Genomic DNA, 57,671 nt, shown 5'->3' with positions numbered 1-57,671 from the left:
AGAGCATATTTAGAGGTAAAGCGATCATCTTCATAATCTTCACCCGATTCGTTTGCTTCTTCACGAGCAATTTCTGCTAAACGACGTGCATTTTCTGCAGCACGTTTTGCTTCCATTTCTGCTTTTTGACGAGCTAGCTCTTCTTGTTTACGACGAAGTTCTGCTTCTTCTTTACGTTTTGCTTCTTTTTCAGGATCAACGGCTTTTTCTTGTTTTGGTTGAGCTTCTACTTTTTGTTGAGCAGGTTTTGGCTGTTTATTTGGCATTACTGGCACTTGGTGTACTGCTTTCTTCGCCTCTTCCTTCGCTTTCGCTTCTGCTGCAGCTTTCTCTTTAGCTGCCTTTTCAGCTGCTTCTTTTTCTGCTTTCGCTTTTGCTTCAGCTTCTTGTTTCGCTTTTAATGCTTCTTCTTGAGCTTTCTTAGCGGCTTCAGTATCTACTTTGCGAGATTTACGCACTTCCACTTGTACTTCTTTCGCTTTACCGCCTGCGGTCGTACCGCTCACGGTTGTTTTAGTACGACGCTGTAAACTTAACTTCTTCGGTGCGTCAGTTTTGATTTCATTTTCACTCATGCTTTCTCTCCCTATTCTTAGCTAAACCAACAGATTTGACGTGCAGCCATGATTAATTCACCCGCTTTTTCTGCAGTTAATTCTTCAATGTCTGCTAAATCATCAACGCCTTGTTCTGCAAGCTCTTCAAGGGTGGTAATTTGTTTTTCTGCTAATTTGAATGCGATATGGCGATCCATACCTTCAAGATTTAATAATTTATCTTCAATATGCGCTTGTTTTAACGCTTCTTCTTCTGCCAATGCTTGAGCTGTTAACACATTTTTTGCACGTGTTTGAAGTTCTTCGACTAAATCTTCATCTTCTAAACCATCAATCGCCGTTAATTCACTGACTGGCACATACGCAAGTTCTTCAAGGCTAGTGAAGCCTTCTTCGATTAAGATATGAGCAAATTCTTCATCAATTTCTAAAGCATCCATAAAGAGATTAATTACTTTATTATCTTCTGCTTGATGTTTTTTATCTAACTCATCAGTTGTCATCACATTGAGTGTCCAACCTGTTAATTGTGTCGCTAAACGAACGTTTTGACCATTACGACCAATCGCTTGTGCTAGTGCTGTTGGCTCAACAGCAATGTCCATTGAGTGATTATCTTCATCCACAACGATTGAGCTCACATCTGCTGGTGCCATTGCGTTAATCACGAACTGTGCTGGATTATCGTCCCATAACACGATATCCACACGCTCACCGCCTAATTCATTGGTAATCGCTTGAACGCGCGCACCACGCATACCGACACAAGCACCTACTGGATCAATACGTTTGTCATTGCTTTTCACCGCAATTTTGGCACGTGAACCTGGATCACGAGAAGCACCTTTGATTTCAATCACTTCTTCGCCGATTTCAGGCACTTCGAGTTTGAATAACTCTTGTAACATCACCGGTTTCGCACGGGTAACGAATAGTTGTGGACCTTTTGATTCAGGTTTAATCGCATAAAGTACGCCACGTACACGGTCGCCCGGACGGAAGTTTTCACGTGGTAACATATCTTCACGCACAATCACCGCTTCCGCTTGATTGCCGAGATCTAAGATAATTTGCTCACGGCTTACTTTTTTCACGGTTGCAGTGATAATGCTGTTCAATTGACCACGGAACTGTTCAATCACTTTGTTGCGTTCTGCTTCACGAATTTTCGTGCTAATTACTTGGCGAGCCGTTTGCATTGTGATACGGTCAAAAGCAATTGACTCAATTTCATCTTCAACATAGTCACCTAATTGAATATTTGGATCTTCAAACTGAGCCGCTTCTAAGGTAATTTCACGTGTGTGGTGATGCACTTTTTCAACCACTAACCAACGACGGTAGGTGGTAAATTCACCGGTTTTACGATCAATCACAACACGCACATCAATATCAATGCCGTTGCCTGTTTTACGATCTTCACGCTCTGCCGCTGCTTTTTTTCTAGTTGAAATCGCTAGCGCAGTTTCAAGTGCTTCAAAAATCGCATCTTTTGGTAATAATTTTTCATTGGATACCGCTTCTGCGGCTAATAAAATCTCTTTGCTCATTGGTTTTGATTTCCTTAGAAATTAAAAACGGGGATTAAATTTGCTTTTTGAATGTTGCCAAAGACAAAAGCCTGCAAATTGCCATCAACTTTTAAGGTAATTAAATCACCTTCAACACTCACTAATTCACCTTGCCATTTACGACGATCTAACATTGGAATACGTAAATGAATCACGATTTCACGCCCAACAAAACGTTGATAGTGGGCTAATGTAAATAATGGGCGATCTAAACCAGGGGAAGAAACCTCTAGGTTATATTTATCCGTAATCGGATCTTCCACATCAAAAATCGCACTCACTTGACGGCTGACATCGCTACAATCGTCGATAGTCACGCCACCTTCTTTATCAATATATAAACGAACGGTTAAAAAACGGCCTGCACGTTGGCATTCGATGCCAACAAGTTCAAATCCCATTGCATCAATAGAATCAGCGACAAGCTCTTGTAATTTTTGTTCTAACGTTGCCAAGGAAACCTCCATTTGACAGATGTAAAAAAAGGACTTAAAAAAGTCCCTTTAAAACAACAAAGCTGACTATTTGCCACAAAAAAGCCTCAAACTACAACAGTTGAGGCTTTCAAGCGGTTTGTTTTGGTTAAAACTTTACAAATTCAAAGTCTTAAATAAAACAAAACTCATCGTTTTAAACAAAACGATGAGCCATAAAACTGGTTGCGGGGGCCGGATTTGAACCGACGGCCTTCGGGTTATGAGCCCGACGAGCTACCAAGCTGCTCCACCCCGCGTCTGATGTGATGCATTATAGGGATTTAAAAAATCCGTGCAACTGTTTTTTTACAATTCTCGAATAAATGCTAAATTTTTAGTCAAAACCCAAGACTAATCTATGTATAATGCTTTTCTCTTCATCAATCTTTGGAACATTTATGCAACCGCTCAATCCCTTACCCTTTCCACCTACTCGGCGATTTTTAAATTCTGTCTCAGCAGCATTTCTTTTAGTGATTTTTATGACGGGGCTTGCTGGGGCTTTACGAGTGCCTGCATTAACTGTCTATTTACATAATGAAGTGACGAGCGATCCAATGCTCGTTGGACTTTTTTACTCCGTCAATTCCTTGATGGCAATGATTTTAAGTCAAATTGTGGCTTATTTCTCGGATAAACATCCAAATCGCAAACGTATCATCACCATAAGCTGTTTTATGCAACTATTAAGTTGTTTATTATTTGCGTTTAACCGTGATTATTACGTTCTACTCTTTTTAGGTACATTACTCGTAGGGTTAGGCTCATCAGCCACATCACAACTTTTTGCTTACTCAAGGGAATACAGTGAAACACAGCATCGAGACAGTACGATGTTTAATACCGTCTTACGTGCTCAGCTTTCATTGGCTTGGATTGTCGGACCGCCTTTAGCCTATTTTTTATCGGATCATTTTGGCTTCACCTTTATGTATGTCGCGGCGGCAACTATTTTTGTCGTTTCGATCATTATTGTTTGGTTAATGTTGCCACAAGCGGTCAGTTCCGATCAAAAATTTGCAAATTCAGCCACAGATGAGCCATTACGTGATGACGGTATTATCAGTAACCGAAAATCTGTTATTTACCTCAGCATCACTTGCCTTTTAGTTTGGACCTGTAACAGCATGATGTTTATCAATATGCCAATTTACTTAGTTGAACTGGGATTACCCCAACGATTAGCCGGTATTATGATGGGAACGGCTGCTGGCATTGAAATTCCTGTGATGTTAATTGCAGGCTACTGTACCCGTTTTATCAGTAAAAAAAGTTTAATGTTGGTCGGTATTGTGGCTGGATTGGCTTACTATGTCGGTATGAGTGTCGCCCAAACGGAATGGCAACTCTTAGCCATTCAAGCATTTAACGGCTTATTTATCGGGATTCTCGCTTCTATTGGCATGATCTACTTCCAAGATTTAATGCCTTATAAAATGGGAACAGCCACTACGCTATTTACGAATACTGGTTCAGCTAGTTGGATTGTCGCAGGGCAATTAGCAGGTATTATGGCAAGCCAATTTGGCTATCAAAGCACTTGGTGGCTGGCTTGTGGCTTCTGCGCTTTAGCATTATTGACTATGCTTAAAGTCAGAAAAATCTAAGATGGACAAATATCCATAAATAAGCGAAAATCTTGCCATTAGGACGCTACATCAGCGTCCATTTTATTTCTAACACGATTAATGAGTTTAATATTCCAATGACCATAGAAACCAATTACGAAGGCGTTGAACAGATGCCGATTAAGCGTTTTAGTGAAGACGCTTATCTCAATTACTCCATGTATGTCATTATGGATCGTGCCTTACCTTTTATTGGTGACGGTCTAAAACCCGTACAGCGTCGTATTATCTACGCGATGTCGGAATTAAACTTAAACCCTTCATCTAAATATGTCAAAGCAGCTAGAACAGTCGGTGATGTATTAGGTAAATTCCATCCCCACGGCGATATTGCCTGTTACGGTGCAATGGTCGGAATGGCGCAAGATTTTACCTTTCGCTATCCTTTAATCGACGGTCAAGGAAACTGGGGAAGTACCGAAGACAACGCAGCACATTACCGTTATACCGAAGCTCGCTTAACCAAAATTTCAGCGATTTTATTATCAGAGCTTGATCAGGGTACTGTAGATTTCAAACCTAACTTTGATGGTTCAAGAAATGAACCCGTTACTTTCCCTGCTCGTTTACCCCACATTTTGCTAAACGGTTCAACAGGTATCGCCGTTGGAATGGCAACGGATATTCCGCCACACAATATCAATGAGCTTGCAGCGGCATCTGTAAAATTATTAGATAATCCGACCGCTTGTTTAGACGATATTTTAGAGGTTGTGCAAGGGCCTGATTTCCCAACGGAAGCAGAAATTATCACACCGCGCGCAGAGATTGCTAAAATCTATGAGCAAGGTAAAGGCTCAATTAAAATGCGTGCTATCTGGCAAAAAGAAGATAGCAACATTGTCGTTTCTGCCTTGCCACATCAAGCTTCACCCGCGAAAATTATTGAGCAGATTGCAAACCAAATGCGCAATAAAAAATTGCCTATGGTGGATGAAATTCGAGATGAGTCCAACCAAGAAAATCCAATTCGAATTGTGATTGAACCACGCTCAAATCGGATCGACTATGATGAATTAATGAATCATCTCTTTGCAACGACTGATTTGGAAAAAAGCTATCGTGTCAATATGAATATGATTGGGCTTGACGGCAAACCTGCGGTGAAAAATCTGTTAACCATATTGACAGAATGGCTTGAATTCCGTCGCACAACGGTAACTCGCCGTTTAAATTATCGCCTAGATAAAATTATTAGCCGACTTCATATCCTTGAAGGTTTAATGATTGCCTTTCTAAACATTGATGAAGTGATTGAGATCATTCGCAATGAAGACAATCCAAAAGCTGAACTCATGGCTCGTTTTAATTTAAGTGATGAACAAGCCGAAGCGATCCTAAATCTTCGCTTACGTCATTTAGCGAAATTAGAAGAGCATGAATTAAAAGCAGAACAGCAAAAATTAGAAGAAGAACGTGAATATCTACAAGGTATTTTAGGTTCAGCTCGCCGTTTAAATAGCTTAATCAAAAAAGAAATTGAAGCCGATGCCAAAGCCTTTGCAAGTCCACGCCGTTCACCATTAGTAGAACGTGCGGAAGCGAAAGCGATTTCAGAAAGCGACCTAACGCCAACAGAACCAGTTACTGTTATTCTTTCAGAAAAAGGCTGGGTACGTTGCGCGAAAGGACACGACATTGATGTTCAAAATCTAAGCTATAAAGCAGGCGATAGTTATCTCGCCCATGCTTATGGTAAAAGTAATCAGCCTGTTGTGTTTATCGACAGCACAGGTCGAAGCTATGCCCTTGACCCATTAAGTCTGCCGTCCGCTCGCTCTCAAGGTGAACCAATTACAGGTAAAATCACCTTACCTGAAGGGGCAACTGTGGAATATGTGTTAATGTCAGAAGAAAACCATAAAGTCTTAATGGCATCTGACTCAGGTTATGGCTTTATTTGTCAATTTGAAGACTTAGTTTCCCGAAACAAAGCAGGGAAAGCGGTGATTTCATTAACTGAAAATGCAAAAGTGTTACCACCACAACTGCTCAATGACGAAGATAAAAATCTTCTCGTTGCAATGAGCAATGTTGGCAGAATGTTAGTGTTCCCTGTTTCTGATTTGCCTGAATTATCCAAAGGCAAAGGAAATAAAATCATCAACATTTCAACACAAGGGGCAAAAGAGCGCGCAGAGCTACTTTCTCGATTACTATTGATTCGCCCAACCAGTTCTCTCGTCTTTGTATCAGGAAAACGTAAGATTACCCTGAAGGCAAGCGATATTGAAAATTATCGAGGAGAGCGAGCAAGAAAAGGCTCACAACTTCGTGGATTAAATGGGAATTCTGAAGTCGAAATTGTAGACTAATAGGTATATTACAAGCGGTAAGATTTATGCCTAAATTTGCAAATTAGGGTTAGGATCTTACCGCTTGTATTCCACATTGTATGCTGTAAAAAATCCTTATGGGGAAAAAATCTATATTTTCAAAGTTTCTAATAAGGTTGAATTATAAACAGCATACTTTGTGGAACAACACCATTTAAGTTAAATAGAGTTTAAGATCTCTCAAAAATGAATTAAATCTTTCTATGATTATAGTTTTTATAATAGGTATATTTTCTTGTGTATTTTCATAATTAAAATAATGATCTTTATATAATTTAAAATAGAAATATAGATTTTCCCTACTTCTAATACATCTTTTCATAAAATCATCAAAAGTTTCTTCTAAAGTAAAATTATTTCTACTTTCTAACTTCCCACTTAATACAAGATCATAAAATAAATCAATATTTATATTCTCACAAAAATAAACATCCTCTAACAATATACTATCTAATGAACTAATAAAACTAGGAATGTAAGTTGGAGAATTTAAAGTTCCTAATTTAAACCCATCAACAATCAAAACAAGATTGGCCATGTTTTTTGAATATGTATTAAGATCTATTTCAATATAGATCTCTTTATTTCCTATTTGTTTCATATTTTTTACCTTTTTAATTCCGTAGGAACATCTGTAATTTTAATGGCTCTTGTTTCGCCTTTTGAGGTCTTCCCATTAGTTGAACCATTCCAATGAAAATTACCATTGCCATCATCTTGAAATCTATGATAAATAGTTTTACCGTCTTTTAGTTCAACAGCCCATCTATTATTTGGATCACTTTTAACTGCAATACTTTTATTCCATAGCTCTATATGATTCTCTGGTAAAACCGATTTAGTTGAATTATAAGTAACATTTCCCCCACCTTTAGACATTCATTTAAAATTTTGAGGATTAAACTTTTTACTCAGCGCCGATATTGGTGCCATTACATTAATCTAGAGTATTTACATTAAAAACAACGACCTGAGAAAACATATTTTCTGACTCAAAAAACACGAGCATTCTATAAGGAGAATCAGAGCCATCAATATCCTTTAACCAACTTACATTAACATTTAAATCTTCAGAACCAAATATAAAACCATTATCTCTAAATATCTTATTAACATCACTCCACTCTCCTGGAGGATGACTAAATAAGGTAGAAATAAACTTTTTAGAATGCTTATAAATTAAAAACTCATCCACTATGTAATAAAATAAAACTTCCTTTAACCCTGTATTATCTAAGTCTTCAATCATATAAATTTCCCTCATTTAATATACTTTCTAATATTTTCTATTTCCCAGTAGCTCCTCTAATAACATATCGCCCATCCTCTTGCATAAAAATATCCGAATCTCTAGCTCTTTGCAGAACATTCATAACCATGCCTACGTTTCTACCTTGTAATTTACGCTCTTGAGCATGCTTACCTAAAGTTAGATTACAACACTTATCATTATGCACCCATATAGTTGTCTAATAAAGCAATCCTTGATGACTAAATCATTGTCACAATAATATCTCACATACTAACTTTTAACATAATAGAAAAATCCCTATTGCGTAAAATTTCAATAGGGATTTTAACGTTTTCTATCTTTCAATAAGATAAATTACTTAGTTTGCGCCTTAACCGCAGCAAATGCCACCATGTTAATAATACGACGAACTGAAGAGACTGGGTTAAGAATATGTGCAGACTTATTCATCCCTAATAAAATCGGGCCGACCGTAATTGCCGTGGTCGTTGCACGTAATAAGTTATAGCTAATACGGGCTGCTTCCATATTTGGCATAACAAGTAAATTTGCAGAACCTTTTAATGGGCTGTCTGGCATATAATCATGACGGAGTTTTTCAGATAAGGCTAAATCTCCGTGCATTTCACCGTCAATCATTAAATCAGGATCTCTTGCTTGAACTAACTCTAACACTTTACGCATTTTTGGCGCACCTAATTGGTTTGATGAGCCGTAATTAGAGTGAGAAAGCAAGGCAACCGCAGGTTCAATACCAAAGCGTCTAATCTCACGAGAAGCCATTAAGGTAATTTCTGCAAGCTCTTCTGCCGTTGGATCTGCATTAACATAAGTATCGGTAATAAAGACGTTCCCTGTTGGTAACACTAAACTGTTTAATGCTGCAGGGACTTTGACACTCTCTTTAACACCGATAATATCTTTAATCGCTTCTAAATGACGACTGTAAGTGCCGAATAATCCACAGACTAAGCCATCAGCGTAGCCCATTTCAACTAATAATGATGCAATTACCGTGGTATTTGATGTGGTCACACGTTTTGCAATGGCTTCGGTAATACCACGACGTTTCATAAGGCTGTAGTAACGTTTCCAAAGCGCTTCATGGTATTCATTATGCTCATTATCCACAATGTCAAAATCTTGCCCAGCCACAATGTGTAAGCCCAATTTTTTGATTTTGGCATTAATTACATCTGGACGGCCAATTAGAATTGGATAGGCTAATCCCATTGAAACGACTTCTTGTGTTGCATGTAACACTTTATCTTCTTCACCTTCAGCCAATACAATGCGTTTAATTTCAGCTTTCGCTTGGCTGAAAATTGGTTTCATAAAGAGATTGGTTTTATACACAAATTGAGTGAGTTTTTCGTGATACGCATCCCAGTCAGTAATTGGACGTGTTGCTACACCTGAATCCATTGCAGCTTTTGCCACAGCAGGGGCAATACGGACGATTAAACGAGGGTCAAATGGACGAGGAATAATATAATCTGCTCCAAAGGTTGTACCTTCACCGCCATAAGCTGATGTAACCACTTCATTTTGTTCTGCAAGGGCTAAATCTGCAATCGCATAAACCGCCGCACGTTTCATCTCTTCATTGATCGTTGTTGCACCTACATCTAAAGCACCACGGAAAATGAATGGGAAACAAAGTACGTTATTCACTTGGTTTGGATAGTCTGAGCGTCCTGTACACACTATTGCATCTGGACGAGCTGCTTTGGCTTCTGGTGGAGTAATTTCAGGATTTGGGTTTGCCAATGCTAAAATAATTGGATGTACTGCCATGGTGCGAACCATATCTTGCGTTAATGCCCCTGCAGCTGAGCAACCAAGGAAAATATCAGAATTTGGCATCGCATCTGCTAAGGTTCTCCAACCGTTATCTTCAATCGCATAGAGTTTTTTCGTTTCATCCATACGATCGTCACGATCTTTGTAAATCACCCCTTTTGAGTCACACACAACGATGTTTTCACGCTTCATACCTAAAGAAACAAGTAAGTTTAAGCATGCAATAGATGCAGCACCTGCACCGGATGCCACTAAACGCACCTCTTCAATTTTTTTGTCCACAATACGTAACGCATTAATTACTGCTGCGGCACTGATAATCGCTGTACCATGTTGGTCATCATGGAAGACTGGGATATTCATGCGTTCACGCAGTTTTTGTTCAATGTAGAAACACTCTGGGGCTTTGATATCTTCGAGATTGATACCGCCAAAGGTTGGCTCAAGGGATGCGATGATTTCGACCAGTTTTTCAGGATCTTTTTCATTGATTTCAATATCAAATACATCAATCCCTGCAAACTTTTTAAAGAGCACGCCCTTCCCTTCCATCACCGGTTTACCCGCTAAGGCACCGATATTCCCTAAACCAAGTACCGCTGTACCGTTTGAAATGACTGCAACCAAGTTTCCTTTTGAGGTATAGCGATAGGCTGCCGATGGATCTTTTTCGATTTCTAAACAAGGCTCGGCAACGCCTGGGGAATAAGCAAGAGCAAGGTCACGTTGAGTAGCAAGAGATTTGGTTGGGGTAACTTCAATTTTGCCTGGGATTGGAAATTCGTGGAAATCAAGCGCTGCTTGGCGTAATTTAGATTTGTCATCCATAGCTAAGTCCTTCTTTTTGAATGAAATAATTATGGCTATTTTACCTCAAATAGAGATGAATATTTTGTGACATAGTTCTAAATTTTTTAATTCATACGAAAAATAACACTTATGACAAAATGTGATCCTCATCACACTTTATGAAAATTTATTATATTTCTATTGATTTATAAAATTTGGTATAAACTTTTGCTTTTATGAAAAACAACAATATAAACTTTATAAAAACCTAATTTTTTTATAAAAACAGATTATTTATCTAAAAGTAATAAAAATAAAGCCAAAATCATCACTAGACAAGCGGTAAGATTTCTTGCAAAATCTGCAACATCTTGTTTGTAGCAACAAACCCTATTTTGTATTTAGTTGGAGGATTCAATGAAAAAACTTTCAGGAGCTGAAATGATTGTGCAATCCTTGCGTGACGAAGGCGTAGAATACGTATTCGGTTACCCAGGTGGCTCAGTTCTCGATATTTATGATGCAATTCACACCTTAGGTGGCATCAAACACGTCCTTGTTCGCCATGAACAAGCGGCTGTACACATGGCGGATGGTTATGCACGTTCAACAGGTAAAGTTGGCTGTGTGCTTGTGACATCAGGCCCAGGGGCAACCAATGCGATTACAGGCATCGCAACCGCTTATTCTGATTCTATTCCCCTTGTTGTTTTTTCAGGTCAAGTCCCTTCAAGCCTTATTGGAAGCGATGCTTTCCAAGAGTGTGATATGGTTGGTATCTCTCGCCCTGTGGTTAAACACAGTTTCCTTGTTACGAATCCTGAAGAAATTCCAGAGATTGTGAAAAAGGCATTCTATATTGCATCAACAGGTCGCCCTGGCCCAGTGGTTATCGATGTACCAAAAGATATGGTGAACCCAGCTAATAAATTTAGCTATCACTATCCAAAAGAAGTGTCATTACGCTCTTATAACCCAACCGTTCAAGGACACAAAGGACAAATTAAAAAAGCATTAAAAGCCATTTTAGTTGCGAAGAAACCTGTGTTATATGTTGGCGGTGGTGCAGTTATTTCAGAGTCAAATCAAGAACTTATTGAGTTTGCGCAAAAATTGAATTTGCCTGTCACAAGCTCATTAATGGGATTAGGCGCATATCCAAGTACCGATAAACAATTCCTTGGTATGCTCGGTATGCACGGCACTTATGAAGCCAACAATGCAATGCACGAAAGTGATTTAATTTTGGGTATCGGGGTACGTTTTGATGATCGTACCACCAATAATCTTGCGAAGTATTGCCCAAATGCCAAAGTGATTCATGTGGACATCGATCCTGCTTCTATCTCTAAAACTGTACCCGCTTACATTCCGATTGTGGGCGATGCAAAATTTGTATTAGAAGAATTTTTAGCATTGTTAGGTGAAGAAAATCTTGCAAAAAGTCAGGCAGATCTAACCGCTTGGTGGGAGCAAATTAACCAATGGCGAGCTCGCCAATGTCTTCGTTTTGAACAAGGTGAAGTGATTAAACCACAACAGGTGATTCAAACAATTTATAAACTAACAAAAGGCGATGCTTATGTCGCTTCTGATGTAGGTCAACATCAAATGTTTGCCGCACTACACTACCCGTTTGATAAACCACGCCGTTGGATCAATTCAGGTGGCTTAGGCACAATGGGCTTTGGCTTACCTGCGGCAATGGGCGTGAAATTTGCTCATCCTGAAGCAACGGTCGTTTGCGTAACAGGTGACGGCAGTATTCAAATGAATATTCAAGAGCTTTCAACGGCAAAACAATATGATACGCCAATCGTGATTGTCAGCTTAAATAACCGTTTCTTAGGCATGGTAAAACAGTGGCAAGACATTATTTATGCGGGTCGCCATTCTCATTCTTATATGGATTCATTACCTGACTTTATTAAACTTGCAGAAGCTTATGGTCATGTGGGAATTCAAATTAATACCCCTGATGAATTGGAAGAAAAATTAGCTCAGGCATTTGCTATCAAAGATAAACTTGTTTTTGTAGATGTCCGAGTAGATGAAACCGAACACGTTTACCCGATGCAAATTCGTGGTGAATCAATGAAAGATATGATGTTAAGCAAAACGGAGAGAACAGATGCGTAGAACATTATCCGTCTTATTAGAAAATGAATCAGGGGCATTATCCCGTGTGGTTGGGTTATTCTCTCAACGTGGTTTTAACATTGAAAGCTTGACCGTAGCCCCGACTGATGATCCAAGTCTATCTCGTATGACGATTGTAGCTCAAGGCGATGAGCAAGTATTGGAGCAGATCGAAAAACAACTGCACAAACTGATTGATATTTTCAAGGTGATTAATTTAAGCCATTGTGAACATATTGAGCGTGAAGTGTTATTACTCAAAGTCCGTGCAGTTGGCTCGGTCAGAGATGAACTGAAACGTATGGCAGATATTTTCCGTGGTCAAATTGTCGATATTACGCCAAAACAATATACCATTCAGCTATCAGGAACGAGTGACAAACTTAATGCCTTTATTGATGCGGTGAAAACAGAAACAACGATTGTTGAAATTGTACGTTCAGGCGTGATTAGCCTTTCTCGTGGTGAGAAAAATAGTCTATAAAAATCTAAGGGGACTTTTGTCCCCTTTATTATCAATGCGCCTCATCCCAATTGCTTCCAACTCCGACTTCCGCAATTAACGGCACTTTAAGCTCAATCGCTTTTTCCATTTCGGCTTTAATCAGTTGGGTGTAATGCTCTACTCTGTCGGCTTTGACTTCAAAGACTAATTCATCGTGTACTTGCATAATCATTGCAATATCTTCGCAGTTTCGCACCGCTTGATCGATCCCGATCATTGCCACTTTGATAATGTCTGCCGCCGTGCCTTGCATTGGGGCGTTGATGGCAACACGTTCTGCCGCTTTGCGTCGCATTTGGTTGCTTGAGTTAATTTCAGGCAAATATAAACGACGACCAAATAGGGTTTCAACATAGCCTTTTTCAGCGGCTTTTTCACGAATGTCTAACATAAACTGTTGCACCGCTGGATAACGCTGGAAGTAAAGTTCCATATATTTTTTTGCATCGGTACGAGAAATGCCAAGTTGATTTGCCAAACCAAATTCAGACATTCCATAAATCAAACCGAAGTTAATCGCCTTGGCACTACGGCGTTGTTCACTGGTCACCGCTTCCAACGGCACGCCAAAAATTTCCGCCGCCGTAGAACGGTGAATGTCTTTACCTTCGGCAAAGGCTTTGATCATATTCGCATCATTAGCAAGATGGGCCATTATGCGTAACTCAATTTGCGAGTAGTCCGCCGCCAAAATCACATAGCCATCACGGGCGATAAAGGCTTGACGGATACGTCTGCCCTGCTCGTTGCGGATCGGAATATTTTGTAAATTCGGTTCGCTTGATGAAAGTCGCCCTGTTGCCGTCACCGCTTGATGATATGAAGTATGCACTCGCCCTGTTTGTGCGTTAATCATCTGCGGTAGTTTATCGGTGTAGGTCGATTTCAGCTTGCTCAAGCCACGATGTTCCATCAACAGCACCGGCACTTGGTGTCCCATTTGAGCCAGTTCTTCCAACACTTCTTCGTTCGTTGATGGCGCACCTTTCGGGGTTTTCTTCAAAATCGGTAAGCCGAGTTTGTTAAATAAAATCTCTTGCAGTTGTTTGGTAGACGCAAGGTTAAACACTTCACCAGCTTCTTGATGTACAAGGGTTTCAAGCTCTTTTAAACGTTGTTCGATCTCTACCGAATGTGCCAACAGTTTGGCAGGATCGATTAATACGCCGTTTCGTTCTACACGGGAAAGCACGCTCACCAACGGCATTTCTATCTGTTCAAACAGTTTCACCAATTCAGGCGTTTTTTGCAGTTCAGACCATAAGAGCTGGTGCAATTTCATTGTAATTTCGGCATCTTCCCCGGCATATTCTGTCGCTTTATCCAGTTCAATTTGATCGAAGGTAAGCTGATTTTTGCCCTTGCCTGCCAACTCTTCAAAAGGAATAGTTTGATGTCCCAAATAACGCTCTGCCAAATCGTCCATATTGTGACGACCGGTGCTGTCTAGGGTGTAAGATTGCAACATCGTATCAAAAGCAACCCCTTGTAGCTCAATGCCATTGCGGGCAAAAATCGTTAAATCGTATTTGATATTCTGCCCAATTTTGCGGATATTTAGGTTCTCTAAAATCGGTTTTAGCTGTGCCAAACAGTCTGCTTTGTTCAACTGGTTAGGCAGTAACGCTTCGATTTCATCGAGCTCCGTTTTACTTTCACCAAACAGATCCACTTGGGTCGGCTGTGCAATTTTGCCTTTGTGTGCCAGCGGAATGTAGCACGCTTCGCCATTTTCTAAGCCAAACGAAATCCCGACTAAATTCGCTTGCATTGCATCTAAATTATCTGTTTCGGTATCCACTGCCACAAGCTCTGCCATTTGCAATTTTGCTAGCCATTTGGTAAACAGCTCAGGGCTGTTCACGCAATCGTAAGCGGTACGATCTATCGAAATTTTTGCAAAAGGTGCAGATTTTTGTTCAGCACTGACCGCTTGTGTGGCTTGATAATTGTTCGGGATTTTCTCTGCTGATGTTTGTGTCACTGGATTTGCGTCATTCATCACTTCGTTCAGCCAGCGTTTAAATTCATAGCGACCAAACAGTTCCACCAGTTGATCTCGCTGTTGGGGTTGAGTAAGAAGCTGATCGTAGGTGACATCAAGGGCAACATCGGTTTTGATTGTCGCTAATAGATAAGAGAGACCGGCCGTTTCTTTTTCTGCTTCCAGTTTTGGTGCAAAGGTTTTTGCCCCACGAAATGATAACTCTGCAACTTTGTCTAAATTTGCATAAATCGCTTGCATTGAGCCAATGCCTTGCAACAACGCAATCGCCGTTTTCTCACCCACACCTTTTACCCCAGGAATATTATCGGACGAGTCGCCCAATAAGGCTAAATAGTCGATGATCAACTCAGGCGGAATACCATATTTTTCAATCACGCCTTCACGATCTAACAAGGTATTGTTCATCGTGTTAATCAACATAATATGATCGTTCACCAGTTGAGCCATATCTTTATCGCCCGTACTGATTAAAACGTGCTTACCTGCTTGTGAAGCCTGCACCGCAAGCGTGCCAATCACATCATCAGCTTCCACCCCTTCAATCGACAACAGCGGAATACCCAATGCCTTAATCATTGCGTGCAAAGGTTGGATCTGCGAACGAAGCTCATCGGGCATCGGCGGACGGTGGGACTTATACTGTTCAAACAGCTCATCACGGAAAGTTTTCCCTTTCGCATCAAACACGACGGCAATATGGCTTGGCTCAACCTGTGCAATCAGGCTTTTTAACATATTCAGCACGCCATACATCGCCCCCGTTGGCTCACCTTGTTTGTTAGTTAAAGGGGGAAATGCGTGGAATGCACGATATAAATAGGACGAACCGTCCACTAAAACGAGCGGATTTTGTGCGATTGTTGCCATTTGAACTCTCTTTGATCTAAATAATTTGGGCTATTATAGCGAAAGTGGGGGGATTAAAGAAAAGGTTTGTTTATAAGAAAAAAGAATAAGGGGCTGTCCTAGATAACTAACTTAGACTGCCCTTAACTAATTGTTTTAGAATGGAAATTTGAGATTTTAAGTTACTGTGATTAAAACGCCATTCGCATTCCTTCAAATACAACTCAAAATGTGCTTTGGGAATACCGTTAAACTTGCGTAAATGACGTTTAGCTTGGTTCCAAAAATTCTCAATTCCGTTTATATGATTTTGTTTTTCTGCGAAATGAGTACTGTGATTGATACGAAAATGATTAAACTCACTCACATCAAGAACATCATAGCTTCGATAAAAATCGGTGTAAACAATGCTGTCAGGCTTCACCTTTTCTCGAATAATCGGTAAAAGTGTCGCAGATTGAGTATTCGGTACAACGACGGTATACACCTTACCATCACGCTTTAAAAGCCCGAATACAGCGGTTTTACCCACAGCTCCACGACCTCGTTTACCTTTGCGAGTGCCGCCAAAATAGCTTTCATCGGCTTCAATTTCACCTTCAAACATCTCCATATGTGGGCTGTTTTGATAGATAAGCAATCGCAGACGATAGAAGTAATAGGCTGCTGTCGTTTTATTTACATTTACCAACTCAGCCGCTGTTCGAGCAGTGACACCTGCCACAAACAGCTCAATGAGTTTATTTTGTTTATGCTGACTTAGACGACTTTTTCTCATTTGGTTATTTTAACCTAAAATAGAGCTTTTAGTCGTTATCTAGGACAGCCCCAAGAATAAAGACGGGCAAATCCCGTCTATTATTTTATTTAGGTTTATGCTTATTAGGATCGTAAGTTTGAATCTTATAAGAGGCATACATTAACAATAAACCTACAAAAAATAAGAATATCAGTAGTTCTACTGGCATTAAACATCCTCCTCTTTAATTGTTAAACGAGTAACATTTTCTCGTAAAGCTTTGGCTGAAATTAGAGCATAGTAGGCAATAAATAGCAATACAGCTATTGAAATACCTTTAAATTGAATACTCTCTTTGCCAAAGAAAATGACAGGAATGGCTAATATAGAAACTTTGGTAAAATCTTCTAACATTTTAGCCCATGAATCAATCGTTTCTTTTTTGGTTGGAAATTTGAATAAGTTCCACATATATTCTCCACTACGAATCAGATCAAGCGGTACGATAAGGGAATTTTTTTACAATGAAAGAGGCAAAATCGAATTTTTCGACAGAGATCGAAAAAATAAGAAAATCTGATTGAATAAAAAATGCGATTTTACTTTGAATAAAACCGCATTTTTCTTAAAGAATTACTGACAAATTTTTCCAAACTCATCAAAGTAAGTTGGGAAGGTTTTTGCCGTACATTTTGGATCTAAAATCGTCACTGGGGTATTTGATAATGCCACTAACGAAAAGCACATCGCCATACGGTGATCGTTGTAAGTTTCAATTTCAGCGTGCTGGAATTTATCTAATGCAAGCGGTTGGATTCGGATAAAATCTTCCCCTTCTTCCACTTCAGCACCGACTTTGCGTAATTCTGTTGCCATTGCCGTTAAGCGGTCAGTTTCTTTCACTCGCCAGTTATAAATATTGCGAATTACTGTTTCACCTTCAGAAAACAATGCAGTTGCCGCGATGGTCATGGCTGCGTCTGGAATATGATTCATATCCATATCAATCCCTTTAAGTTCGCCCTGCTCTGCTTGAATAAAATCGTCACCCCAAGTGATTTTTGCCCCCATTTTTTCCAGCACATCGGCAAACAAGCGGTCACCTTGAATGGAGTTTTTACCAATTCCCGTCACTCTCACTTTTCCTTTAATCGCACCTGCTGCAAGGAAATAGGACGCGGAAGATGCGTCACCTTCCACTAAATATTTTTGTGGTGAAAGATATTGCTGATTGCCTTTAACAAAGAAAGTTTGGTAATTATTGTGAGATACGGTTACACCAAAATCCTTCATCATCGCAAGGGTAATATCAATATAAGGTTTAGAGACTAAATCACCGATAATTTCAATCTCCATATCGCCCGAAGCAAGTGGTGCTGTCATTAATAATGCGGTTAAAAACTGTGAAGAAATAGAGCCGTCAATTTGAATTTTACCGCCTTGAATCCCTGTATTACGAATCGCAATTGGTGGATAACCTTCATTTTCAAGATATTGAACGGAAGCACCCGCTTGACGCAATGCATCCACAAGGTGTTTGATTGGACGCTCTTTCATGCGGGGTTCACCGGTTAAAATCACTTCCGCTTCTTCTGTGCCTTTCAAACAAAGTGCCGCAGTCAGCGGACGCATTGCCGTGCCTGCGTTGCCTAAAAAGAGTGACAACCCATTCTGCCAATGAAATGCACCGCCTACCCCTTCTACGGTACAAATGGTTTTATCGTCTGAAAGTTGATAATTCACACCTAACGCTTTTAACGCATTTAACATATGGCGAATATCGTCACTGTCTAACAAATTGGTGACCTGTGTTGTACCTTTGGCAAGTGCTGCTAATAATAAAGCACGGTTGGATAAGCTTTTTGAGCCAGGAAGATTGATTTCGCCTTCTACATGGGCGATCGGTTGTAATGTGAGTTTTTCCATGTTGTGTTCCGAAAAGGGTAAAAAATTGGCGGAATCTAACCGCTTGTAATGAATTAGAATAAGGTTTGTTGATGTTTAGGGGGATAAAATCACCAGATTATTTATTTAATATCCCAGCACGGCAGAGCCGTACTGGGTTACGCATAATTCAGCCCCTTTGGGACTGAGAATTAGAGTGGCAAAGCCACTCAACTATGCGTAACCTAGTACGCATTTTGCGTGCTAGGCACAAAACATCAGCAAACATTTATGTGGAAATTAGTTTAACGGCTCAAGGCAAAATTACAATCTATTTCTCTTGTTTTTGCCGAAAACCTTTTTTATTAAACACAATAATGAATATAAATTCATTATTTATGCATAATTATTTTAAAATAAACTTGCATTTCGCCAAGTTTATGCATAGACTGACAAAAATTGATTTTAGGAGATAGTATGGCTAAACATAAAATTTTTGTTGATGGTGCAGTAGGTACAACGGGGCTACGCATTCATGAACGTTTATCAACGCAATCCGATATTGAACTCTTGGCGTTACCTGAACATCAGCGAAAAGATCTTTCTGCACGTTTAGCCATGATAGCTCAAGCTGATCTCACCTTACTCTGTTTGCCAGATGATGCAGCCAAAGAAATTGTGGCACTTGCACCTAAAGAAAGCAAAATTTGTGATACATCAACAGCACATCGTACTCAATCTGATTGGGTCTATGGCTTTGCCGAACTCTCTCATCAAGCTGAAAAAATTGCTCAATCCAATCGCGTCGCTGTGCCAGGTTGTCATGCAACAGGCTTTATTGCCCTTGTGAGACCGTTAATTGAGAAAGGTGCATTATCTGCGGACTATCCATTAATTTGCCACTCTTTAACGGGCTATTCTGGCGGTGGAAAATCAATGATTGCAGAATATCAAGATGATACAAGATCCGTTGAATTTGATGCCCCAAGAATGTATGGCTTAAACCTTAACCATAAGCATCTCCCTGAAATGATGGCTATGACGAGCAGTTCAACTGCGCCAATTTTTACCCCTGTGGTTGCTGATTATTATAGTGGTATGCTAGTAACTGTCCCATTGCCTTTATCCGCGTTAAATGCAGGATATACATCGGGAGAAAAAATTGCCTCATTATTAAGTGATTATTATCAAGGCAAAAAACTGGTGAGCGTACATCATCTTAATACCATGCCAACACCAATGATGGCTGCAAATCAACTGTCAGGTAAAGATAATCTTGAGATTTTTGTCTATGCCAATGCAAACCAATTAGTGCTCATGGCGCTGTTTGATAACTTAGGAAAAGGCTCATCAGGGGCAGCCGTGCAATGTATGAACATGATGCTTGGACGTGATGAAACCGCAGGCTTAACAATTTAAAAAAATTCAAAATATAAAGGAATAACAATATGCAACAATCACAGGTGAATTTACTCGCCGACATCATGGCAAGTGCCTATCCTTATATCAAAAAATATCAAGATAAAATCATTGTGGTCAAATACGGTGGCAATGCAATGATTAATGAAGAACTTAAACTGGCTGTTATGCAAGATTTATTACTCTTAAATCAAATGGGTATTAAGGTTGTGTTAGTGCATGGTGGTGGACCTGAAATTTCTCAAGGGCTAAAACTGATTGGTAAAGAAAGCAAATTTATCAATGGGTTACGAGTCACAGATAAAGAAAGCATGGATATTGTGCTACAAATGCTCGCTGGGAAGGTCAATAAAAGCCTAGTTGCTCTATTAAAAGGCAAAGGCATCGGCTTATGTGGGATCGATGGACAAATGCTACTCTGTGAGCCAATCAATGAAGAATTAGGTTACGTTGGGGAAGTAAAAGCAGTCAATACGACACTACTTGATTTTGCGTTACAGTCTGGATTTATCCCTGTTATCTCGACAGTAGGCGTTGATGAACAAGGCGCTGCTTACAATATCAATGCAGATACTGCGGCAAGTAAAATTGCGATTGCACTCGGTGCAGAAAAATTAATCAATATGACCGATATTGTGGGCGTACTCAAAGATCGCTTTGATGACACCACATTAATTCCCCAAATTGAAATATCTGAAGTAGATAGCCTTATCAATCAAGGGATTATCACCGACGGTATGATCCCTAAGATCGCATGTTGCATTGACTGTATTCGTGAAGGGGTAAAATCGGCTGCGATTATTGATGGTAGAGTTCCCCATGCATTACTGATCGACACCTTCACTACCCAAGGTAATGGCACACTTTTTTATAAAAAGGATTAAGCATGAATAGCCAACAAATTAAAACTTTAGATCATCAACATATCGCTCAAACTTATGGGCGTTTTGATCTCGCCCTTTCCCATGGAAAAGGCTGTCTTGTATGGGATTTTGAAGGAAAGCAATACCTTGATTTTACCAGTGGCATCGGAACAAATAGTCTCGGCTGGGCGGAAGAAAGCTGGGTGTCCGCCGTCGTTAATCAAGCCAGTAAACTACAACACGTTTCCAACCTTTTCTATACTGAACCTGCTGCAAAATTATCGGAAAAACTGACCGCTTGTTCGGGACTAAAACGCGCATTTTTCTGTAATAGTGGCGCTGAAGCAAATGAAGGGGCAATTAAAGCTGCACGTAAGTATAGCTTTGATAAGTACGGCAAAGGACGTTATACCATTATTAGCTTACAAAATTCATTTCATGGCAGAACGATTTCTACCCTTTCAGCCACAGGACAAGATACCTTTCATCAGTTTTTCTTTCCGTTTACTGAAGGCTTTGAACATCTTCCTGCCAATGATATTTCAGCCCTTAAAACCCGCTTAGCGCAAGGGGATGTTTGTGGTGTGATGATTGAGATTGTACAAGGTGAAGGTGGTATTTTTACCTTAGAAGAAGAGTACCTTGCCACATTACAACAACTCTGTGCATCACAAGATATTTTATTGATGATTGATGAAGTACAAACAGGGATTGGAAGAACAGGAAAATTCCTTGCTTATCAACATTTTAACCTACAACCTGATCTGGTGACATTAGCCAAAGGCTTAGGGGGTGGTTTACCGATTGGTGCTATCCTATTTGGCGAAAAATGCCAAAACACCTTTGGTAAAAGCGATCATGGTTCAACCTATGGCGGAAATCCCGTTTGTTGTGCAGCTGCAAATGCGGTACTCGATCAACTTACCCCAACATTTTTAGCGGATGTTAAAGTCAAAGGCGATAAACTCCGCGCTGCGCTACTGAATCTACCTAAAGTAAAAAGCGTCAGCGGATTAGGATTAATGCTCGGTATTGAGTTTGAAGAAGGTATAAAGGCAACTGACGTAGTCAATCAAGGTATCCAAAAAGGTTTATTGACGCTCACCGCAAAACATAAACTCCGTTTATTACCCCCGCTTATCATTAGTCATGAACAGATTGATGAAGGGGTGAAAATTTTAAAAGACATTCTTCAAAAGATCTAAGCTAGAGTTTATAGAAAGAGTCCCGACTCTTTCTATAAACTATTAATTTTTAAAGCCAAAGTAGCTATTACCTCCAAAATACAAAGATTACAATTATTTACATTAATTCTCTATAAAAATAGAGATGATCATTTATTTATTTTAATAAAAATTAATCACTTTATTTATTTAAAAATAACTCTTTGATTTATAAATACAAAAATTCTACTTATAATATTTATGATTTACATCAAAATTATCAGTTGTTTTGTAAATCTATTTTTGGTAGAGTTCAGTGCAATTATTATATGCATAAGCGTTTAGCCAAGGAGAGCAAATGAAAGACCTTGCAGCCAATATTACTTCGTTTAAGCAAGAAAATACCTTTATAGAACAGCTTGTCAATGGCTGTTGTCAAGATCCTTTTGCTTATTTAGGGATTCATCAAGTTGATGATGGCGTGATTATTCGGGCTTATCTACCTGAAGCAGAACAGGTGACGGTTATTAATGATAACAGTGAGCCGATTGTGCAGATGGAACAAATTGACGATCGTGGCTTCTTTGCTGCGAATTTGGTTGGTGAAAAAACTGACCTTTCCTACCGCTTGTTAGTGCGTTACGCCCACACTGAAATTGATATTGAAGATCCTTACCGTTTCCAGTCCCATTTTTCCGATTTAGATAATTGGTTACTTTCCGAAGGAACTCACGTTCGTCCTTATGAAAAATTAGGTGCTCATCTTGTTACCCAAAATGAAGTTGGCGGTATTCACTTTAGCCTTTGGGCACCGAATGCTCGCCGTGTCTCTGTGGTGGGGGATTTTAACTATTGGGACGGTCGTCGCCATTCAATGCGTTTTCATCAAACCAGCGGTATTTGGGATATTTTTGTACCAAACTTACCAAAAGGAACGCTCTATAAATTTGAAATTTTAGATAAAAATGGGCAAATCCGTTTGAAATCAGACCCTTATGCGTTCTCTGCACAATTCCGTCCTGACACGGCTTCTGTTGCTTCCGGTTTACCTGCGATTGTTGAGAGTGACGAGAAACGTCGTCGTGCAAACGATCCTGATCAGCCGATTTCTGTCTATGAAGTGCACTTAGGCTCTTGGCGACGTAATTTAGAAAATAATTATTGGCTAAATTATGAAGAGATTGCGAATGAATTAATTCCTTATGTGAAAGAGATGGGCTTTACCCATATTGAGTTATTGCCAGTTACAGAGTTCCCGTTTGATGGCTCTTGGGGTTATCAACCAACAGGAATTTATGCCCCAACCAGCCGTTTTGGTTCACCTGAAGGTTTACGCACTTTAATCAGCAAGGCTCACGAAGCAGGGATTAATGTGATTTTAGACTGGGTAGTAGGGCATTTCCCAACCGATGAACATAGTCTGGCGTATTTTGATGGTACTCATCTGTATGAACATTCCGATCCAAAAGAAGGCTATCACCAAGATTGGAATACTTTAATTTTTAACTATGGTCGCCACGAAGTGCGTAACTATTTGACGGGTAATGCACTTTATTGGATTGAGCGTTTCGGTATTGATGCGTTGCGTGTCGATGCGGTTGCGTCAATGATTTATCGTGATTACTCTCGCAAAGATGGCGAGTGGATCCCAAATCGCTATGGCGGTCGTGAGAATTTGGAAGCGTTAGATTTCTTACGTTCAACGAATGATATGTTAGCGAAAGAAGGCAAAGGTGGTGTGACTATCGCTGAAGAGTCCACCTCTTTTGCAGGCATTACTCACCCAACGGAAAATCACGGCTTAGGCTTTGATTATAAATGGAATATGGGGTGGATGAACGATACCTTACGCTATATGAAGACCGATCCGATTTATCGTAAATATCATCACGATTTGATGACCTTCGGTATGATTTATCAATATAGCGAAAAATTTATGTTACCGCTTTCCCACGATGAAGTCGTTCACGGTAAATGTTCGTTACTCGGTAAAATGCCTGGGGATTGCTGGCAACAGTTTGCAAACCTAAGAGCATATTACGGTTATATGTGGGGTTATCCGGGTAAAAAACTGCTCTTTATGGGTAATGAATTTGCGCAAGGACGTGAGTGGAATTATCAAGAGAGCTTGGATTGGTTCTTGCTTAACGATGAACACGGCGGTTGGCATAAAGGTATGTTGAACTGGGTGCGTGATTTGAACCGCATTTACCGTCAATATCCGGCACTCTATCAGTTGGATTACGATCCTGCTGGCTTTGAGTGGTTGGTGGTTGATGATGCAGAGCAATCTGTGTTTGCCTTTGAACGTAAAGCAAAAGATGGCTCAAGCATTATTGTGGTCAGCAACTTTACCCCGATCCCGCGTGATAATTACCGTTTTGGCGTTCATGAAGATGCAGAATATAAAGAAATTCTCAACTCAGACTCCGCTTACTATATGGGTAGTAACTTAGGGAATTTCGGTACTATTCAATGTGAAGAGATTGAGTCGCACGGTAAACCATACTCTATTTCGCTGACTATCCCACCGCTTGCGACGATTTTTATCGTTAAAGAAGCAAAACCACAAGCGGTAAGAAAAGCAAAAAAATTTGCAAAAAAGACGGAAGAGTTGAAAGAGACAGAGCCAAAAGCGGTTAAAGCGAAGACGGAAAGTAAAACTGTTAAAGCAAAAGTGACAAAATTGAAAAAGAAATAATAAGTACTAAGGCTGTATATGAAGTATCTTGCAGGTAGACCATTTCCATTAGGAAGCCGATTAACTGAAATAAATGGAGAAAAAGGCGTAAATTTTGCCCTCTTTTCTCGCCGTGCAAGCGGTGTGGAATTATCCATTTTTTGCGAAGGTAAAGAAATTCGTTTACCGATGATCAAAACCGATGAAATTTGGCATTTATTTGTTGTTGGATTACCTGTAGGGACACAATATGGTTACCGTGTAACGGGAGTTGTAAATGAGGAAAAAGGTGATTTATTTAACCCTAATAAATTATTAGTTGATCCTTATGCTAACGCTATCATCGGTCACCCAGATTTATCTAGTGATGAAGCTGTAAGATGGTTCCAATGGAATGATTCTAGAGATAATGCACACCTTGCGCCAAAATCTGTTGTGGTAGAACGACACACATTTGATTGGGAAGGTGATTACAAACCATTTACCCCTTGGGCTGAAACTGTAGTTTATGAAACTCATGTAAAAGGCTTTAGTAAATTAAATAAAGAAATACCCGAAGAACTTAGAGGCACTTTTGCTGGTTTGGCACATGAAGCTTCTATTTCTCACTTGAAACGATTAGGAATTACTGCGATAGAACTGTTGCCTATTACTTATCATGTTGATGAGCCACATTTACAAAAAATGGGGTTAACAAATTATTGGGGCTACAACGTTTTAGGACATTTTGCCGTTGATCCTAAATTAGCTTATGACAAGGCTGATCCGCTAACAGAGTTTAAGCAGTTGGTTAAAACACTTCACAAAGCAGGAATTGAAGTGATTATGGATGTGGTCTTTAATCATACGGCGGAAGCAGGTAAAGATGGTCCAACACTATCTCAGCGCGGTATTGATAACGAAGCATACTATTGGTTGACTGATAATAGTGAATATTTGAATTGGACAGGTTGTGGCAATACGCTCAATGTATCATCCGATGTCGCGGTATTACGCTGGGTGATTGATTGTCTCTGTTATTGGGTTAAAGAATGTAATGTTGATGGTTTCCGTTTTGACTTAGGTGCCGTGTTAGGTAGAGCACCAACATTCTCTGAAAAATCAGCATTTTTTACTGCCGTTTACAGTAATTCGAAGTTGGCACATATTAAATTGATTGCGGAACCTTGGGATATTGGCTGGAGTGGCTATCAATTAGGCGCATTTCCAAAACCCTTTGCAGAATGGAACGACCGTTTCCGTGATGATATGCGTCGATTCTTTCTAGAAAAAAATGGTAATTTAGCTGGATTCGTACGTCGATTTGCAGGGAGTGACGATATTTTTGCGCATAACCGTCAGCCATTTCATAGCATTAATTTTATTACTGCACACGATGGATTTACCTTACAAGATCTTGTTAGTTATAACGAAAAACATAACTGGGCAAATGGCGAACAAAATCGTGATGGGCATGGACATAATATTAGCTTCAATTTTGGCGTAGAAGGCAAAACAGATAATCCAATTATCCTAAAACAACGTAAACAGGCTAAAAAAGCGTTATTAACAACACTCTTACTCTCAGGCGGTACGCCAATGTTATTAGCAGGTGATGAACTGGGACATAGCCAACAAGGCAACAATAATAGCTACTGCCAAGATAATGAGATCAGTTGGATAGATTGGGATTCGGCTGATCAGGAATTGATCGATTATACTGCAAAATTAATTGCGATTCGCAAACAGATCCCCCTACTCTCCCAAGACACGAAATGGTGGACGGGTGAAGATGTACAATGGTTACGAGCAGATGGTCAAGTGATACAGTTTAAAGACTGGCATGACCATTTTACCAAAGCATTACAGATATTATTAGAAGATAAATGGCTTATTTTGGTGAATGCTAAACAAGCAATGCAACAATTTTTATTACCTAAGGGTGATTGGCAAATACTTTTAGGTGAAAAAGAAACCACTCTAATGACAGATACGCTTGCGGTTACACTCAATGATATTGAGGTATGCGTACTTCAAAGGAATTAATATTTACCATCCCAATTTGGAGATAACAATATGCTAAAACAGGAAGCATCCACAGACAGACGTAATCTTACCGCGCAAACTTTAGTGCTGATATTAGCAGGCGGTCGTGGTTCTCGCCTTTATGAACTTACCGATAAACGTGCAAAACCTGCGGTTTATTTTGGCGGTAGCCGTCGTATTATTGACTTTGCCCTTTCTAACTGTATTAACTCTAACTTATTAAAAGTTGGGGTGATTACCCAGTATGCGGCGCATTCACTACTCCGCCACTTACAACGTGGTTGGTCGTTCTTACCTTATGAGCGTAACCAATATATCGATATGCTTCCTGCTCGTCAGCAAATCGATGAAAACACATGGTATCGTGGTACAGCCGATGCGGTTTATCAAAATATGGAAATGATGAAATCGCACTATCGTCCAAAATATGTGATTATTCTTGCGGGTGACCATATCTATAAAATGAACTACAACCGTATGCTTGAAGATCACGTTGATTCTGGAGCAAAATGTACCGTAGGTTGTATTGAAGTGCCACGTGAGCAAGCAACTGAGTTTGGTGTAATGGCAGTTAATGAAAAATTAAAAGTCAAAGCCTTCGTGGAAAAACCATCTGATCCACCAGCAATGCCAGACAAACCTGAATCATCGCTTGCTTCTATGGGTATCTATGTGTTTGATGCAGATTATCTCTATGAAATGTTAGAGAAAGAAGTCAGCAACCCAGATACATCACACGACTTTGGTAAAGATATTATTCCAAAAGCTGTTGAACAAGGTGTAATTTATGCTCACCCATTTGAACGTTCTTGCGAAGGTCGTAACACCACTGGAACAATCTACTGGCGTGATGTAGGAACGATTGACAGCTATTGGGCTGCTCATATGGATCTTGTGAGTGAAAATCCACAATTAGACTTATACGATGAATCTTGGCCGATCCACGGTCGTCCACAACAAACGGCACCAGCACGTTTCTTCTATCATAAGTCACGTTCAAGAACCTTAGATAACTCTTTAATTGCAGGCGGTAGCGTGATTACCGATGCGGAAATCAGTAATTCAGTATTGTTTAACCGTGTACATGTAGATGCTGAGAGTATTATCGAAGAATCGGTGATTTTGCCACAGGTGAATATCGGTAAAAACTGCGTCATTAAACGTGCAGTGATTGACCGCCATTGTGAAATTCCAGATGGCTTACAAATCGGTGTAAACCCAGAAGAAGATGCGAAATACTTCCGTATCAGTAAAGGCGGTATCGTCTTAGTTTGCCAAAAAATGTTAGACAAATTGGCAAAAGATAAAGCGGCTGCTTAATCTTATATTGAATAGCACAAGCCTTATGCGCTTGTGCTATCTTACAAGCGGTCAGATATTCAAGAAATTTTGCAATTTTCAAACACAACATATTTTTAATATCAAAACTGGTTAATCATTAAATGAAAATTTTACATGTTTGTTCAGAAATGTATCCGCTTATCAAAACAGGCGGACTTGCTGATGTGATGGGTGCACTACCCTATGCACAACAATCGGCTGGAAATGATGTTCGAGTATTAATTCCTTATTATCCACAAGTGGCTTCCAAATTAGGCGAAACCGTTGAAGTTGCGACCGTCGGTACTTTTGCAGGTATCGTCACTATTCGTTTTGCTTATTTGAATGGCTTAGGTGTATATGTGATTGATGCCCCACATCTCTTTGATCGCCGTTTACCTTACTACGACGATAACTACCAAGATTACACCGATAACTACAAACGTTTTGCACTATTAGGTTATCTTGGGGCACAACTTGCTTCAGGCTTAGATCATTGGTGGGGCAGATGCGACGTGTTACACGCTCACGACTGGCAAGCAGGTTTAGCTTGTGCTTATCTCAAAAGCTGGAACAGCCCTGTTAAAAGTGTCTTTACCATTCACAATATCGCCTACCCAGGACGTTTCCAAGCCTATCACTTAGCAGAATTAGCATTGCCTTGGGAATTTTATAATGTTCACGGTTTAGAATTTTACGGCGAAATTTCCTATCTTAAAGCAGGTTTATTCTACGCAGATCGTGTTACAACCGTAAGCCCAACCTACGCACGTGAAATTACCGAGCAAATTGCAGGGGCAGGAATGCACGGCTTACTACAACAACGCCTTGCAGAAGGGGCATTGCGTGGTATTTTAAATGGCGTAGATGATACCGTTTGGAACCCTGAAACCGACACAAATATCGTGGCAAATTACCGTCCGAACTATATGCAAGGTAAAGGTAAAAACAAATCGGAACTACAACGTTACTTTGGCTTGCCAGAAGATAAAGATGCTCTCTTATTCGTAATGGTTACTCGCTTAACCGAACAAAAAGGGGCGGATTTCCTACTTGCTCGCATTGACCAAATGATGCAACACAATGTGCAACTCGTGGTGCTTGGTAGCGGATCGCCTGACTTAGAATGGGCATTACGTGATGCACAATCTCGTTATCCACATAAAATCGGCTTAAAAATTGGCTATGATGAAGCACTTTCACACCAAATTATTGCAGGTGGTGATGTTATCTTAGTCCCAAGTCGCTTTGAACCTTGCGGTTTAACCCAACTTTACGGCTTAAAATATGGCACACTACCATTAGTCCGCAGAACTGGTGGCTTAGCCGATACCGTTAATGATGCACACAAAGAAAGCATTGAAAACCGCACTGCAACAGGTTTTGTGTTTAGTTATCCTGACGCAGATAATTTCTACGATGCCGTACTGCGTGCGATCAATTTATGGGGTAAAAATAAATTATGGTCAAGCGTACGCCAAAATGCCCTTGCACAAGATTTCGGCTGGGCAAAAGTGGCACAGCAGTATCAAGATCTGTATCACGAGATTGTATAAGAATATAGATGGGCAACTCGCCCATCTTTTTTGCAAAAAATTTAACAAATCTAACCGCTTGTAAATTTACAACTCCACTAAATCTCTGTATAATCCGCCCGCAATTTTTCCAACTTAATTTTTTATTTTTAACATATAGGAACTATTGCAATGCTACGAGTAATTAAAGAAGCACTGACTTTTGATGATGTTCTTCTTGTCCCAGCGCACTCTACGGTGCTTCCAAATACCGCCAACCTTTCTACTCAACTTACCAAAGACATTCGCTTAAATATCCCAATGCTATCTGCAGCCATGGATACAGTGACAGAAACAAAACTCGCTATATCCCTTGCACAAGAAGGTGGTATCGGTTTTATCCATAAAAATATGTCTATTGAACGCCAAGCAGATCGTGTACGTAAAGTGAAAAAATTTGAAAGTGGCATTGTCTCTGAGCCTGTGACGGTTTCACCTGATATGAACTTAGGTGAACTTGCTCAATTAGTACAAAAAAATGGTTTTGCTGGCTACCCTGTTGTCGATAATGAAGGCAATCTAGTGGGTATTATCACTGCCCGTGATACCCGTTTTGTACGTGATATGACAAAACCAGTATCCGAAGTTATGACCCCAAAATCACGTTTAGTCACCATTAAAGAAGGCGCAACACGTGAAGAAATTTTAGATTTGATGCACAATCACCGTGTTGAAAAAGTGTTAATGGTAGATGACAACTTCAAATTAAAAGGCATGATTACCGTTAAGGACTATCAAAAAGCGGAACAAAAACCAAATGCCTGTAAAGATGAATTAGGTCGTTTGCGTGTAGGCGCCGCAGTAGGTGCTGGTCCAGGTAATGAAGAGCGTATTGATGCTTTAGTTCAAGCGGGTGTTGATGTGTTACTTATCGACTCTTCCCATGGTCACTCTGAAGGTGTGTTACAACGTGTGCGTGAAACCCGTGCGAAATACCCTAATTTACCGATTGTTGCGGGTAACGTGGCAACTGCCGAAGGTGCTATTGCCCTTGCAGATGCTGGGGCAAGTGCGGTTAAAATTGGTATCGGCCCAGGTTCAATTTGTACAACCCGTATTGTTACAGGCGTAGGTGTGCCACAAATTACCGCGATTGCGGACGCAGCAGCCGCATTAAAAGAGCGTGGTATCCCTGTTATTGCAGACGGTGGTATCCGTTATTCAGGCGATATTGCTAAAGCGATTGCCGCAGGTGCATCTTGTGTAATGGTGGGGTCAATGTTTGCTGGTACAGAAGAAGCCCCAGGTGAAATCGAACTCTATCAAGGCAGAGCCTTTAAATCCTATCGTGGTATGGGTTCTTTAGGTGCAATGTCAAAAGGATCGTCAGATCGCTATTTCCAATCAGATAACGCCGCAGATAAACTCGTACCTGAAGGTATTGAAGGACGAATTCCATACAAAGGCTTACTCAAAGAAATTATCCACCAACAAATGGGCGGTTTACGCTCTTGTATGGGCTTAACGGGCTGTGCAACCATTGATGAACTCCGTACTAAAGCTCAATTTGTACGTATTAGTGGTGCTGGCATTAAAGAAAGCCATGTTCATGATGTTACCATTACGAAAGAAGCGCCAAACTATCGCATGAGCTAAAAATGACACTCCCCTTATCTCTGATAAGGGGAATTCTTTGTTTAACGAGAAATCAATGAAATTAAAAAAAATCTTTTTTACAGCGATGTCAGCTGTACTTTTAACCGCTTGTAGTAGCGGTACTTTTTCGCAAGGCGATTTGAATAGTGATATTTATCAAGGTTATTGGGCAATGAGTCCCGTCGATGATATACATCGTGTTGTTAAATTTGAACCCACAGGCGAAGTTAAAATTTATGATTACACCTGTGATAACCAATATCAAAGCTACAAATTAAATAGTGCAGAAACCTATGTATTAACAACGATTAGCCCAAATCGTTTTAACGTGCTAGATGAAAATAAAAAAGCATTTTCCATTTTTGAAATTACTAAATTAACCAAAACGACGTTGCAGGCTAAACAACAATTTAATGATAAATCCATAGCACCGCTAAACTTAAATTACTTTAATATTCAAGGTGCAAAACCTATTTGTTAATGCGGTCATTTACGCTTATGTTTTCAATAATTAAACGAAAAGTTAATCAGCTATTTAGAAAAGCAATAAATCAGCAAAATAAGCAGAGATTGACCAATCACCATTTTTCAGTGATCTCAAGTAACTGTAATGGTGCTTTTATGTTGCACGATTTAGGCGAACGATTTAATTCTCCTTTTGTTAATCTTTATCTAACGCCTAAAGATTTTATTCGATACCTAAAGCGTATTGAACATTACCGACATCAGACGATAACCTTTCCAAAGGAAATACAACGGCACTATCCTGTTGGTTTACTGGATGATATTACGCTCTATTTTATGCATTATCATTCAGAACAAGAAGCTGTAAAAAAATGGCAAGAACGCACCGCTCGTCTAAATTTAGATAACCTTTTTGTTATCATGACTGACCGAGATGGTTGCTGTTACGAAGATTTAGTCGAGTTTGACCAGTTGCCTTTTAAACATAAAATTGTTTTCACCCATAAAGCTTATCCTGAGTTAAAATCCACCTTCTATATTCAGGGGTTTGAACACAAGCAACAGGTTGGTGATCTCTTTGAGTTCAGTGGCTGGAATGGCAAAAAGTATTATGACCAGTTTGATTATGTTGGGTGGTTTAATCAGCGTTAAGCATCCCCTCACGGCAAGCCGTACGGGGTTACGCATAAGTCAGCTCCGCTGGAGCTGGAAGTGACAAATAGACAAAGAGCTACGGGAGTAGCTCAATTATGCTTAACCTAGGGCGTAAGCCCTAGGAAAAGAATATTATAATTTTCATTAAAACAGAGAAACAAAATGACAAACATCCACAACCACAAAATCTTAATCCTTGACTTTGGTTCACAATATACCCAACTGATCGCACGCCGTGTGCGTGAAATTGGGGTTTACTGCGAACTTTGGGCTTGGGACGTGACGGAAGAACAGATCCGTGAATTTAACCCAACAGGGATTATTCTTTCAGGCGGTCCTGAAAGTACCACTGAAGAAAACAGTCCACGTGCACCTGAATATGTGTTTAACGCTGGCGTGCCAGTGCTTGGCATTTGCTACGGTATGCAAACTATGGCAATGCAGTTAGGCGGTTTAACTGAAACATCGGATCACCGTGAATTTGGCTATGCCTCTGTTGAGTTAAAAGCAACTGACAGCTTATTTGCAAAATTAAACGATGATCTCACCGCTTCTCAACCAAAATTAGACGTTTGGATGAGCCACGGCGACAAAGTCACTCGTTTGCCGTCAAACTTCCAAATCACAGGCGTAACCCCAACTTGCCCGATCGCAGCAATGTCGGACGAAAGTCGCCGTTTTTATGGTGTACAATTCCACCCAGAAGTGACCCATACGAAAAGTGGTTTAGAACTACTGAAAAATTTTGTGGTCGGCATTTGTGGCTGCGAAACCAAATGGACAGCGGAAAACATCATTGAAGATGCTGTAGCTCGTATTAAAGCGCAAGTCGGCGATGATGAAGTTATCTTAGGCTTATCAGGCGGTGTGGACTCATCGGTTACTGCTTTACTTTTACACCGTGCGATCGGCAAAAACTTGCACTGCGTATTCGTGGATAACGGCTTATTACGCTTAAACGAAGGCGATCAAGTGATGGAAATGTTCGGCGACAAATTCGGTTTGAACATTGTCCGTGTAAACGCTGAAGATCGCTTCTTAGATGCCCTTAAAGGCATTGATGAACCTGAAGCGAAACGCAAAACCATCGGTAAAGTCTTCGTTGATGTGTTTGATGATGAGTCGAAAAAATTGACTTCAGTGAAATGGTTAGCGCAAGGCACAATTTACCCAGATGTGATCGAATCCGCCGCCAGCAAAACAGGCAAAGCACACGTGATCAAATCACACCATAACGTAGGTGGCTTGCCAGATTATATGAAATTGGGCTTAGTTGAGCCATTGCGTGAATTGTTCAAAGATGAAGTGCGTAAAATCGGCTTGGCATTAGGCTTACCAGCAGAAATGCTCAACCGCCACCCATTCCCAGGCCCAGGCTTAGGCGTGCGTGTGTTAGGCGAAATCAAAAAAGAATACTGTGATTTAGTCCGCCGAGCTGACGCTATCTTTATGGAAGAACTACACGCCTCAGGCTGGTACTACAAAGTCAGCCAAGCCTTTACCGTATTCCTACCGGTCAAATCGGTGGGCGTAATGGGTGATGGACGTAAATATGATTGGGTTGTTTCCCTGCGTGCAGTCGAAACTATCGACTTTATGACTGCACATTGGGCACATTTACCATACGATTTACTTGGTAAAATCTCTAACCGTATTATCAATGAAGTGAATGGCATTTCCCGAGTAGTATATGATGTTAGCGGAAAGCCTCCAGCAACGATTGAGTGGGAGTAACCCGTCTATTTCTTCATCACTTAAGCCCTGTTTATCAGGGCTTTTGCCAACTAGATCACATCTTTCAACATAATCGTTTGACGACCTTGACAGAGCTTTTTATAGTACAACCGTTCTATAAACAAAAATGAATTTTGTGAGGTAGTATGTCTGTATCATTTTTCACGCGCCCACTTATTTGGGTGCTTTTTGCTTTATTGGGATTCTTGATCCTTCCTTCTAAAGCGCTCGATTATGGATTATTTGAATCCACATCCGATGAAATCTGGCAAGCGATGGGTTGGGCGAGTACCAATCTCAGCTGGGCTTGGTTTCTTCCATTACTTATCTATTTAATCCCGAATAAAGAGAACACGCGATCTCGTTCGATCTTAGAGTTGGTCGGCGTGGTTGCAATTTTTCTCTTTATCTTTATCTCGGCAATTATTGGAAAAATTAGCCTAGGCTATTCGGTGATGTGCTTAATTGTTGCCTTGGTTGCCTTAGCGACCAATGCGTTGGCAAATCTGAAAGTCATGCAAGGCGACCGCTTTATTATTGCATCGTTAATCAGCATTATTTTGTTGATTTTCTTCTTTATCGTTTATCCGACCATTGCGATTTTTATCTCGATGTTCTATGACGGTAGCGAATTTGTACCAAGTCAAGTGTTCACGATCTTGCAGCAACCGTATATTGTTCGTGTAATTACTAACTCCTTAAGCGTTGCGGGGACTGTAGGTATTTTATCTACGCTCTTTGGTTTGGCTTTTGCGTTATACACGACACGTATTGCAAAACGCACCGCATTTATCGGTAAGATTTTCTCTATTTTACCGATCGTTACCCCGCCTTTTGTGGTTGGTTTAGGGGTTACTTTAATGCTTGGGCGTTCAGGTTATGTCACGGCATTTTTAGTGGAATACCTTGGCTTTAGTAGCAACTGGCTTTATGGTTTTACAGGGATTGTTATCGCACATACATTGGCACTAACGCCAATGGCATTTATGATTTTAGAAGGGGCATTGAAATCCATTCACCCTTCTGTGGAAGAAGCAGCTTATACTTTACGCTCTAACCGCTATCAAGCTTTCTTCTATATTATCTTCCCATTACTCAAACCCGCATTGGCAAATGCTTTTTTAGTGGTAGCAATTCAATCTTTAGCCGATTTCAGTACGCCGTTAGTGTTAGGCGGTAGCTTTGATGTAATTGCAACGCAAATCTACTTCTACATTGCAGGATCGCAGTTAGATTATGCTTCTGCAAGTACACTTGGCACAATTCTACTTGTCTTCTCTTTAGCCATCTTTGTTATCCAATATCTCTGGATTGGTAACCGCTCTTACGTCACTGTTTCAGGTAAATCATACCGTGGCGATGTGCAAGACTTACCAAGCGGTATGAAATGGTTAATTATTTGCACATTAGGGTTCTGGGTTGCCTTTAACTTTGTGCTTTACGGTAGTATTTTCTACGGTAGCTTTACTGTGAACTGGGGTGTGGATTACACTTTAACACTCAATAACTACATCAGCCTATTTGGACAAGGCTTTAGTGATGGTGCGTGGCCTTCATTAATTCAAACGGTAATCTTTGCCGCAAGCGCAGCGCCGATTACGGCTTTATTTGGTCTATTGATTGCTTATGTCACAGTACGTCGTAATTTCAAAGGGAAGAAAACGCTCGAATTCTTAACCTTACTTTGCTTTGCTGTACCGGGCACAGTTGCGGGGGTTTCTTATATCTTAGCCTTCAATAATGCACCTATTTATCTGACAGGGACGGGGATTATCATCATTCTCTCTATGGTTATGCGGAATATGCCAGTCGGGATGCGTGCAGCGATTGCTGGGTTAGGGCAGCTTGACAAATCTCTAGATGAAGCATCACTTTCGCTGAAAGCAGGCTCTTTTAAAACGATCTTCTTTATCGTCTTGCCGTTATTAAAACCAGCGTTATTATCTGCACTTGTTACCAGCTTTGTACGAGCGATGACAACGGTGAGTGCGATTGTCTTCCTTGTTACCGCCGATACCCGTGTTGCGACATCCTATATCTTAAACCGTGTAGAAGATGGTGAATATGGTATCGCCATTGCCTACGGCTCAATTTTGATTGTCGTGATGATGGCAATTATCTTTATCTTTGACTGGATCGTTGGCGATACTCGCATTGCCCGTTCAAAAGCGAAAAAAATGAATTAAGGAGAGCAAAATGGAACAACAAAATGATTTCTTAGTATTGAAAAATGTCACCAAGTCCTTTGGAAAAGCGACGGTGATTGATAATCTCAACCTGTCTATCAAAAAAGGGACGATGGTGACTTTACTCGGTCCATCAGGTTGCGGTAAAACCACCGTATTACGTTTAGTCGCAGGATTAGAAAACCCAACATCAGGGCAAATTTTTATTGATGGCGAAGACGTTACTCATAACTCTATTCAACAACGTGACATTTGTATCGTATTCCAGTCCTATGCTTTGTTCCCACATATGTCTATTGGCGACAACGTAGGCTACGGTTTAAAAATGCAAGGCGTACCAAAAGCGGAGCGTGAGCAACGCATTAAAGAAGCGTTAGAATTAGTTGATTTAGCAGGGTTTGAAGATCGTTATGTCGATCAGATTTCAGGTGGTCAACAACAACGTGTCGCTCTTGCTCGTGCCTTAATTCTCAAGCCAAAAGTTTTATTATTTGATGAGCCGTTGAGTAACTTAGATGCAAACCTACGTCGCTCTATGCGTGAGAAAATCCGTGAATTACAGCAACGTTTGAATATCACATCACTGTATGTTACTCACGATCAAAGCGAAGCCTTTGCGGTGTCCGATCAGGTAATTGTGATGGATAAAGGTGTAATTCGCCAGCAAGATACGGCGAAAAATCTCTATTTACAGCCAAATTCACTGTTCCTTGCTAACTTTATGGGCGAGTCAACCATTCTTTCAGGCAAACGAAATGGCGACACCATTCATATTGGCGATTTCACCTTCACTCTTGAAAATGCAGAGCGCTTCAATGTGCCGAATGGTGATTGCTTGGTCGGTATTCGCCCTGAAGGGATTCGTCTGTTAACGGAAGGAACAGAAGCCCAACATTGTGAAATTAAACACGCAATTTACATGGGAAATCATTGGGAAGTGATCGTACAGTGGCAAGGCAAAGAGCTGATGATTAATCTCAACCCTGAAGATTACGATGAGACTCAGCAAAATTGCTATGTAGAAATTAAAAATAAAGGCGTGTTCTTACTTAATCCATAAACATACAAGCGGGTAGATTTGATAAATATTTTGCAAAATTCTCATCAAATCTACCCGCTTGTTTCCAAGTTTAAAATAACTCTTTCGCTTCTTTAACTAAACTCTCAGGTACTTGAATTCCTAGCGCTTTCGCAGTTTGTTGATTAATAGAAAGCTCCATTTTGCTCACATCGCGGGTTGCAATACTTCCCGCTTTTTCACCACGTAAAATACGCGCGGCCACTTTACCCGTTTCAGCCCCAATATCATATTGATTCACAGCATAAGCAGCTAATGCACCACGTTTTACGGTATCTCTATCTGCAGCAATCACTGGAATTTTTGCTTCTACTGCCGCTTTATGTAAGGCTTCATAAGCTGACACTACCGCATTATCTTCAGAAATATAGATCGCTTGTACTTTGCCATTTAAGCTACGTGCTGCAGTACCAATATCCGCACTACGCTGAACAGCAACAGGAACGACTTTCACATTCGCCTGTTTTGCCGCAGCTTGTAACTCCTCTAATACGATGGTTGAGTTTACCTCACCCGCACTATATACATAGCCGACTGATTTTAACTCTGGAACTAAGGTTTGAATCAATTTTAACTGTGGCTCAATCGGTTTGTGATCCGAAATCCCTGTTACATTCGTACCGCTCGGCTCCCAAGATTTCACTAATTTTGCTGCAACAGGATCGGTGACACCTGAGAACACGATTGGAATAGAACGTGTTGCAGCAACCACAGGTTGTGCGCTTGGCGTGGTAATTGGAATAATGATGTCTGCTTTGTCACCCACGAATTTACGTGCAATTTGTGCCGCAGTTGCCGTGCTTCCTTGTGCTGATTGGAAATCAATTTTAATGTTTTTGCCTTCAACAAAACCTTCGCTAGCTAATTCTTCAATAACGCCTTGTCGAATGGTATCTAATGCTGGGTGTTCTACAATAGCCGTAATCGCCACATTGCGAATACTCTCTTGTGCAATGCTATTTAATGAAAGTGCTGTAAGTGCAGTAAAAAGTAGGGTTTTGCTGAATTTCATACTCATATCCTTTTGTAAGTAAAATTGTATTTTTGTACTATTAAAATAGTACATGAATATAAATTAACGAATTCTTTATAGAAATGCAAGCAAAATTTGAAGAATAATCGTAGCTAACGATTTTCAAATGGGTTTCTCATGCAAAATAAGTTAAAATAATGCTTTTATAACACTTGAACTGTTTATTCGAGGATTTAATGAAATACGAACTAAAAAAAACAAGCGGCAACGCTCGCCGTGGTCGCTTAACCTTTTCTCGTCCAAAGGGCGAATATCACGTTGAAACCCCTGCATTTATGCCTGTGGGGACTTACGGCACGGTTAAAGGAATGACCCCTGAAGAAGTGGCGCAAACAGGTGCTCAAATTCTGCTTGGCAACACTTTCCACCTATGGTTACGCCCAGGGCAAGAGATTATGCGTCAGCACGGCGATTTACACGATTTTATGCAATGGCACGGCCCAATTCTTACGGACTCGGGCGGTTTCCAAGTCTTTAGTTTAGGTAAATTACGCAAAATCAAAGAAGAAGGCGTTTATTTCCAAAACCCAATTAGTGGTGAAAAAGTCTTTTTATCCCCAGAAAAATCTATGGAAATTCAATACGATCTCGGCTCGGATATTGTGATGATTTTCGATGAATGTACCCCATACCCAGCGACCTTTGACTATGCAAAACAGTCAATGGAAATGTCGCTACGTTGGGCAAAACGTAGTCGTGATCGCTTTGACGAACTACAAAACCCAAATGCGTTATTCGGCATTATTCAAGGGGGCGTTTATGAAGAATTGCGTAAAGTTTCCGTAGAAAAACTGGTTGAAATCGGCTTTGACGGCTATGCGGTGGGCGGTTTAGCCGTTGGCGAACCGAAAGAAGATATGCACCGCATTTTAGAATATGTTTGCCCACAAATCCCTGCGGATAAACCACGCTACTTAATGGGCGTAGGCAAACCTGAAGATCTGGTGGAAGGCGTTCGCCGTGGGATCGATATGTTCGACTGTGTAATGCCAACTCGCAACGCTCGCAACGGACACTTATTCGTCACCAATGGTATTGTCAAAATCCGTAATGCGAAATATCGCAATGACATCTCACCGCTTGATCCTGAGTGTGATTGCTACACCTGTAAAAACTACACCAAAGCCTACCTATATCACCTTGATAAATGCGGTGAAATTTTAGGGGCAAGATTAAACACCATTCACAATTTACGTTATTACCAACGTTTAATGGCAGAAATCCGCCAAGCGATTGACGAAGATCGCTTTGATGATTTTGTTGTCGAATTTTATCAACGCATCGGCAAAGAAGTACCGCCGTTACAATTAGCTAAAGAGGGTGAAAATGCTTAATTTAGAACCACAAAATTTCGTTACTTGGGATGAACCTATTGATATGCTCTATGCCTGCCATGGAAAAGTAAAAAATTTTTGTCGACAACTTCAATTACTGCCTGACTATCTCGATAAAAATGGCGTTAACCAAGCTGTTAAAAATGATGTGCAACAGATTTTGAACTACTTCAATCAATCTGCACCGTTACACCACGATGACGAAGAAAAAGACTTCTTCCCAGCATTGATTAAGCAACATCCAGAAGCGCAAACAGAAGTGGATTTACTTGAAGCACAGCATATTGAATTACATCGTAATTGGGACGAACTTTCCACCCAATTAGTTGCCTTACTCCATGGAGAAATTCAACAAATTGACCGCGAGTTAATCAAGCGTTTTGTGGCTGGTTATGATCAACATATTGCGATTGAAGAACCGCTTTTTGAATTAGGGCGAGAGCATCTAAGCCAAGAAGAACTCAACTCAATCGGGAAAATTATGGCTGATCGCCGCCGAGTTTAATGGTGAATTATTCTCTTGATCTCACCGCTTACCGTTGCCCTCTCCCACTATTTATGGCAAAGAGGGCAATAAAATTGTTAAGTGTTGATGAACAATTATGTATCCACTTACATCAAGATGCCATCCTACAAGATTTTGTTTATTTATGTGAGAAACATTCTTGTCAAATAGAAACACTAAAGCACAATTCAGATAACTCAATCATATTAATTACAAAAAAATAAGCTAATCATCAATGATTAGCTTATTCTTCAAAATGATCAGATATTCATGATTAAATATCTAAGTTTGCATACAACGCATTATTTTCAATAAACTCTCGACGCGGTTCGACTTCGTCTCCCATTAGGGTTGTAAAGAGCTTATCTGCAGCAATCGCATCGGTAATGGTGACTTGTAACATTTTACGCGCAACAGGATCCATCGTTGTTTCCCAAAGTTGTTCTGGGTTCATCTCACCTAATCCTTTATAACGTTGAATCGTTAAACCTTTACGAGATTCTTTAACTAACCAATCAATCGCTTCTGCTACATTTTCGATCTGCTGTTGACGCTCACCACGCTGAACATAAGCTGTCGGCTCAAGTAAATCGCTAACCTGCGCACCTAACTTCGTAATACGCGCATATTCATTACTCGTAATAAAGTTAAAATCTAAACGGTAGGTTGTACTGATGCCGTGTGTAGTGACTGTCACTTGTGGCTCATAAATATGGCGTTCTGCATTGTAGAATACTTCTGCTACGTAGGTACTGCCACTGCTCTCTTTTGCTGTTAAAATTTCAACAATTTTATGATTCCAAGCGGTCACTTCCGCTTCATTTTTTACAAATTCTGCGGTTAATGCTGGCTGGTAAATCAATTCATTGAGTAATGAAACAGGATAACGACGCGCTAAACGCTCAAATAATTTCTGTACATCATTATATTCAGCAATTAATTTTTCAAGGGCTAAACCACTTAGCGCAGGGGCTTTATCACTCACATAAAGCGATGCACCGTCTAAGGCTAACGCTAATTCATACTGCTCCATTTCCGCGTTATCTTGGATATATTTTTCTTGCTTACCTTTTTTCACTTTATAGAGTGGTGGTTGCGCAATATAAACATAGCCACGTTCGATCAATTCTGGCATTTGACGATAGAAGAAAGTCAAAAGCAAGGTACGGATGTGTGCACCATCAACGTCCGCATCGGTCATGATGATGATTTTGTGATAACGTAATTTCTCAATGTTGTATTCGTCACGTCCGATACCCGCACCCAATGCAGTAATTAAGGTTGCGACTTCTTGTGAAGAGAGCATTTTATCAAAACGAGCTTTTTCTACGTTTAGGATTTTTCCTTTTAACGGTAAAATCGCTTGGTTTTTACGATCACGCCCTGATTTTGCTGAACCGCCCGCAGAGTCCCCTTCCACTAAGTAAAGTTCAGATAACGCAGGATCTTTTTCTTGGCAGTCTGCCAATTTACCTGGTAATCCGCCTAAATCTAATGCACCTTTACGGCGTGTCATTTCACGAGCTTTACGTGCCGCTTCACGAGCACGAGCTGCATCAATAATTTTCGTTACAATATTTTGAGCATCATTTGGATTTTCTAATAAGTATTCCTGCAATGCTTCATTCATTGAACTTTCTAATGGATTTCTCACTTCCGAAGAAACCAATTTATCTTTTGTTTGAGAAGAGAATTTTGGATCAGGCACTTTCACTGAAATAACCGCAACCAAACCTTCACGGGCATCATCACCCGATGCATCAATTTTGGCATCTTCTTTTTTCAGTTTTGCCCCAGTCTCCATATAGTTTTTCAAGGCACGGGTTAATGCACCACGGAAACCTGCTAAGTGCGTACCGCCATCACGTTGTGGAATGTTATTGGTAAAGCAGTAAACATTTTCATTAAAGCTATCGTTCCACTGCATTGACACTTCAATACCAATGCCATCTTTTTCCGTTGAAAGATAGAATGGCGTTGGATGAATCACATTTTTACCTTCATTCAAATATTCCACATAAGCACGGATACCGCCTTCATATTTGAAATGTTCTTCTTTGCCATTACGCTCATCGACTAAACGAATAGAAACCCCTGAATTTAAGAAAGAAAGTTCACGTAAGCGTTTAGAGAGAATGGCATATTCAAATTCCGTTTTATTTTTGAAAATATCGTAACTTGGCCAGAAACGAACGGTCGTCCCTGTTTTTTCTGTTTCGCCAATGACCGCTAAAGGCGCATCAGGATCACCTAAACTATAAAATTGTTCGTGCACGTGACCTTCACGGCGAATCGTTAGCTGTAACTTAGAAGAGAGTGCATTTACGACCGACACCCCTACCCCGTGCAGACCGCCTGACACTTTGTAAGAATTATCGTCAAACTTACCGCCTGCGTGTAATACCGTCATAATGACTTCTGCGGCAGAAACCCCTTCTTCTGGGTGAATACCGACAGGAATACCACGACCATCATCTTGAACCGACACGGAATTATCTGAATGAATTGTCACGACAATGTCACTACAATAACCTGCTAAGGCTTCATCAATCGCATTATCCACCACTTCAAAAACCATGTGGTGTAAGCCTGTACCATCATCAGTATCACCGATATACATCCCTGGACGTTTACGTACCGCATCAAGACCACGTAAGACTTTAATGCTGGAAGAATCATAGCTTGCTGGTTGCTTTTGTTCTTGTTCTGACATTGTTATTCCTATTTCATTTATATTAACCACGGCTACAAAATAGACCGTAAAAATTAGGCAAGATTATATCAGAAAAAGGGATTTTAGGAAAAAGGAATATTACGTTGATTTTTACCCCAAAAGTATTGATTTAGGAGTACAATAGTGACTTTTAAATTAGACTTAAACTGCTATGTCAAAAGATACCTTATTCTCCGCACCGATTGAAAAACTAGGCGATTTCACCTTCGATGAATCTGTCGCTGAAGTATTCCCCGACATGATCCAACGTTCTGTCCCAGGTTATTCCAACATCATTACTGCGATTGGAATGCTTGCATCACGTTTTGTAACACATCATTCAAATGTCTATGACTTGGGCTGTTCTCGTGGCGCAGGGATCTTGTCGATCCGCCGAAATATCGATAAATCAGGGGTACAGATTATCGGTGTTGATAACTCTGAGCCGATGGTTGAACGTTGTCGTCGTCACTTAGATGCCTATCATTCTGATATTCCTGTGGATATTTTATGTGACGATATTCGCCAAATCGACATCCACAATGCATCTATGGTGGTGTTAAACTTCACATTACAATTTTTACCACGAGAAGATCGCCTCGCCTTGCTCAGTAAAATTTATCAGGGGTTGAATCCTAACGGAATTTTGGTGCTTTCTGAAAAATTTACCTTTGAAAATCAGACGATGAACGAATTGCTGATCGACCTACATCATACCTTCAAACGTGCAAATGGCTACAGCGAGCTAGAAGTCAGCCAGAAACGGACGGCGCTTGAAAATGTGATGCTAACAGACAGTATTGAAACGCATAAAGAACGCTTAACACAAGCAGGTTTTTCTCAAATTGAGCTTTGGTTTCAATGCTTTAACTTTGGTTCAATGATTGCAATCAAATAACACAAGCGGTGAGATTTCAGGCAAAATTTGCAAAAATTTGCGTAAATCTCACCGCTTGATTAGGCTTTTATGCTATATTCCACCCAATTTTATTATTCATATAGACTATTATGGCAAGCAAATCTAAATATCAAGACAAACAACTCGACGCACTTTTAAATGATTTAATTATCACACTTGAAAAACACAAAGCGCCTGTGGATCTGTCCTTAATGGCATTAGGCAATATGGTCACCAACATTTTGGTCACTAACGTACAAAATCCACAACAACGTGAAGTGTTGGCAGATGCCTTTAGTTCTGCATTAAAAAATTCTTTGATGTCTGCTAAATAACTATGTTGAGTTCACTACGCCACTTACTCCCTGAAAATTCTCGCCAATACCGAGAAGAAGTTTCCCAACGTATCAGCTGGGGACATTGGTTTGCACTTTTTAATATTGTTGTGGCGTTATTGATCTCTTCTCGTTATGCCTTTAATTCCGACTGGCCAAATACCCTTTTTGGAAAACTCTATTTCTTTATTAGTTTGTTTGGGCATTTCAGCTTTGTCGTTTTTGCCCTTTACTTACTACTACTCTTCCCACTCAGCTTTATTATCAAAAATAACAGAGCCTTCCGAAGTATTTCTGTGATTTTTGCCACAGCGGGCATGACGGTATTATTGCTTGATACGGAAGTCTTTAAACGATTTTATCTCCACCTTTCCCCTTTAGTGTGGGATCTGCTCGTCAATCCTAATGATGACGGAGAATTAACACGTCAATGGCAACTTCTTTTTGTGCCTATGCCATTGATTTTATTATTAGAAATGCTCTATTCCCGTTGGTGTTGGAATAAATTACGGAGTTTTAATCGTCAGAAATGGGGCAAATATGTTGCGATGCTCTTTTTGAGCTGTTTTACTGCAACACATTTGCTTTACGCCTGGGCTGATATGTCACTTTATCGCCCAATTACCGCCCAGAAAGCAAATTATCCCTTAGCCTACCCAATGACTGCTCGTAGTTTTCTTGAAAAACACGGGCTGATTGATCGTGCTGAATTAGAACAACAAATCGAAGAAACAGGTCGGTTAGATACCTTCTATCTTAACTATCCGAAAAAAGCTGTTCAATTTACTGAACCGCAATATAAACCTAATGTGCTGTTGATTAATCTGTCTGGTCTAAAAAATCAGGCGATTGTTGAAGAGACGATGCCTGCGCTTTATCAGGTTAGCCAACAAAGCCGCCGATTCTCTCAACATTACAGCAGTGGCGACACACAAAGTAGTAGCATTGTTGGGTTATTTTATGGGTTAAGTGGGCGTTATTTAGATGCCATTTTGAATGAAAAAGCACGATCTGTATTGATTTCACGTTTACAACAGCTTCACTATCAATTTGGATTGTTTTCCTATAATGGCTTTGCAGAACCCCTTTATCATCGAGCCTTATTTGCCGATTTTAAATTACCAAAATCGAAAGGAAATTTAGATGCGATTGCCCAATGGAAAAAATGGTTAACTCAGCGAAAAGATCAAGCATTTTTCAGCTATTTAGAGCTCAATCTACCGCAAGGGGTAGATTACACACAGCAAACCAAAATCCTAGATTGGCAATTTGCAGATGTATGGCAAGCCTTAGAGCAACAAGGGTTAACTAAAAGTACGCTTATCATTATTACCGCAGATATTGCAGAACAAGCGGTCAGTTCAACCCAATCTTTTGCAAAAGAGCGGACGCAAGTGCCTATGTTGATGTACTGGCAAGGGGATAAAAGTCTTTATACTGGCTTATCTAGCCATTTAGATATGGTACCAACGCTACTCAATCAATTTTTTGGTGCAACATCTTCTGTCAATGACTATGCACAAGGCATTAACTTAGCCACGGAAAATGATCGCAAATGGCTATTAGCATCTAACTATCAATGGAATGTTGCCATTATGCCAGACGGCGAACAATATCACGTCAACCGTAAAGGTGATTTTGAACATTACAATGTGCAAGGCGAAAAACAGACGAGCCGTCCGCCTTTAGCGCTCTTTTTACAGCTCATTCAACAAAGCAATCAGTTTGTTGAAAAATAGATAGAGATGGAAAAACCTAATCTAGTCAGCTAAATGTCATACTAGATTAGGTTTTCTTTTTGAATTAAGATGGTGTAATCAGGCGATTTAAAGGATTTCTATATTTATGTCTATCTTACATTCATTTTTATCATTTCTCCGCCAATCAATGAAAAGCCATCCGATTGAATTACTCTTGATCCTTATATTTGGTATTTTGCTGATTGCTATTCCCACTGAAGACTTATTTTATACGGATAACCATATAGGGGGAATTTTTCTCTTCTTCCCACTCTTCTTTAGCTTAACCTATTTATTACGCCCAACCCGATTTTACTGGTTTAGCCTGTTGTATATCGTTATCACATTGGGATTAATGACGTTTTTTTGGGGATTTCACCTTGAAACTTATTTAACAAGTCCAGCTTATTGGGGCGTGCTATTCATTCATTTAATCCTACTGCTTATTAAAGATTTCCGATTTAATAATCGCCAAATGATATATAGCATTCTGATGACTTCGGCACATCTGGCAATTTCATTTGCATTAGCAGGTATCATTATTTTCATGATACAAATCTTGTTAGCCAGTATTTCCTATCTGCTACTTAGCCCTGAAACTAGCATTTATTATATTGAAGAGCCTATTTATGTCGCCATATTTTTGATTTTTACTTCGCTCTTTTTTATCTTTTTTGAAGATCGTGAAGTACAAAATAACCCTGAACGAGAAGGACGGCTACTGCTTGCAGGTGAAGTCCTGATTAATTTTATCCTTTCGCCTGTTGTTATCCTTTATACCATTATTGTCTATCTTTACATTGCTAAAATAGTCGCTCTTTTTGAACTGCCTAAAGGCGAATTGAGTTTTATTGTTTTAGGGGCTGTAGTAGATTAGCACTTATGCTATACTACAAACATGAAGATAACTCGTTGTAAATTAAGTAAAAAAGTTCAAATAAAACTGCTTGAATTTTTTGTTGCACAAGTTACTGCTAGAACAGCAAGTGATTTGCTTGGCATTCAGCACAATTCAGCAGCTTTATTTTACCGCAAAATCAGACTTGTGATAGAATATAATCTCAACCTTGAAGCTCACACTTTGTTTGATGGCGAAGTAGAGCTTGATGAAAGCTACTTCGGTGGCATTCGCAAAGGCAAGCGAGGTCGTGGAGCTGGTGGCAAAACAGCTGTATTTGGTCTTTTGAAGCGTAATGGCAAGGTTTATACTGTTGTTGTAAAAGATACCAAGCAAAGTACCTTAATGCCTATCATCTCAAGCAAAATCAAGCCAGATAGCATCGTTTACACAGATGGTTACAGAAGCTATAATGCTCTTGATGTGAGTGAGTTTAAACACTTTCGCATCAATCATTCCAAAGAGTTTGTCAAAGATCACAACCACATCAATGGCATTGAAAATTTCTGGTCTCAAGCCAAACGAGTACTTAGAAAATACAATGGCATTGACAAGAAAAACTTCCATCTTTTTATCAAAGAATGTGAGTTTAGATTTAACTACAGCACACCATCTAATCAGCTTAAAATATTGAGAAAATGGTGTGGGATTTAGACCTTATCTACTACAGCCCCTTGTTTTATCTTATCTCTCGTTAGGAATCTTCTGTATTGCGTTACGCCACCTATTAGAAAAGCCGAGATGGACATTCTTCTATCGCTATTTTAACTATTTTGCCTTAATACCCTTGGGTTTAGTGTGGGTAGGTATCTTTGAGCGAATTCAACAATATGGCTTCACAGAAGCTCGTGTTTATTTAGTGGCGATTGCGACTTTAATCTCACTCTTTGTGCTCTGCTCTTTTAGCCAACGCCTATTGCAATACCGATTATTCAGTGTATTAACCATTGCGATGATTGCTATTGTCACCATCATTCTATCACCTGAAAAAATTGAACAACATAGCCAATATGCTCGTTTTGTAAAAATCACAACCGAATTAGGTTTGCTCGATGAAAATCAGAAAATCAATGTGGAGCGCCTTAATCAGCCATTCTCTAAAGAATCTGATCAAAAAAATCTAAGAGAACTTTATAGTTTATTAACTTTATCTGATGTCAAAAACAATCCTGAATTTGTTGAGCTTTATGGTGAAGAAACATTATCTAAACTTGCAAGTATGTCTGGAAATTCCGATTATCTTGAAGCAGAACAGCAAACACAGGGCTATTATTATCTTTATCGCAATGATGATCTCTATGCTACTCCTCCTATTGATGTTCGCCCATATAAAACGTTCACACAACTACGCGGATTTATGGAATATCAATCTGAAAAGGACTCGAATAATGAACAAAATCTGTGTAGTGACAATCGTAAATTAGTACTTATGAATCAAGCTTCATCAACGAGCAATATCGTAGTTGAAGAACGTTATTTTAAACAACAGATGACCGAGTTAGGTATTGATATCACTCGTCCATTAACCAATGAACAAGTAGATAAAATTCGTCAAGAACGAGATAGATTCCTTAATGTACCCACAACAAATGGCGGACTACTATTATTAAATACGGTAGGATTTCAATATGGGGAAAATTCGACTTGTCGTGGATATACGCTCTATCAGGGAGATGTGATGGGTTATTTTGAACCTAACAATGAAAAGAAATAACCAATGCCTATAAGTAAAAATCCACCTTTTGAAGTGCATATCACACATTGAAAGGTGGATTTTTAAAAAATACAACTACTCTACTTGAAATAAGAAAGGATTAATCGCACTACGTGCTAAGCCTTTTTGTTCCATTTCAGCATCAAGGAATAGCGTACCTAAATCATCTGCAATCGGTTCAACGTGTGGATCTTTATCTTGGTACATCACTTTAAGATAGCTTTCACAGTCACCACAGCTTTCTGCTTTTACTGCAGCATCCATGCTATCTAAGCTCCAATAATCTAATTTACCTGTTTGCTCACAGTTACTGCATTTCGCTCGCACCATATTCCATTCACTTTCACATAATGAACAGTGTAAATAGCGTAAGCCTTGTGCTTCACCAAAGTGAATTACACTTGCAATAGGCGCTGAATTACATACAGGGCAAGTGTGACGCTCTTCACCTTCCGCTCGGGTATTACGTGGTAATTGCTGAGTTAATTGTACCCAGTAAAGCGATAAAACAGCCCAAAGGAATACGGCTTTATCCGCTCCCACTTCTTCATAACGTTCATTGAGCAGATGATCTGCAAGGGTTTCTAACTCTGAACTAGACGCTTTTTCTAACCACTCTAATGTCGCTAAAACAGTATCTGAAGCATAAGGCTTAAATTTTTCAATAAAGGCTAACAGCAATTTTTGCCATTCATCTGAACGTTTAAAATGTTTAGCATCTAAAGGCTTAATACCTTGATTAGCTTCTAAGTAAGCGGTCAGTTCCTTCGACATATTTGCAATTGGCTGATTTTGAAGAAGATCAAGCTGAACTTCCACAATATTTGCCACAAATTCGAGATAATCGCCAAATGGATTGTTTTCAGCTAATTGGCGTAAACGTTTTGCTCGACGAGCATATAAATTTTTAGGGTTAGCATATAACAAATCAGGATGCTGAAATGAACTTGCCACTTTTTGAATTTCATCTTGTGGGAGAATTCGGATACTCATAATAGTTCTCTTTAATCGTGAATAAATTAGTGAGAATTTTACCGCAATTTCACAAACATTTGTTAAAAATTTGTAGCAAAAAGAAAACTCCCCCTAAATGTAGGGGGAGTTTTATCATCTTTGATTATTTCGCTAATTTAACATCATTAATCCATTTATCAATCAGACGTTTACGTTCATCATTTGAACCATATTTTTCAAAGTCATAATTGATTAAATTTAATTTATCTGGGTCAAGTGAATATGGCGAACGCTCTGCTGTGGTATTAGTTAACACTTGGAAAGCTTCACCTTTCTGCCATGAAAGCTCTTGTGCTTCTTTAGATAATGCCCAATCCACAAATAATTTTGCATTATCCAAGTTACGCGCACCTTTTAAAATGCTCACGCCACCTAACTCATAACCTGTACCATCCGTTGGTGCAACAATTTCTAAGTTAGCGCCATTTTTCTTCTCAGTTGCATAGTCATGTAAGAAACCGATACCGATAGCCGTTTCACCACGCGCTGCGTTACGAGATGGGGTGATGCCTGATTTAGTATATTGTGAAATATTTTTATGAAGCTGTTTGAAATATTCAAAGGCTTTTTCTTCGCCCCAAAGTTGAACAAAGGTTGCAATCGCAGTATATGCTGTACCTGAACTTTGTGGGTCTGCAATTTGAATTTCACCGGCTAAACGTGGATCAAGAAGATCTGCCCAAGTTGTTGGGACTTTTTCAATGCCTAATTTTTTGAGACGATCTAAATTCACGCCAAAACCTAAAATTCCCATATAAATCGCAGAGGTATAGTTTCCTTTCACTTTTGCTGGATCACGGAATCTTTCCACAATTTGTGCGAGATTTGGTGATTGATACGGCTGAAGCAATCCCATTTCACCTGCTTGTGATTGTGGATCTAGCGTACCGCCATACCAAACATCCGCTTGTGGATTACCTTTTTCTGCTTCTACTTTCGCTAAGGTGCTGCCTGAACCATTACGAATAAAAGAGACTTTCACATCATACTTTTTACCGAAAGCTTGTGTCTCTTGCTCACACATTAAGTTAGTTGAGCTACAATAAACGACCAAACGTCCTTCTGCTTGCACAGTTGAAGCTAATGTTGCACCAAAAAGTAACGTAGAAAGTAAATAAGATAATTTTTTAAGTTTCATTACATCCATCCTTATATGAATAAAAGTGGATGCAATATAACGGGATTTTGAAAGAAATACTGTGATGTAATTCACAAATAAGAAAAAACGGTGGTTTTTGTAAATTTTTTACGCAAACCCACCGCTTGTATGAAATGATTATTTCTTGGTAATTGCGCCTAAAAGACCACGCATGATCTGTTTAGTCACTTGGTTTCGCAAGTTTCGCCCAACAGATTGAGCAACGCTACCAACCACTTGTTCAGCTAAAGATTGTTCGCTTTTTTTCTTCGTACCAAAAATACTGCCTAGCATTCCGCCTAAAAAGCTCTCTTCTTCCGCTTTAGCCTGCTCTACCGCTTGTTGTTGCACTTGTGCTTGAGCGTTTAACGTTTCAAATGCCGAAGCATTGTCAACATATTGGCTATAATGGAAATAGAGATCATCTTGTTTTACCAAACTTAAACGCTCATCTTGAGAAATCGGTTTAAGTTGGCTTTGTGGTGGATAAACATAAGCGATTTCAACGGGCGTTGGCATCCCTTTTTCATCTAATACCGAAATTAATGCTTCCCCAACCCCTAATTGCGTAATGGCCTCAACCACATCCACACCTGGATTTGCACGGAAGGTTTCTGCCGCAGATTTTACGGCTTTCTGATCTTTTGGTGTGAACGCACGCAATGCGTGTTGTACACGATTACCTAACTGACCTAAGACAGACTCTGGTAAATCTAATGGATTTTGTGTCACAAAATAAACACCAACACCTTTAGAACGAATTAAACGCACTACTTGCTCAATTTTATCGACAAGTACTTTCGGCGCACCGTCAAATAATAAATGGGCTTCATCAAAAAATAGGACAAATTTTGGTTTATCTGGATCGCCCACTTCAGGTAACTGTTCAAACAATTCCGCCATAAACCATAATAAAAATGCGCCATACATTCTTGGAGAATTGATTAATTTCTCAGAGTTAAGCACATTAATGACACCACGACCATCACGTGTTTGAATCCAGTCCTGTAAATCTAACGCAGGCTCGCCAAATAAATTCGCTGCGCCTTCATTTTCAAGGGCTAAAAGCGCACGTTGAATTGCCCCCACACTTGCAGCGGAAACGTTGCCGTACTCTAGTTGGAAGGTTTTTGCATTTTCTGCAACAAATTTAAGCATTGCACGGAGATCTTTCAGATCGATCAGCAATAAACCTTTATCATCTGCGACACGGAATACTAAATTTAATAAGCCTTCTTGGGTATCATTTAAATTGAGTAAACGCGCTAAAAGCATCGGCCCCATTTCAGAAATCGTTGTACGAAGTGGGATACCTGACTCACCAAATACGTCCCAGAAAGAGACAGGGAAGCCATTTAAGTAAGCTTCGCCACCGAGTTGGAATTGCTCAATACGTTCTGCAATTTTTCCTTGAAAACTACCCGCTTGTACTAAACCAGATAAATCCCCTTTTACATCTACGAGAAAAACAGGTACACCGTCATTACTGAAGGTTTCTGCTAATTTACGTAAGGTAACGGTTTTACCTGTCCCTGTTGCCCCTGCAATCAAACCGTGGCGGTTTGCCATTTTGGCTGTAAGTGAAATTGGATTGCCTGATTTACTCTGTGCAATTGTATAATTCATTGATTTCTCCAAAATATACGAATTCGTATAATTTATTACAACTTACTTTTAGAATCTCATTGAGACTCTACAATGATTAAAAATCTTGTGCTAAAAATTAAAGTCTGCGATTCTTTTTATAATATTGAGTGGTTTTTCCTCTCGACTTAGAAGGTTTTGGAAGCTCTAGTAACACACCACTATCATATTGGCTCACCGGAATTGGATGTCCAATATATTCTTCAATCGCAGGAAGGTTTACCGCATAGCGTTCACAAGCAAAGCTGATCGAAACACCACTTTCCCCTGCTCGCCCAGTTCGTCCAATACGATGAACGTAATCTTCTCGATCGTCAGGCAAATCATAGTTAAACACATGGGTCACATCGGGAATATGTAAACCACGCGCTGCTACATCTGTTGCGACTAAAATATCTAATTCACCTTGTGTAAAGCTATCCAATAATGCTAAACGTTTTTTCTGTGGAATATCCCCTGTCAATAAGCCAACACGATGGCCGTCGGCGCTGAGATAGCTCCAGATCTCTTCACATTTATGTTTGGTATTTGCAAAGACAATACAACGATCAGGCCACTCTTCTTCCATTAAGGTCAATAATAGCGCCATTTTGTCTTCATTAGATGGATAAAAAAGCTCTTCTTTAATGCGGTGACCAGTACGTTGTAACGGTTCAATTTCAACATATTCCGCATTATGCATATCTTCAAAGGCTAATTCACGTACACGGTGAGAAAGCGTTGCCGAGAAAAGCATAGTTAGACGTTCGTCTGGTTTTGGACATTTGCGCATTAAATAACGGATATCTTTGATAAAACCAAGATCAAACATCCGATCCGCTTCATCCAATACCACCACTTGAATTTTATCTAAATTAATCACGCCCTGTTTGACATAATCAATCACACGCCCCGTTGTACCAATCAGAATATCCACACCACGTTCAATCTCTTGCAACTGTTTATCGTAGCCATCACCGCCATAAGCTAAAGCTAAACGTAAATCTGAATATTGTGTCAACATAGACGCATCCGATGCAATCTGAACAGCTAATTCGCGAGTTGGTGCAAGGATTAATGCTCTTGGCTGATTTTTCTGTGTTGGAATTTCATGACTTAATAAGTGGTGAAAGGTTGCCACCAAAAAGGCAAGGGTTTTACCCGTTCCCGTTTGAGCTTGCCCTGCAATATCTTGCCCTGCAAGAGTATAAGGCAAAGTTTTTGCCTGAATAGGTGTACAAAATTCAAAGCCTTTACTATCAAGAGCGGCTAACACGCTGTCGTGAATCGGAAAGTCGATAAAACGTTGTTCGGTAAGATGTTTAGACATGGTGTTCTCCTCTCAGCTGACAAGCGGTCACTTTAAGCAAAAATTTTGCAAAAAAGTCCAAAAATCTCACCGCTTGTAGCACATTTTTACTAAACAGAAAATTTGTGGAAAAAGATACCACAAATCATGCTTTTTGAGTAGAATCTCACAGATTTTCCGTCATTTATTTCAACGATAAGGAACAACTATGTCAGCAAACACGACTCCAAATCTTAAAAATCGCCATTTCTTACGCCTCATGGACTTTACCCCGACTGAAATTCAATACCTACTAGATTTATCTGCAAAATTAAAAGCAGACAAAAAAGCAGGTAGAGAAGTCCCAACCATGAAAGGCAAAAATATTGCGTTGATCTTCGAAAAAAGCTCGACACGGACACGCTGTGCTTTTGAAGTTGCGGCTTTCGATCAAGGGGCGAATGTGAGCTATATTGGTCCAAGCGGTTCTCAAATTGGGCATAAAGAATCCATGAAAGATACTGCGCGCGTTTTAGGCAGAATGTACGATGGCATTCAATATCGTGGTTACGGTCAAGAACTCGTTGAAATTTTAGCAAATCATTCTGGCGTGCCAGTTTGGAACGGTTTAACCGATGAATTCCACCCAACTCAAATTCTCGCCGACTTCCTTACGATGATCGAACATTCCAATAAACCCCTTAATCAAATCAAACTCGCTTACTTAGGTGATGCTCGTAACAATATGGGTAATTCTTTTGTTGAAGGCGCAGCATTAATGGGCGTTGATTTACGCCTTGTCGCACCAAAAGCTTTCTTCCCAGAACAGCGTTTATTAGATGAAGTTGCGGACATAGCAGAAAAAACTGGTGCAAAAATTACCTGTACCGAAAATGTTGCCGAAGGTGTAAAAGATGTAGATTTTGTTTATACGGATGTATGGGTTTCAATGGGTGAACCTGAATCCGCTTGGGAAGCACGTATTAATCTGATGAAGCCTTACCAAGTAAATGCGGAGCTAATTAAACTCACAGGAAATCCGCACGTTAAATTCTTACACTGTTTGCCTGCATTCCATGACGATCAAACAACCGTTGGAAAAGAGATTGCAGAGAAATATGGTATGAATGGCTTAGAAGTGACAGATGATGTTTTTGAATCTGAAGCGTCCATCGTCTTTGATGAAGCGGAAAACCGTATGCATACCATTAAAGCCGTTATGGTTGCTACATTGGGGAATTTATCATCAAATTAATGATGTACTCTCTGTGTATTAAAGTTTTTAATGCAATAATCCGAAAAAAATCACTATCTAAACAACTAAAAACTGCGTAAAATAGCTTGGTCTATCAACTACGCAAACGATTACTTAATAGGAGAAACCGATGTTAAGACGTGATATGAATATCGCAGATTACGATCCTGTATTATGGCAAGCAATTCAAGACGAAAACCGCCGTCAAGAAGAGCACATTGAGCTTATTGCTTCAGAAAACTATGCAAGCCCACGAGTGATGCAAGCTCAAGGCTCACAATTTACTAACAAATATGCGGAAGGTTATCCGGGTAAACGTTATTATGGCGGTTGTGAATATGCTGATATCGTCGAGCAATTAGCGATCGATCGTGCAAAAGAATTATTTGGTGCAGACTACGCAAACGTGCAACCACACTCAGGTTCTCAAGCAAATGCGGCCGTTTATGGCGCATTATTGACACCAGGCGATACTATTTTAGGTATGAGCCTTGCACACGGTGGTCACTTAACTCACGGTGCTTCAGTTAGTTTCTCAGGAAAAGTTTACCATGCAGAACAATACGGCATCACCGCTGAAGGGGTTATCGACTACGATGCCCTTCGTAAACAAGCGCATGAAGTAAAACCAAAAATGATTGTTGGCGGTTTCTCTGCTTACTCTCAAATCGTTGACTGGGCAAAAATGCGTGAAATCGCAGATGAAGTTGGTGCTTATTTATTCGTCGATATGGCTCACGTTGCAGGCTTAATTGCAGCAGGTGTTTACCCAAGCCCACTCCCACACGCACACGTTGTAACTACCACAACCCACAAAACATTAGCAGGTCCACGTGGTGGTTTAATTCTTTCCAACGCGAAAGACGAAGAAATCTATAAGAAACTACAAAGTGCGGTGTTCCCACGTGAACAAGGTGGTCCATTAGTTCACATTATTGCAGCTAAAGCGGTTTGCTTTAAAGAAGCATTAGAACCTGAATATAAGGTTTACCAACAACAAGTAGTTAAAAATGCAAAAGCAATGGTGGAAGTATTCAAACAACGTGGTTACAACGTTGTTTCAAATGGTACAGAAAACCACTTATTCTTAGTTGATTTAGTCAGCCACGGTTTAACGGGTAAAGCGGCAGATGCTGCGTTAGGTAAAGCAAATATTACTGTAAACAAAAACGCAGTACCGAACGATCCACAAAAACCATTTATCACATCAGGTATCCGTGTAGGTACGCCAGCAGTAACTCGTCGTGGCTTTAAAGAAGCAGAAGTCAAAGAGCTTGCAGGCTGGATGTGTGATGTGTTAGACAGCATCGGCAAAGAAAACGAAGAAGCTGTTATCGAAGCAACGAAAGCGAAAGTATTAGATATTTGTAAACGTTTACCAGTTTACCCATAATCTAGACTTATTTATATGGCAAACCCCGAGCTTTCGGGGTTTTATTTTTGGAAAGAATATGCTGATTTATCTACTTATTTATCTCATTTTCATTAACTTGCTGAGTGCATATTTAATGTATAAAGATAAACAAAAAGCGATTCAAAAAGCATGGAGAGAACCTGAGTCTAATCTACTCTTTCTCTGCTTTTGTGGTGGTTTTATTGGCACTTATCTTGTCATGAAATATGCTCGCCACAAAACTAAACATTGGCAATTTCATGTTACAGTGATTTTATCTACATTGATATGGGTGATTGGGTTACCGATTTTCTATTGGTATATGCAGAATTATTGAGAAACTATTTGAAAGGAAATTGGTTGCGGGGGCCGGATTTGAACCGACGACCTTCGGGTTATGAGCCCGACGAGCTACCAAGCTGCTCCACCCCGCGTCTGATGGCGCTATAATACAATCTTACCGAATAAAAGCAATCTTTAAATTCCTTTTAGTTATTTGTTTGCCTTAATAACATGCAAAAAGCATATAAAAAAAGCGAATGTTGTTTATGTAACAATCGCTTATTTTGTACTATTACTTTTCAACATTTTTTGATAATCTACGCAACTTCAAACCAGCCCTTAAATTTAATAGGAACTCTCTTATGTCTTGGAAAGCATATAAAAAAATTGCACTGTTGACTGGTATTGCGGTACTTGTAGCAAGCTGTTCAACTACCACAACGAAAAAAACAACTGGCTATAACCCTGACACGGCCAAACTGGGTGCCGTTTTTAAAGACCGTCAATTTATCCCTTACAATATGCAATTTATCAGCACACCACGTGTCGCTGCGAATGGCAAAGTGGTTAATCAACGTGATTTCTTACAACAAGTTTCTAATGTTCGTGCTTATTCAACAGGTTTAATGAATCGCTATGCAGGGACTTATGGAAAACTCTCTGCGTGGTTAGCTAACGGCGGAAATGTGAATGATTTAGCTCGCTATGGGATTAATGCCCGTCAAATGCGTGGTGAAGATGGCTATCAGAACGTATTGATGACTGGATATTACATTCCTGTTATTCAAGCACGTATGACGCCACAAGGGGAATTCCGTCATCCACTTTACGCAATTCCAAATGGTAATAAAAAATATGATCGTGCAGAAATTTACCGTGGTGCATTAGCAGGACAAGGTTTAGAGTTGGCTTATACCAATTCCATGTTAGAAAACTTCTTAATGGAAGTACAAGGGAGTGGCTTTGTTGATATTGGCGGTGGCAATTTACGTCATTTTGCCTATGGTGATAAAAACGGATATAGCTACACCAGTGTTGGACGTTTATTAGTAGAAGACGGTGAGATCCCGAAAGAGAAAATGTCTGTGCAAGCCATTCGTGAATGGGGTGCGAAAAACCCACACCGTTTACAATCACTACTTGAACGCAACCGCTCTTTCGTTTACTTCCGCCATGATCCAACCTTAGATGTGAAAGGATCTGCGGGCGTGCCTTTAGT

At 39.9% G+C, this 57,671-nt stretch carries 47 protein-coding genes and 2 tRNA genes (2 of these 49 running past the window's edge); 30 read left to right on the top strand and 19 right to left on the bottom strand.

The window, feature by feature from the left end:
• The 4 genes from infB to EXH44_RS10825 all read right to left on the bottom strand — a co-directional run.
• Window positions 1–575, bottom strand: the 5' portion of a protein-coding gene (infB, locus tag EXH44_RS10840) for a translation initiation factor IF-2 (protein ID WP_162857485.1). Its footprint begins 1,966 nt before the window's first position; 575 of the gene's 2,541 nt are visible here — the first part of the coding sequence; it begins with the start codon at window positions 573–575; its stop codon lies beyond the left edge, outside the window.
• 17 nt (window positions 576–592) lie between these two features.
• The gene (gene nusA, locus EXH44_RS10835; RefSeq protein ID WP_162857484.1) at window positions 593–2,107 is read right to left on the bottom strand and encodes a transcription termination factor NusA; all 1,515 of its coding nucleotides are present in this window, start codon (window positions 2,105–2,107) and stop codon (window positions 593–595) included.
• A 14-nt stretch (window positions 2,108–2,121) separates the two neighbouring features.
• Complete coding sequence (gene rimP / locus EXH44_RS10830; RefSeq protein WP_162857483.1) at window positions 2,122–2,583, bottom strand: ribosome maturation factor RimP; 462 nt, start codon at window positions 2,581–2,583, stop codon at window positions 2,122–2,124.
• Window positions 2,584–2,784: 201 nt separating this feature from the next.
• Window positions 2,785–2,861, bottom strand: a tRNA-Met gene (locus EXH44_RS10825).
• A 141-nt stretch (window positions 2,862–3,002) separates the two neighbouring features.
• On the opposite strand from EXH44_RS10825, the gene EXH44_RS10820 reads away from it, so the two are divergent.
• Entirely contained in the window at window positions 3,003–4,211 is a 1,209-nt protein-coding gene (locus tag EXH44_RS10820; protein WP_162857482.1) for an MFS transporter, read from the top strand.
• 98 nt (window positions 4,212–4,309) lie between these two features.
• The gene (parC, locus tag EXH44_RS10815) at window positions 4,310–6,547 is read left to right on the top strand and encodes a DNA topoisomerase IV subunit A (protein ID WP_162857481.1); all 2,238 of its coding nucleotides are present in this window, start codon (window positions 4,310–4,312) and stop codon (window positions 6,545–6,547) included.
• A 175-nt stretch (window positions 6,548–6,722) separates the two neighbouring features.
• Here the strand turns inward: parC and EXH44_RS10810 are convergent, their stop codons facing one another.
• The 4 genes from EXH44_RS10810 to EXH44_RS10795 all read right to left on the bottom strand — a co-directional run bounded on the left by EXH44_RS10810 (window position 6,723) and on the right by EXH44_RS10795 (window position 10,451).
• Window positions 6,723–7,169 carry a hypothetical protein gene (locus tag EXH44_RS10810; RefSeq protein ID WP_208717147.1) on the bottom strand — a complete coding sequence of 149 codons (447 nt, stop codon included), beginning with the start codon at window positions 7,167–7,169 and terminating at the stop codon, window positions 6,723–6,725.
• Between the two features lie 5 nt (window positions 7,170–7,174).
• Window positions 7,175–7,447, bottom strand: a complete 273-nt coding sequence (locus EXH44_RS10805) for a hypothetical protein (RefSeq protein WP_162857480.1) — start codon at window positions 7,445–7,447, stop codon at window positions 7,175–7,177.
• A gap of 58 nt (window positions 7,448–7,505) precedes the next feature.
• The gene (locus EXH44_RS10800) at window positions 7,506–7,817 is read right to left on the bottom strand and encodes a hypothetical protein (protein ID WP_162857479.1); all 312 of its coding nucleotides are present in this window, start codon (window positions 7,815–7,817) and stop codon (window positions 7,506–7,508) included.
• Window positions 7,818–8,174: 357 nt separating this feature from the next.
• The gene (locus tag EXH44_RS10795) at window positions 8,175–10,451 is read right to left on the bottom strand and encodes an NADP-dependent malic enzyme (protein ID WP_162857478.1); all 2,277 of its coding nucleotides are present in this window, start codon (window positions 10,449–10,451) and stop codon (window positions 8,175–8,177) included.
• A gap of 378 nt (window positions 10,452–10,829) precedes the next feature.
• Here EXH44_RS10795 and EXH44_RS10790 point away from each other — a divergent pair, with 378 nt between their 5' ends.
• Together EXH44_RS10790 and ilvN are read left to right on the top strand one after the other, a co-directional pair.
• Window positions 10,830–12,551 (top strand): acetolactate synthase 3 large subunit, encoded by a 1,722-nt coding sequence (locus EXH44_RS10790; RefSeq protein ID WP_162857477.1) that lies wholly within the window; start codon window positions 10,830–10,832, stop codon window positions 12,549–12,551.
• Window positions 12,544–13,035, top strand: coding sequence for an acetolactate synthase small subunit (gene ilvN / locus EXH44_RS10785; protein WP_162857476.1), 492 nt, complete (start codon window positions 12,544–12,546; stop codon window positions 13,033–13,035). Before EXH44_RS10790 ends, ilvN begins: the two co-directional genes overlap by 8 nt.
• A gap of 31 nt (window positions 13,036–13,066) precedes the next feature.
• On the opposite strand, the gene polA is transcribed toward ilvN, so the two are convergent.
• The 4 genes from polA to aroA form a co-directional block, all read right to left on the bottom strand.
• Window positions 13,067–15,931 carry a DNA polymerase I gene (gene polA, locus EXH44_RS10780; RefSeq protein ID WP_162857475.1) on the bottom strand — a complete coding sequence of 955 codons (2,865 nt, stop codon included), beginning with the start codon at window positions 15,929–15,931 and terminating at the stop codon, window positions 13,067–13,069.
• A gap of 106 nt (window positions 15,932–16,037) precedes the next feature.
• Window positions 16,038–16,688 (bottom strand): IS1595-like element ISHps3 family transposase, encoded by a 651-nt coding sequence (locus EXH44_RS10775; protein WP_162855999.1) that lies wholly within the window; start codon window positions 16,686–16,688, stop codon window positions 16,038–16,040.
• A 189-nt stretch (window positions 16,689–16,877) separates the two neighbouring features.
• Window positions 16,878–17,120: a hypothetical protein gene (locus EXH44_RS10770; protein WP_162857474.1), complete on the bottom strand. Its 243-nt coding sequence runs from the start codon at window positions 17,118–17,120 to the stop codon at window positions 16,878–16,880.
• 162 nt (window positions 17,121–17,282) lie between these two features.
• Complete coding sequence (gene aroA / locus EXH44_RS10765) at window positions 17,283–18,575, bottom strand: 3-phosphoshikimate 1-carboxyvinyltransferase (protein WP_162857473.1); 1,293 nt, start codon at window positions 18,573–18,575, stop codon at window positions 17,283–17,285.
• Window positions 18,576–19,010: 435 nt separating this feature from the next.
• On the opposite strand from aroA, the gene argC reads away from it, so the two are divergent.
• The 13 genes from argC (at window position 19,011) to fbpC (ending at window position 37,272) form a co-directional block, all read left to right on the top strand.
• The gene (gene argC / locus EXH44_RS10760) at window positions 19,011–19,952 is read left to right on the top strand and encodes an N-acetyl-gamma-glutamyl-phosphate reductase (protein ID WP_162857472.1); all 942 of its coding nucleotides are present in this window, start codon (window positions 19,011–19,013) and stop codon (window positions 19,950–19,952) included.
• A gap of 29 nt (window positions 19,953–19,981) precedes the next feature.
• Window positions 19,982–20,836: an acetylglutamate kinase gene (gene argB, locus EXH44_RS10755; RefSeq protein ID WP_162857471.1), complete on the top strand. Its 855-nt coding sequence runs from the start codon at window positions 19,982–19,984 to the stop codon at window positions 20,834–20,836.
• Between the two features lie 2 nt (window positions 20,837–20,838).
• The gene (locus tag EXH44_RS10750) at window positions 20,839–22,020 is read left to right on the top strand and encodes an aspartate aminotransferase family protein (RefSeq protein ID WP_162857470.1); all 1,182 of its coding nucleotides are present in this window, start codon (window positions 20,839–20,841) and stop codon (window positions 22,018–22,020) included.
• A 316-nt stretch (window positions 22,021–22,336) separates the two neighbouring features.
• The gene (glgB, locus tag EXH44_RS10745; protein WP_162857469.1) at window positions 22,337–24,679 is read left to right on the top strand and encodes a 1,4-alpha-glucan branching protein GlgB; all 2,343 of its coding nucleotides are present in this window, start codon (window positions 22,337–22,339) and stop codon (window positions 24,677–24,679) included.
• A gap of 18 nt (window positions 24,680–24,697) precedes the next feature.
• Window positions 24,698–26,683 carry a glycogen debranching protein GlgX gene (glgX, locus tag EXH44_RS10740; RefSeq protein ID WP_162857468.1) on the top strand — a complete coding sequence of 662 codons (1,986 nt, stop codon included), beginning with the start codon at window positions 24,698–24,700 and terminating at the stop codon, window positions 26,681–26,683.
• Window positions 26,684–26,713: 30 nt separating this feature from the next.
• The gene (gene glgC / locus EXH44_RS10735; protein ID WP_162857467.1) at window positions 26,714–28,003 is read left to right on the top strand and encodes a glucose-1-phosphate adenylyltransferase; all 1,290 of its coding nucleotides are present in this window, start codon (window positions 26,714–26,716) and stop codon (window positions 28,001–28,003) included.
• 122 nt (window positions 28,004–28,125) lie between these two features.
• Entirely contained in the window at window positions 28,126–29,559 is a 1,434-nt protein-coding gene (gene glgA / locus EXH44_RS10730; protein WP_162857466.1) for a glycogen synthase GlgA, read from the top strand.
• Between the two features lie 150 nt (window positions 29,560–29,709).
• The gene (guaB, locus tag EXH44_RS10725) at window positions 29,710–31,173 is read left to right on the top strand and encodes an IMP dehydrogenase (RefSeq protein WP_162857465.1); all 1,464 of its coding nucleotides are present in this window, start codon (window positions 29,710–29,712) and stop codon (window positions 31,171–31,173) included.
• A 55-nt stretch (window positions 31,174–31,228) separates the two neighbouring features.
• On the top strand, window positions 31,229–31,654 hold the full coding sequence (locus EXH44_RS10720) for a hypothetical protein (RefSeq protein ID WP_162857464.1): 426 nt from the start codon (window positions 31,229–31,231) through the stop codon (window positions 31,652–31,654).
• 17 nt (window positions 31,655–31,671) lie between these two features.
• Window positions 31,672–32,289, top strand: a complete 618-nt coding sequence (locus EXH44_RS10715; protein WP_162857463.1) for a DUF1919 domain-containing protein — start codon at window positions 31,672–31,674, stop codon at window positions 32,287–32,289.
• Between the two features lie 165 nt (window positions 32,290–32,454).
• Entirely contained in the window at window positions 32,455–34,026 is a 1,572-nt protein-coding gene (gene guaA, locus EXH44_RS10710) for a glutamine-hydrolyzing GMP synthase (RefSeq protein ID WP_162857462.1), read from the top strand.
• 146 nt (window positions 34,027–34,172) lie between these two features.
• Window positions 34,173–36,212, top strand: a complete 2,040-nt coding sequence (locus tag EXH44_RS10705) for an ABC transporter permease (protein WP_162857461.1) — start codon at window positions 34,173–34,175, stop codon at window positions 36,210–36,212.
• Between the two features lie 10 nt (window positions 36,213–36,222).
• A complete protein-coding gene (gene fbpC / locus EXH44_RS10700) occupies window positions 36,223–37,272 on the top strand; it encodes a ferric ABC transporter ATP-binding protein (RefSeq protein WP_162857460.1) in 1,050 nt (349 codons plus the stop codon).
• 70 nt (window positions 37,273–37,342) lie between these two features.
• Here fbpC and EXH44_RS10695 read toward each other — a convergent pair whose 3' ends face one another.
• Complete coding sequence (locus EXH44_RS10695; protein ID WP_162857459.1) at window positions 37,343–38,302, bottom strand: ABC transporter substrate-binding protein; 960 nt, start codon at window positions 38,300–38,302, stop codon at window positions 37,343–37,345.
• Window positions 38,303–38,499: 197 nt separating this feature from the next.
• Between EXH44_RS10695 and tgt the strand changes: the two genes are divergently transcribed.
• Genes tgt through EXH44_RS10680 form a run of 3 tightly spaced genes read left to right on the top strand, consistent with a single transcriptional unit; the run spans window position 38,500 to window position 40,386 of the window.
• Entirely contained in the window at window positions 38,500–39,657 is a 1,158-nt protein-coding gene (gene tgt, locus EXH44_RS10690) for a tRNA guanosine(34) transglycosylase Tgt (protein WP_162857458.1), read from the top strand.
• Window positions 39,650–40,162 carry a hemerythrin domain-containing protein gene (locus tag EXH44_RS10685; RefSeq protein ID WP_162857457.1) on the top strand — a complete coding sequence of 171 codons (513 nt, stop codon included), beginning with the start codon at window positions 39,650–39,652 and terminating at the stop codon, window positions 40,160–40,162. The genes tgt and EXH44_RS10685 overlap by 8 nt, the downstream gene beginning before the upstream one ends.
• Window positions 40,162–40,386, top strand: a complete 225-nt coding sequence (locus EXH44_RS10680; protein ID WP_162857456.1) for a sulfurtransferase TusA family protein — start codon at window positions 40,162–40,164, stop codon at window positions 40,384–40,386. Before EXH44_RS10685 ends, EXH44_RS10680 begins: the two co-directional genes overlap by 1 nt.
• Window positions 40,387–40,436: 50 nt before the next feature.
• On the opposite strand, the gene gyrB is transcribed toward EXH44_RS10680, so the two are convergent.
• Window positions 40,437–42,875, bottom strand: a complete 2,439-nt coding sequence (gene gyrB, locus EXH44_RS10675) for a DNA topoisomerase (ATP-hydrolyzing) subunit B (protein ID WP_162857455.1) — start codon at window positions 42,873–42,875, stop codon at window positions 40,437–40,439.
• A gap of 172 nt (window positions 42,876–43,047) precedes the next feature.
• Between gyrB and cmoA the strand changes: the two genes are divergently transcribed.
• From cmoA to EXH44_RS10645, 6 genes are all read left to right on the top strand, one after another.
• Window positions 43,048–43,773, top strand: a complete 726-nt coding sequence (gene cmoA, locus EXH44_RS10670) for a carboxy-S-adenosyl-L-methionine synthase CmoA (RefSeq protein WP_162857454.1) — start codon at window positions 43,048–43,050, stop codon at window positions 43,771–43,773.
• Window positions 43,774–43,883: 110 nt separating this feature from the next.
• The gene (locus EXH44_RS10665; RefSeq protein WP_135675355.1) at window positions 43,884–44,108 is read left to right on the top strand and encodes a YejL family protein; all 225 of its coding nucleotides are present in this window, start codon (window positions 43,884–43,886) and stop codon (window positions 44,106–44,108) included.
• A 2-nt stretch (window positions 44,109–44,110) separates the two neighbouring features.
• Entirely contained in the window at window positions 44,111–45,847 is a 1,737-nt protein-coding gene (locus EXH44_RS10660; RefSeq protein WP_162857453.1) for a DUF3413 domain-containing protein, read from the top strand.
• A 106-nt stretch (window positions 45,848–45,953) separates the two neighbouring features.
• Complete coding sequence (locus EXH44_RS10655; protein WP_162857452.1) at window positions 45,954–46,724, top strand: DUF4153 domain-containing protein; 771 nt, start codon at window positions 45,954–45,956, stop codon at window positions 46,722–46,724.
• Window positions 46,725–46,745: 21 nt separating this feature from the next.
• On the top strand, window positions 46,746–47,399 hold the full coding sequence (locus EXH44_RS10650; protein WP_162856388.1) for an IS1595 family transposase: 654 nt from the start codon (window positions 46,746–46,748) through the stop codon (window positions 47,397–47,399).
• Window positions 47,389–48,459 carry a DUF4153 domain-containing protein gene (locus EXH44_RS10645; RefSeq protein WP_162857451.1) on the top strand — a complete coding sequence of 357 codons (1,071 nt, stop codon included), beginning with the start codon at window positions 47,389–47,391 and terminating at the stop codon, window positions 48,457–48,459. Before EXH44_RS10650 ends, EXH44_RS10645 begins: the two co-directional genes overlap by 11 nt.
• 75 nt (window positions 48,460–48,534) lie before the next feature.
• On the opposite strand, the gene fdhE is transcribed toward EXH44_RS10645, so the two are convergent.
• The 4 genes from fdhE to rhlB all read right to left on the bottom strand — a co-directional run bounded on the left by fdhE (window position 48,535) and on the right by rhlB (window position 53,564).
• Window positions 48,535–49,452, bottom strand: a complete 918-nt coding sequence (fdhE, locus tag EXH44_RS10640; RefSeq protein WP_162857450.1) for a formate dehydrogenase accessory protein FdhE — start codon at window positions 49,450–49,452, stop codon at window positions 48,535–48,537.
• A 124-nt stretch (window positions 49,453–49,576) separates the two neighbouring features.
• On the bottom strand, window positions 49,577–50,611 hold the full coding sequence (locus EXH44_RS10635) for an ABC transporter substrate-binding protein (protein WP_162857449.1): 1,035 nt from the start codon (window positions 50,609–50,611) through the stop codon (window positions 49,577–49,579).
• Between the two features lie 138 nt (window positions 50,612–50,749).
• Complete coding sequence (locus EXH44_RS10630; protein WP_162857448.1) at window positions 50,750–52,237, bottom strand: helicase HerA-like C-terminal domain-containing protein; 1,488 nt, start codon at window positions 52,235–52,237, stop codon at window positions 50,750–50,752.
• Window positions 52,238–52,334: 97 nt separating this feature from the next.
• On the bottom strand, window positions 52,335–53,564 hold the full coding sequence (gene rhlB / locus EXH44_RS10625; RefSeq protein ID WP_162857447.1) for an ATP-dependent RNA helicase RhlB: 1,230 nt from the start codon (window positions 53,562–53,564) through the stop codon (window positions 52,335–52,337).
• A gap of 187 nt (window positions 53,565–53,751) precedes the next feature.
• Here rhlB and argF point away from each other — a divergent pair, with 187 nt between their 5' ends.
• The 3 genes from argF (at window position 53,752) to EXH44_RS10610 (ending at window position 56,507) form a co-directional block, all read left to right on the top strand.
• On the top strand, window positions 53,752–54,777 hold the full coding sequence (gene argF, locus EXH44_RS10620) for an ornithine carbamoyltransferase (RefSeq protein WP_162857446.1): 1,026 nt from the start codon (window positions 53,752–53,754) through the stop codon (window positions 54,775–54,777).
• A gap of 130 nt (window positions 54,778–54,907) precedes the next feature.
• A complete protein-coding gene (gene glyA / locus EXH44_RS10615; RefSeq protein ID WP_162857445.1) occupies window positions 54,908–56,170 on the top strand; it encodes a serine hydroxymethyltransferase in 1,263 nt (420 codons plus the stop codon).
• A gap of 58 nt (window positions 56,171–56,228) precedes the next feature.
• Window positions 56,229–56,507 (top strand): DUF1294 domain-containing protein, encoded by a 279-nt coding sequence (locus tag EXH44_RS10610; RefSeq protein WP_162857444.1) that lies wholly within the window; start codon window positions 56,229–56,231, stop codon window positions 56,505–56,507.
• A 20-nt stretch (window positions 56,508–56,527) separates the two neighbouring features.
• On the opposite strand, the gene EXH44_RS10605 is transcribed toward EXH44_RS10610, so the two are convergent.
• A tRNA-Met gene (locus tag EXH44_RS10605) sits at window positions 56,528–56,604 on the bottom strand.
• Between the two features lie 210 nt (window positions 56,605–56,814).
• Here EXH44_RS10605 and mltA point away from each other — a divergent pair.
• Window positions 56,815–57,671, top strand: partial view of a murein transglycosylase A gene (mltA, locus tag EXH44_RS10600; RefSeq protein WP_162857443.1) — the 5' portion only. Its footprint extends 247 nt past the window's final position; the window shows 857 of its 1,104 coding nt (coding positions 1–857); the start codon lies at window positions 56,815–56,817; its stop codon lies off the right edge, out of view.

This window comes from Actinobacillus indolicus (assembly GCF_004519515.1).
Classification (GTDB): domain Bacteria; phylum Pseudomonadota; class Gammaproteobacteria; order Enterobacterales; family Pasteurellaceae; genus Glaesserella; species Glaesserella indolica_A.
The sequence above is the reverse complement of the archived record's forward strand: the minus strand, read 5'-3'. Positions and strand labels throughout refer to the sequence as shown.

What these genes read in the sequence shown, in the direction of transcription:
- nusA (WP_162857484.1), bottom strand. Translation starts at nt 2,107, where the DNA reads ATGAGCAAAGAGATTTTATTAGCCGCAGAAGCGGTATCCAATGAAAAA.
- EXH44_RS10820 (WP_162857482.1), top strand. Translation starts at nt 3,003, where the DNA reads ATGCAACCGCTCAATCCCTTACCCTTTCCACCTACTCGGCGATTTTTA.
- parC (WP_162857481.1), top strand. Translation starts at nt 4,310, where the DNA reads ATGACCATAGAAACCAATTACGAAGGCGTTGAACAGATGCCGATTAAG.
- EXH44_RS10810 (WP_208717147.1), bottom strand. Translation starts at nt 7,169, where the DNA reads ATGAAACAAATAGGAAATAAAGAGATCTATATTGAAATAGATCTTAAT.
- EXH44_RS10805 (WP_162857480.1), bottom strand. Translation starts at nt 7,447, where the DNA reads ATGTCTAAAGGTGGGGGAAATGTTACTTATAATTCAACTAAATCGGTT.
- EXH44_RS10800 (WP_162857479.1), bottom strand. Translation starts at nt 7,817, where the DNA reads ATGATTGAAGACTTAGATAATACAGGGTTAAAGGAAGTTTTATTTTAT.
- EXH44_RS10795 (WP_162857478.1), bottom strand. Translation starts at nt 10,451, where the DNA reads ATGGATGACAAATCTAAATTACGCCAAGCAGCGCTTGATTTCCACGAA.
- EXH44_RS10790 (WP_162857477.1), top strand. Translation starts at nt 10,830, where the DNA reads ATGAAAAAACTTTCAGGAGCTGAAATGATTGTGCAATCCTTGCGTGAC.
- ilvN (WP_162857476.1), top strand. Translation starts at nt 12,544, where the DNA reads ATGCGTAGAACATTATCCGTCTTATTAGAAAATGAATCAGGGGCATTA.
- polA (WP_162857475.1), bottom strand. Translation starts at nt 15,931, where the DNA reads ATGGCAACAATCGCACAAAATCCGCTCGTTTTAGTGGACGGTTCGTCC.
- EXH44_RS10775 (WP_162855999.1), bottom strand. Translation starts at nt 16,688, where the DNA reads ATGAGAAAAAGTCGTCTAAGTCAGCATAAACAAAATAAACTCATTGAG.
- EXH44_RS10770 (WP_162857474.1), bottom strand. Translation starts at nt 17,120, where the DNA reads ATGTGGAACTTATTCAAATTTCCAACCAAAAAAGAAACGATTGATTCA.
- aroA (WP_162857473.1), bottom strand. Translation starts at nt 18,575, where the DNA reads ATGGAAAAACTCACATTACAACCGATCGCCCATGTAGAAGGCGAAATC.
- argC (WP_162857472.1), top strand. Translation starts at nt 19,011, where the DNA reads ATGGCTAAACATAAAATTTTTGTTGATGGTGCAGTAGGTACAACGGGG.
- argB (WP_162857471.1), top strand. Translation starts at nt 19,982, where the DNA reads ATGCAACAATCACAGGTGAATTTACTCGCCGACATCATGGCAAGTGCC.
- EXH44_RS10750 (WP_162857470.1), top strand. Translation starts at nt 20,839, where the DNA reads ATGAATAGCCAACAAATTAAAACTTTAGATCATCAACATATCGCTCAA.
- glgB (WP_162857469.1), top strand. Translation starts at nt 22,337, where the DNA reads ATGAAAGACCTTGCAGCCAATATTACTTCGTTTAAGCAAGAAAATACC.
- glgX (WP_162857468.1), top strand. Translation starts at nt 24,698, where the DNA reads ATGAAGTATCTTGCAGGTAGACCATTTCCATTAGGAAGCCGATTAACT.
- glgC (WP_162857467.1), top strand. Translation starts at nt 26,714, where the DNA reads ATGCTAAAACAGGAAGCATCCACAGACAGACGTAATCTTACCGCGCAA.
- glgA (WP_162857466.1), top strand. Translation starts at nt 28,126, where the DNA reads ATGAAAATTTTACATGTTTGTTCAGAAATGTATCCGCTTATCAAAACA.
- guaB (WP_162857465.1), top strand. Translation starts at nt 29,710, where the DNA reads ATGCTACGAGTAATTAAAGAAGCACTGACTTTTGATGATGTTCTTCTT.
- EXH44_RS10720 (WP_162857464.1), top strand. Translation starts at nt 31,229, where the DNA reads ATGAAATTAAAAAAAATCTTTTTTACAGCGATGTCAGCTGTACTTTTA.
- EXH44_RS10715 (WP_162857463.1), top strand. Translation starts at nt 31,672, where the DNA reads ATGTTTTCAATAATTAAACGAAAAGTTAATCAGCTATTTAGAAAAGCA.
- guaA (WP_162857462.1), top strand. Translation starts at nt 32,455, where the DNA reads ATGACAAACATCCACAACCACAAAATCTTAATCCTTGACTTTGGTTCA.
- EXH44_RS10705 (WP_162857461.1), top strand. Translation starts at nt 34,173, where the DNA reads ATGTCTGTATCATTTTTCACGCGCCCACTTATTTGGGTGCTTTTTGCT.
- fbpC (WP_162857460.1), top strand. Translation starts at nt 36,223, where the DNA reads ATGGAACAACAAAATGATTTCTTAGTATTGAAAAATGTCACCAAGTCC.
- EXH44_RS10695 (WP_162857459.1), bottom strand. Translation starts at nt 38,302, where the DNA reads ATGAAATTCAGCAAAACCCTACTTTTTACTGCACTTACAGCACTTTCA.
- tgt (WP_162857458.1), top strand. Translation starts at nt 38,500, where the DNA reads ATGAAATACGAACTAAAAAAAACAAGCGGCAACGCTCGCCGTGGTCGC.
- EXH44_RS10685 (WP_162857457.1), top strand. Translation starts at nt 39,650, where the DNA reads ATGCTTAATTTAGAACCACAAAATTTCGTTACTTGGGATGAACCTATT.
- EXH44_RS10680 (WP_162857456.1), top strand. Translation starts at nt 40,162, where the DNA reads ATGGTGAATTATTCTCTTGATCTCACCGCTTACCGTTGCCCTCTCCCA.
- gyrB (WP_162857455.1), bottom strand. Translation starts at nt 42,875, where the DNA reads ATGTCAGAACAAGAACAAAAGCAACCAGCAAGCTATGATTCTTCCAGC.
- cmoA (WP_162857454.1), top strand. Translation starts at nt 43,048, where the DNA reads ATGTCAAAAGATACCTTATTCTCCGCACCGATTGAAAAACTAGGCGAT.
- EXH44_RS10665 (WP_135675355.1), top strand. Translation starts at nt 43,884, where the DNA reads ATGGCAAGCAAATCTAAATATCAAGACAAACAACTCGACGCACTTTTA.
- EXH44_RS10660 (WP_162857453.1), top strand. Translation starts at nt 44,111, where the DNA reads ATGTTGAGTTCACTACGCCACTTACTCCCTGAAAATTCTCGCCAATAC.
- EXH44_RS10655 (WP_162857452.1), top strand. Translation starts at nt 45,954, where the DNA reads ATGTCTATCTTACATTCATTTTTATCATTTCTCCGCCAATCAATGAAA.
- EXH44_RS10650 (WP_162856388.1), top strand. Translation starts at nt 46,746, where the DNA reads ATGAAGATAACTCGTTGTAAATTAAGTAAAAAAGTTCAAATAAAACTG.
- fdhE (WP_162857450.1), bottom strand. Translation starts at nt 49,452, where the DNA reads ATGAGTATCCGAATTCTCCCACAAGATGAAATTCAAAAAGTGGCAAGT.
- EXH44_RS10635 (WP_162857449.1), bottom strand. Translation starts at nt 50,611, where the DNA reads ATGAAACTTAAAAAATTATCTTATTTACTTTCTACGTTACTTTTTGGT.
- EXH44_RS10630 (WP_162857448.1), bottom strand. Translation starts at nt 52,237, where the DNA reads ATGAATTATACAATTGCACAGAGTAAATCAGGCAATCCAATTTCACTT.
- rhlB (WP_162857447.1), bottom strand. Translation starts at nt 53,564, where the DNA reads ATGTCTAAACATCTTACCGAACAACGTTTTATCGACTTTCCGATTCAC.
- argF (WP_162857446.1), top strand. Translation starts at nt 53,752, where the DNA reads ATGTCAGCAAACACGACTCCAAATCTTAAAAATCGCCATTTCTTACGC.
- glyA (WP_162857445.1), top strand. Translation starts at nt 54,908, where the DNA reads ATGTTAAGACGTGATATGAATATCGCAGATTACGATCCTGTATTATGG.
- EXH44_RS10610 (WP_162857444.1), top strand. Translation starts at nt 56,229, where the DNA reads ATGCTGATTTATCTACTTATTTATCTCATTTTCATTAACTTGCTGAGT.